General features: G+C 37.9%; 54 protein-coding genes, 1 riboswitch and 1 other annotated feature (2 of these 56 cut by a window edge). Of the genes, 24 read left to right on the top strand and 30 right to left on the bottom strand.

Annotated features, from left to right (window positions below):
• The 7 genes in view from OU989_RS16770 to OU989_RS16800 are tightly spaced (at most 38 nt apart) and all read left to right on the top strand, a layout consistent with a single transcriptional unit that may run on beyond the window.
• A protein-coding gene (locus tag OU989_RS16770; RefSeq protein WP_274794143.1) for an ABC transporter permease crosses the window boundary here: on the top strand, nt 1-678 show its 3' portion. The gene continues 222 nt to the left of window position 1, outside the view; the window shows 678 of its 900 coding nt (coding positions 223-900); its start codon lies off the left edge, out of view; the stop codon is at nt 676-678.
• Between the two features lie 14 nt (nt 679-692).
• Nucleotides 693-1,613 (top strand): nickel ABC transporter permease, encoded by a 921-nt coding sequence (gene nikB / locus OU989_RS16775; RefSeq protein WP_274794144.1) that lies wholly within the window; start codon nt 693-695, stop codon nt 1,611-1,613.
• Between the two features lie 14 nt (nt 1,614-1,627).
• The gene (locus tag OU989_RS16780) at nt 1,628-2,641 is read left to right on the top strand and encodes an ABC transporter ATP-binding protein (RefSeq protein ID WP_274794145.1); all 1,014 of its coding nucleotides are present in this window, start codon (nt 1,628-1,630) and stop codon (nt 2,639-2,641) included.
• The gene (locus OU989_RS16785) at nt 2,638-3,630 is read left to right on the top strand and encodes an ABC transporter ATP-binding protein (protein ID WP_274794146.1); all 993 of its coding nucleotides are present in this window, start codon (nt 2,638-2,640) and stop codon (nt 3,628-3,630) included. The genes OU989_RS16780 and OU989_RS16785 overlap by 4 nt, the downstream gene beginning before the upstream one ends.
• 37 nt (nt 3,631-3,667) lie before the next feature.
• Complete coding sequence (locus OU989_RS16790) at nt 3,668-4,420, top strand: sensor histidine kinase (RefSeq protein WP_274794147.1); 753 nt, start codon at nt 3,668-3,670, stop codon at nt 4,418-4,420.
• A gap of 38 nt (nt 4,421-4,458) precedes the next feature.
• Nucleotides 4,459-5,157: a response regulator transcription factor gene (locus tag OU989_RS16795; protein WP_274794148.1), complete on the top strand. Its 699-nt coding sequence runs from the start codon at nt 4,459-4,461 to the stop codon at nt 5,155-5,157.
• 4 nt (nt 5,158-5,161) lie between these two features.
• Nucleotides 5,162-6,424, top strand: coding sequence for a permease (locus OU989_RS16800; RefSeq protein ID WP_274794149.1), 1,263 nt, complete (start codon nt 5,162-5,164; stop codon nt 6,422-6,424).
• 30 nt (nt 6,425-6,454) lie between these two features.
• On the opposite strand, the gene OU989_RS16805 is transcribed toward OU989_RS16800, so the two are convergent.
• A complete protein-coding gene (locus OU989_RS16805) occupies nt 6,455-7,399 on the bottom strand; it encodes a DUF4181 domain-containing protein (protein WP_274794150.1) in 945 nt (314 codons plus the stop codon).
• Complete coding sequence (locus tag OU989_RS16810) at nt 7,386-7,907, bottom strand: sigma-70 family RNA polymerase sigma factor (RefSeq protein WP_274794151.1); 522 nt, start codon at nt 7,905-7,907, stop codon at nt 7,386-7,388. The genes OU989_RS16805 and OU989_RS16810 overlap by 14 nt, the downstream gene beginning before the upstream one ends.
• A gap of 374 nt (nt 7,908-8,281) precedes the next feature.
• Here OU989_RS16810 and OU989_RS16815 point away from each other — a divergent pair, with 374 nt between their 5' ends.
• Nucleotides 8,282-9,463 carry a NupC/NupG family nucleoside CNT transporter gene (locus tag OU989_RS16815; protein ID WP_274797369.1) on the top strand — a complete coding sequence of 394 codons (1,182 nt, stop codon included), beginning with the start codon at nt 8,282-8,284 and terminating at the stop codon, nt 9,461-9,463.
• A gap of 826 nt (nt 9,464-10,289) precedes the next feature.
• On the opposite strand, the gene leuS is transcribed toward OU989_RS16815, so the two are convergent.
• The 4 genes from leuS to OU989_RS16835 form a co-directional block, all read right to left on the bottom strand.
• Nucleotides 10,290-12,707: a leucine--tRNA ligase gene (gene leuS, locus OU989_RS16820; protein WP_274794152.1), complete on the bottom strand. Its 2,418-nt coding sequence runs from the start codon at nt 12,705-12,707 to the stop codon at nt 10,290-10,292.
• 86 nt (nt 12,708-12,793) lie between these two features.
• Nucleotides 12,794-13,004, bottom strand: a binding site (T-box leader).
• A gap of 65 nt (nt 13,005-13,069) precedes the next feature.
• Nucleotides 13,070-14,812, bottom strand: a complete 1,743-nt coding sequence (locus OU989_RS16825; RefSeq protein ID WP_274794153.1) for a SulP family inorganic anion transporter — start codon at nt 14,810-14,812, stop codon at nt 13,070-13,072.
• A 56-nt stretch (nt 14,813-14,868) separates the two neighbouring features.
• Nucleotides 14,869-15,216: an ArsR/SmtB family transcription factor gene (locus OU989_RS16830; protein WP_274794154.1), complete on the bottom strand. Its 348-nt coding sequence runs from the start codon at nt 15,214-15,216 to the stop codon at nt 14,869-14,871.
• A gap of 150 nt (nt 15,217-15,366) precedes the next feature.
• Nucleotides 15,367-16,545 (bottom strand): MDR family MFS transporter, encoded by a 1,179-nt coding sequence (locus tag OU989_RS16835; protein ID WP_274794155.1) that lies wholly within the window; start codon nt 16,543-16,545, stop codon nt 15,367-15,369.
• Between the two features lie 234 nt (nt 16,546-16,779).
• Here OU989_RS16835 and OU989_RS16840 point away from each other — a divergent pair, with 234 nt between their 5' ends.
• Nucleotides 16,780-17,736, top strand: coding sequence for a tRNA modification radical SAM protein MnmL/YtqA (locus OU989_RS16840; RefSeq protein WP_274794156.1), 957 nt, complete (start codon nt 16,780-16,782; stop codon nt 17,734-17,736).
• On the top strand, nt 17,733-18,308 hold the full coding sequence (locus OU989_RS16845) for a tRNA 5-(aminomethyl)-2-thiouridylate-methyltransferase MnmM (RefSeq protein ID WP_274794157.1): 576 nt from the start codon (nt 17,733-17,735) through the stop codon (nt 18,306-18,308). Before OU989_RS16840 ends, OU989_RS16845 begins: the two co-directional genes overlap by 4 nt.
• A 70-nt stretch (nt 18,309-18,378) precedes the next feature.
• Here OU989_RS16845 and OU989_RS16850 read toward each other — a convergent pair whose 3' ends face one another.
• A complete protein-coding gene (locus OU989_RS16850; RefSeq protein ID WP_274794158.1) occupies nt 18,379-19,887 on the bottom strand; it encodes an alanine/glycine:cation symporter family protein in 1,509 nt (502 codons plus the stop codon).
• A gap of 126 nt (nt 19,888-20,013) precedes the next feature.
• Complete coding sequence (locus tag OU989_RS16855) at nt 20,014-20,820, bottom strand: alpha/beta hydrolase (protein WP_274794159.1); 807 nt, start codon at nt 20,818-20,820, stop codon at nt 20,014-20,016.
• A gap of 134 nt (nt 20,821-20,954) precedes the next feature.
• On the opposite strand from OU989_RS16855, the gene OU989_RS16860 reads away from it, so the two are divergent.
• Nucleotides 20,955-21,467 carry a gamma carbonic anhydrase gene (locus tag OU989_RS16860; protein ID WP_274794160.1) on the top strand — a complete coding sequence of 171 codons (513 nt, stop codon included), beginning with the start codon at nt 20,955-20,957 and terminating at the stop codon, nt 21,465-21,467.
• Nucleotides 21,468-21,645: 178 nt separating this feature from the next.
• On the opposite strand, the gene metK is transcribed toward OU989_RS16860, so the two are convergent.
• Nucleotides 21,646-22,842: a methionine adenosyltransferase gene (metK, locus tag OU989_RS16865; RefSeq protein ID WP_274794161.1), complete on the bottom strand. Its 1,197-nt coding sequence runs from the start codon at nt 22,840-22,842 to the stop codon at nt 21,646-21,648.
• A 257-nt stretch (nt 22,843-23,099) separates the two neighbouring features.
• Nucleotides 23,100-23,218: riboswitch (SAM riboswitch) on the bottom strand.
• Between the two features lie 389 nt (nt 23,219-23,607).
• On the opposite strand from metK, the gene pckA reads away from it, so the two are divergent.
• On the top strand, nt 23,608-25,194 hold the full coding sequence (gene pckA / locus OU989_RS16870; RefSeq protein ID WP_274794162.1) for a phosphoenolpyruvate carboxykinase (ATP): 1,587 nt from the start codon (nt 23,608-23,610) through the stop codon (nt 25,192-25,194).
• Between the two features lie 578 nt (nt 25,195-25,772).
• Here pckA and OU989_RS16875 read toward each other — a convergent pair.
• The 10 genes from OU989_RS16875 to OU989_RS16920 form a co-directional block, all read right to left on the bottom strand.
• Nucleotides 25,773-26,549, bottom strand: a complete 777-nt coding sequence (locus tag OU989_RS16875; RefSeq protein WP_274794163.1) for an alpha/beta hydrolase family protein — start codon at nt 26,547-26,549, stop codon at nt 25,773-25,775.
• Nucleotides 26,533-27,000 (bottom strand): NUDIX domain-containing protein, encoded by a 468-nt coding sequence (locus tag OU989_RS16880; RefSeq protein WP_274797370.1) that lies wholly within the window; start codon nt 26,998-27,000, stop codon nt 26,533-26,535. The genes OU989_RS16875 and OU989_RS16880 overlap by 17 nt, the downstream gene beginning before the upstream one ends.
• A gap of 228 nt (nt 27,001-27,228) precedes the next feature.
• Entirely contained in the window at nt 27,229-28,152 is a 924-nt protein-coding gene (locus OU989_RS16885) for an aminopeptidase (protein WP_274794164.1), read from the bottom strand.
• Nucleotides 28,153-28,163: 11 nt separating this feature from the next.
• Entirely contained in the window at nt 28,164-28,925 is a 762-nt protein-coding gene (locus OU989_RS16890) for an IclR family transcriptional regulator (RefSeq protein ID WP_274794165.1), read from the bottom strand.
• 133 nt (nt 28,926-29,058) lie between these two features.
• On the bottom strand, nt 29,059-30,327 hold the full coding sequence (locus OU989_RS16895) for a M20 family metallopeptidase (RefSeq protein ID WP_274794166.1): 1,269 nt from the start codon (nt 30,325-30,327) through the stop codon (nt 29,059-29,061).
• Entirely contained in the window at nt 30,320-31,273 is a 954-nt protein-coding gene (locus OU989_RS16900; protein WP_274794167.1) for a DUF1177 domain-containing protein, read from the bottom strand. The genes OU989_RS16895 and OU989_RS16900 overlap by 8 nt, the downstream gene beginning before the upstream one ends.
• A gap of 37 nt (nt 31,274-31,310) precedes the next feature.
• Nucleotides 31,311-32,318, bottom strand: coding sequence for an ABC transporter ATP-binding protein (locus OU989_RS16905; protein WP_274794168.1), 1,008 nt, complete (start codon nt 32,316-32,318; stop codon nt 31,311-31,313).
• The gene (locus tag OU989_RS16910) at nt 32,302-33,324 is read right to left on the bottom strand and encodes an ABC transporter ATP-binding protein (RefSeq protein ID WP_274794169.1); all 1,023 of its coding nucleotides are present in this window, start codon (nt 33,322-33,324) and stop codon (nt 32,302-32,304) included. Before OU989_RS16910 ends, OU989_RS16905 begins: the two co-directional genes overlap by 17 nt.
• 17 nt (nt 33,325-33,341) lie before the next feature.
• Complete coding sequence (locus tag OU989_RS16915; protein WP_274794170.1) at nt 33,342-34,208, bottom strand: ABC transporter permease; 867 nt, start codon at nt 34,206-34,208, stop codon at nt 33,342-33,344.
• A gap of 2 nt (nt 34,209-34,210) precedes the next feature.
• Nucleotides 34,211-35,173, bottom strand: coding sequence for an ABC transporter permease (locus OU989_RS16920; RefSeq protein WP_274794171.1), 963 nt, complete (start codon nt 35,171-35,173; stop codon nt 34,211-34,213).
• A gap of 219 nt (nt 35,174-35,392) precedes the next feature.
• Between OU989_RS16920 and OU989_RS16925 the strand changes: the two genes are divergently transcribed.
• From OU989_RS16925 to OU989_RS16940, 4 genes are all read left to right on the top strand, one after another.
• Complete coding sequence (locus OU989_RS16925) at nt 35,393-36,994, top strand: ABC transporter substrate-binding protein (RefSeq protein WP_274794172.1); 1,602 nt, start codon at nt 35,393-35,395, stop codon at nt 36,992-36,994.
• Between the two features lie 62 nt (nt 36,995-37,056).
• On the top strand, nt 37,057-38,127 hold the full coding sequence (locus OU989_RS16930) for an amidohydrolase family protein (protein WP_274794173.1): 1,071 nt from the start codon (nt 37,057-37,059) through the stop codon (nt 38,125-38,127).
• On the top strand, nt 38,124-39,266 hold the full coding sequence (locus OU989_RS16935; RefSeq protein ID WP_274794174.1) for an amidohydrolase: 1,143 nt from the start codon (nt 38,124-38,126) through the stop codon (nt 39,264-39,266). The genes OU989_RS16930 and OU989_RS16935 overlap by 4 nt, the downstream gene beginning before the upstream one ends.
• Nucleotides 39,267-39,271: 5 nt before the next feature.
• Nucleotides 39,272-39,943, top strand: a complete 672-nt coding sequence (locus OU989_RS16940) for an AroM family protein (protein ID WP_274794175.1) — start codon at nt 39,272-39,274, stop codon at nt 39,941-39,943.
• Nucleotides 39,944-39,988: 45 nt separating this feature from the next.
• Here the strand turns inward: OU989_RS16940 and OU989_RS16945 are convergent, their stop codons facing one another.
• Complete coding sequence (locus OU989_RS16945; protein ID WP_016992524.1) at nt 39,989-40,306, bottom strand: hypothetical protein; 318 nt, start codon at nt 40,304-40,306, stop codon at nt 39,989-39,991.
• 136 nt (nt 40,307-40,442) lie between these two features.
• Between OU989_RS16945 and ytzI the strand changes: the two genes are divergently transcribed.
• The 4 genes from ytzI (at nt 40,443) to OU989_RS16965 (ending at nt 42,158) form a co-directional block, all read left to right on the top strand.
• Nucleotides 40,443-40,586 (top strand): YtzI protein, encoded by a 144-nt coding sequence (ytzI, locus tag OU989_RS16950; RefSeq protein ID WP_274794176.1) that lies wholly within the window; start codon nt 40,443-40,445, stop codon nt 40,584-40,586.
• 39 nt (nt 40,587-40,625) lie between these two features.
• A complete protein-coding gene (locus tag OU989_RS16955) occupies nt 40,626-40,787 on the top strand; it encodes a hypothetical protein (protein ID WP_274794177.1) in 162 nt (53 codons plus the stop codon).
• On the top strand, nt 40,784-41,017 hold the full coding sequence (gene yidD, locus OU989_RS16960; protein WP_274794178.1) for a membrane protein insertion efficiency factor YidD: 234 nt from the start codon (nt 40,784-40,786) through the stop codon (nt 41,015-41,017). Before OU989_RS16955 ends, yidD begins: the two co-directional genes overlap by 4 nt.
• Before the next feature lie 109 nt (nt 41,018-41,126).
• The gene (locus OU989_RS16965; protein ID WP_274794179.1) at nt 41,127-42,158 is read left to right on the top strand and encodes a metal ABC transporter solute-binding protein, Zn/Mn family; all 1,032 of its coding nucleotides are present in this window, start codon (nt 41,127-41,129) and stop codon (nt 42,156-42,158) included.
• On the opposite strand, the gene OU989_RS16970 is transcribed toward OU989_RS16965, so the two are convergent.
• The 6 genes from OU989_RS16970 to OU989_RS16995 form a co-directional block, all read right to left on the bottom strand.
• A complete protein-coding gene (locus OU989_RS16970) occupies nt 42,132-43,313 on the bottom strand; it encodes a transglutaminase domain-containing protein (protein WP_274794180.1) in 1,182 nt (393 codons plus the stop codon). The two genes, OU989_RS16965 and OU989_RS16970, sit on opposite strands and share 27 nt — an antisense overlap.
• Nucleotides 43,314-43,485: 172 nt before the next feature.
• A complete protein-coding gene (locus OU989_RS16975; protein WP_274794181.1) occupies nt 43,486-44,910 on the bottom strand; it encodes an o-succinylbenzoate--CoA ligase in 1,425 nt (474 codons plus the stop codon).
• Between the two features lie 262 nt (nt 44,911-45,172).
• Nucleotides 45,173-45,991 (bottom strand): 1,4-dihydroxy-2-naphthoyl-CoA synthase, encoded by an 819-nt coding sequence (gene menB / locus OU989_RS16980; RefSeq protein WP_274794182.1) that lies wholly within the window; start codon nt 45,989-45,991, stop codon nt 45,173-45,175.
• Nucleotides 45,992-46,054: 63 nt separating this feature from the next.
• Nucleotides 46,055-46,864 carry a 2-succinyl-6-hydroxy-2,4-cyclohexadiene-1-carboxylate synthase gene (gene menH / locus OU989_RS16985; protein ID WP_274794183.1) on the bottom strand — a complete coding sequence of 270 codons (810 nt, stop codon included), beginning with the start codon at nt 46,862-46,864 and terminating at the stop codon, nt 46,055-46,057.
• A complete protein-coding gene (gene menD, locus OU989_RS16990) occupies nt 46,861-48,576 on the bottom strand; it encodes a 2-succinyl-5-enolpyruvyl-6-hydroxy-3-cyclohexene-1-carboxylic-acid synthase (protein ID WP_274794184.1) in 1,716 nt (571 codons plus the stop codon). The genes menH and menD overlap by 4 nt, the downstream gene beginning before the upstream one ends.
• Nucleotides 48,569-49,954, bottom strand: coding sequence for an isochorismate synthase (locus OU989_RS16995; RefSeq protein ID WP_274794185.1), 1,386 nt, complete (start codon nt 49,952-49,954; stop codon nt 48,569-48,571). The genes menD and OU989_RS16995 overlap by 8 nt, the downstream gene beginning before the upstream one ends.
• 248 nt (nt 49,955-50,202) lie before the next feature.
• On the opposite strand from OU989_RS16995, the gene OU989_RS17000 reads away from it, so the two are divergent.
• Nucleotides 50,203-51,123, top strand: a complete 921-nt coding sequence (locus OU989_RS17000) for a 1,4-dihydroxy-2-naphthoate polyprenyltransferase (RefSeq protein ID WP_274794186.1) — start codon at nt 50,203-50,205, stop codon at nt 51,121-51,123.
• A 14-nt stretch (nt 51,124-51,137) separates the two neighbouring features.
• Here the strand turns inward: OU989_RS17000 and OU989_RS17005 are convergent, their stop codons facing one another.
• The 3 genes from OU989_RS17005 to OU989_RS17015 form a co-directional block, all read right to left on the bottom strand.
• Nucleotides 51,138-52,064: a dipeptidase gene (locus tag OU989_RS17005; protein WP_274794187.1), complete on the bottom strand. Its 927-nt coding sequence runs from the start codon at nt 52,062-52,064 to the stop codon at nt 51,138-51,140.
• A 47-nt stretch (nt 52,065-52,111) separates the two neighbouring features.
• A complete protein-coding gene (locus OU989_RS17010) occupies nt 52,112-52,561 on the bottom strand; it encodes a TraR/DksA C4-type zinc finger protein (RefSeq protein WP_274794188.1) in 450 nt (149 codons plus the stop codon).
• Nucleotides 52,562-52,634: 73 nt separating this feature from the next.
• Nucleotides 52,635-53,396 (bottom strand): MerR family transcriptional regulator, encoded by a 762-nt coding sequence (locus OU989_RS17015; protein ID WP_274794189.1) that lies wholly within the window; start codon nt 53,394-53,396, stop codon nt 52,635-52,637.
• A gap of 179 nt (nt 53,397-53,575) precedes the next feature.
• Here OU989_RS17015 and OU989_RS17020 point away from each other — a divergent pair, with 179 nt between their 5' ends.
• The gene (locus tag OU989_RS17020; RefSeq protein WP_274794190.1) at nt 53,576-54,892 is read left to right on the top strand and encodes a trypsin-like peptidase domain-containing protein; all 1,317 of its coding nucleotides are present in this window, start codon (nt 53,576-53,578) and stop codon (nt 54,890-54,892) included.
• Nucleotides 54,893-55,094: 202 nt separating this feature from the next.
• On the opposite strand, the gene OU989_RS17025 is transcribed toward OU989_RS17020, so the two are convergent.
• Nucleotides 55,095-56,090, bottom strand: a complete 996-nt coding sequence (locus OU989_RS17025; protein WP_274794191.1) for an ABC transporter substrate-binding protein — start codon at nt 56,088-56,090, stop codon at nt 55,095-55,097.
• Between the two features lie 138 nt (nt 56,091-56,228).
• Between OU989_RS17025 and OU989_RS17030 the strand changes: the two genes are divergently transcribed.
• Nucleotides 56,229-57,233, top strand: a complete 1,005-nt coding sequence (locus OU989_RS17030) for a FecCD family ABC transporter permease (protein ID WP_274794192.1) — start codon at nt 56,229-56,231, stop codon at nt 57,231-57,233.
• Nucleotides 57,230-57,671: the 5' portion of a FecCD family ABC transporter permease gene (locus OU989_RS17035; RefSeq protein WP_274794193.1), read on the top strand. Its footprint extends 614 nt past the window's final position; only the first 442 of its 1,056 coding nucleotides appear in the window; the start codon lies at nt 57,230-57,232; its stop codon lies off the right edge, out of view. Before OU989_RS17030 ends, OU989_RS17035 begins: the two co-directional genes overlap by 4 nt.

The following is a 57,671-nucleotide window of genomic DNA, read 5'->3' on the forward strand; positions in this document are numbered from 1 at the left end:
AGTTTAGACCACCTTATGGGAACTGACGATAAAGGTCGAGATATTTTAAGTCGAATTTTATATGGATCACGTTTATCCATCGGTGTTGGTATTTCAGCCGTTTTATTTGGCGGAACAATTGGAACATTTTTAGGGCTTATCGCTGGCTATTATGGTAAATGGGTTGATTCCATTATTAGTCGAATTTTAGATATTATGCTTGCCTTCCCAGGTATCCTACTTGCCTTAGCCATTGTCAGTGCATTAGGTGCAAGTCTTATTAACGTAACAATTGCTGTAGGATTTTTCTCCATTCCAATGTTTGCACGAATCGTACGTGGATCGACAATGGAAGTTAAAAAGTTGGAATATATCGATGCTGTGAAAACACTCGGAGCAAATGATATGACAATATTAATCAAGCATATTTTCCCGAATATTTTGTCACCAATTATTGTACAAGCATCTATGCGTTTAGCGACGGCGATTCTATCTGCAGCTGGTCTGTCCTTCTTAGGGCTGGGTGCACAGCCACCATCTCCTGAATGGGGTGCCATGCTTTCAAATGGTCGTGATTTCTTGTTTACCGCTCCTTATATGGCGCTATTCCCAGGTATTATGATTTCCATACTTGTATTAGGATTTAACCTATTTGGAGATGGTTTACGCGATGCGCTAGACCCAAGAATGAAAAATTAAAGGAGAGAAGATACATGACTTTATTTATCTTAAAACGTCTAGCTCAAATTATTCCCGTGACGCTTGGTGTTACACTTGTTGTTTTTCTTATTATGCAAATGATACCAGGTGACCCGGCTATTATTTTAGCAGGAGAAGGTGCTTCACAAGAAACTGTTGAAGAATTACGTGAAAATTTAGGGCTCAATAAACCATTAGCTGTTCAATACACTGATTACATTAAAAATCTTTTACAAGGAGATATGGGTCATTCATTAAAAAATAAACAACCAGTATTTGAGGAAATTACCGCCCGTTTACCGATTACAATCGAGCTAGCCTTTTACAGTATATTAATTACCATTATTTTAGGACTTATCGCTGGCATCATCTCAGCAATTCGTCCCTATTCTTTTATGGATGCTGGCCTTATGATTGTGGCCTTATTAGGGATCTCGCTACCAAGTTTCTGGCTAGGTATTTTATTAATGTATGTTTTCTCGGTACAGCTACATTGGCTTCCTGTTGCAGGCTGGGAAAGTGCTAAACATATTATTCTTCCTGCAGTCACTCTTGGTGCTGGTGGTGCAGCTATCGTTGCGCGTATGACTCGTTCTAGTATGTTAGACGTCGTGAATCAAGACTATATTCGAACGGCAAAAGCAAAAGGCTTAAAGGGTTACGTCATTATCCTAAAGCATGCCTTACGTAATGCTTTAATCCCAGTAATTACAGTAGTAGGTTTACAATTTGGTAGTTTACTTGGTGGAACTGTATTAGTAGAATCTGTTTTCGCTGTCAATGGATTAGGACGCATGATTGTTGATGCTATTCGTACACGTGACATACCTGTCGTTCAAGGTGGCGTTCTTGTTGCCTCATTAATATTTGTTTTTATTAATCTTTTCGTGGATATTTTATACAGATTCTTCAATAAACGAATGGATTTAAACTAGGGAGGGAAAAACAGATGAAACAAGAAACAGTGTTGGAAGTGAAAAATTTACAAACGTATTTTTATTCAAGTGAAGGGGTTGCCAAAGCTGTTGATGGCGTATCCTTTACACTGCAAAAAGGAGAAACACTCGGTATTGTTGGTGAATCTGGTTGTGGAAAATCCATGACTTCCCTGTCATTACTACGTTTAGTACCCTCACCACCTGGAAAAATCATCAATGGTGAGATTCTATTAAATAATACGGACATCTTAAAATTATCAGATGAAGAGTTACGCAAAATTCGAGGCAATAAAATATCAATGATTTTCCAAGAGCCTATGACGAGCTTAAACCCTGTTTTATCAGTAGGTGAGCAAATAGCTGAATCGATTCGATTGCACCAAGGTTTATCTCGAAAAGAAGCATGGCAAAAGGCTGTCGATATGATTCGTCTAGTAGGAATTCCTGCACCTGAAAAAAGAGCGAAGCAGGAGCCTTATCAATTAAGTGGTGGCATGCGACAACGTATTATGATTGCGATGGCCTTAGCCTGTACACCAGATGTGTTAATTGCAGACGAACCAACAACGGCACTAGATGTAACGATTCAAGCTCAAATTATTGATATTATTCAAAACCTACAAAAACAATTAGGAATGAGTATTATCTTCATTACGCATGACCTCGGAGTTGTAGCAGAAGTTTGTGATAAAATAGCGGTTATGTATGCGGGACAGGTTGTAGAAGAAGGCACAACTGAAAGCCTTTTTGAAAAACCATTACACCCTTATACGAATGGACTTATTCAATCCTTACCGAAGCTATATGAAGATCAAGAAGAACTTTCTACTATTCATGGAACTGTTCCAAGTCCATACAATTACCCAATTGGCTGTCGTTATGCAGAACGCTGCCCATTTGCTACAGATTTATGTCGTGACAAACAACCTGAACTTCTTACAGTCGAGCAAGGTAAAAAAGTTAGATGCTGGATGTACAGCAATGAATGGCAAGGAGAAACACTTATGAAGGAGATGACAGTATGACAACGGCACATCAAACACAACCACTATTACAAGTAAATGATTTAAAACAGCATTTTTTCTTAAAAAAAGAAAAGCTCTTCGGCCCACAACAGGTTGTTAAAGCTGTTGATGGTGTTTCCTTCGATATTATGCCTGGTGAAACACTCAGCATTGTAGGAGAATCTGGCTGTGGAAAATCAACGACTGGCCGTTCTATTTTAAGATTGGATGAGCCTACTTCAGGGGAAGTATTGTTATTCGGTAAAAACTTAGTGAATATGAGTAAAAAAGAGCTACGAGCTGCACGGAAAGACATACAAATTATTTTCCAGGATCCATATGCTTCTCTTAACCCACGAAGAACGATTCGAAAAATGTTAACGGAAGCTATGTCTATTCAAAAAATAGTACCACCTGAAAAGCAGGAAGCACGTATGTTGGAATTAATGTCCCTTGTAGGGTTACGTCCAGAATATTTAGAGCGTTATCCACATGAATTTTCAGGTGGTCAACGCCAGCGTATTGGTATCGCGAGAGCCCTTGCTGTTAATCCTAAAATTATTATTTGTGATGAATCTGTTTCTGCCTTAGATGTTTCCATTCAAGCACAAATATTAAATTTACTGAAGCAGCTACAAAGAGATTTAGATTTAACATTTCTATTTATCTCACATGATTTAAGTGTTGTTCGCCATATTTCAGACCGTATTATGGTTATGTATCTTGGGAAGGTCGTGGAAATTGCTGATAAGCAGTCACTGTTCTCACAACCACATCATCCTTATACAAAAGCACTGTTTTCATCTATTCCAGTGATTGATAAGCAACATCGCAAGGAGCGTATTATTTTAAAAGGAGACCTACCGTCACCTCTTAACCCACCTACTGGCTGTAGCTTTCACACACGTTGTCCATTCGCAACAGATAAATGCAAAGCAGAAGTTCCAGCATTACGAGAAATCACGGCAACACATAAGGTAGCTTGCCATTTTGCAGAAAATTTAGTTTAATGTACTTTACACAAATAAAATAATTGGAGAGGTCATTATGTTACAACTAGAAACCTTCAACATATATATTCTCCTATGTGTAATTGCTCCAATTATTGGAGCTTTTCTGCTTACTTTTATATTTATTTTCGAAAAACAAATCGATAGCCTTGAGGAGGAAAAAAGAAATTTAGAGCTTGAGCAGGATTTACAAAGAGCGAATATTCTCCAGTTAAATCAGCAAATACAGCCGCATTTCTTTTTTAACGCATTAAATTCATTACTAAGCCTAGCCCGCATCAATCGAAAGGAGGATTTGGTTGCGGGCATTGAGGCCTTAGCAACGTTTTTTAAATTTAAATACAATAATCATGAGGTTTTAATTGCATTAAAAAACGAGGTACAATTTGTCGATAGTTATTTAAATATCCAACAGTTACGCTTTGGACATCGTTTGACGATTCATAAGCATGTGGATGATGAGGCCCTAACTGTCCCGATACCTCCATTTATTCTGCAGACCATTATTGAAAATGCATATAAACATAGCTTTGAAAAACATATAGGACCTGCGGAATTATCTATTACGATAAAAAAAATGGATAACATATTATTAATAGAAATTAAAAATACACAACCACTTGAAAAGATAGAACATACTACTGTGCTAGTAGAGGACGAATTGCAGCAAGGTTACGGTCTTGAAAATATTAGAAAACGACTTGAGCTTATTTATGGACTCGAAAATATTTTATTCTCGATCAAAAATAATGAACAGTTTTATACTGTGACAATCCATGTTCCCGCTTAGGCTTTCTATCAATTTGAATGTGAAAGGAGAATGACACCTTGAATATATTAATCGCAGATGATGAGCCGCTAGAATTAGAGCAAATGATTTATTTATTAAAACCTCATTTTCCTAATTGGACATTCCATACTGCTCAGGATGCCTCACAAGCTCTGCAATTAGCTAAAAAGCACCGTATGACCATCGCCTTTTTAGATATTCAAATGCCTGGGAAAGATGGAATCACTTTAAGTAAGGAACTAAAGGAGCTTTATGAAGTTGATATCATTATGGTAACTGCTTATCAGACCTTTGAATATGCCCAACAAGCATTGCGTATCGGGGTAAAGGATTATCTTACAAAACCAGTTATTGCTAGCGAATTAAATGCTATCGTGGAGAAATATAAAGTGTGGAGCTCTAACCATGATGCAATCCAAAGCGCACTTTCCTATATTCATGAAAACTATTATGAAAAACTGAGTTTAAATATAATTGCAGAAAAGATTCATTTGAACCCTAGCTATTTAAGCCGTAAATTTTTGGAGGAGCAGTCCGTCGGAATTAATGAGTATATAAACAATTATCGACTAGAAATGGCTGTGAAGAAAATAAATGATAATCTGGATGCAAGTATGTCTACAATTGCAGAGAGCTGTGGTTTTAATAGCCAACACTATTTTAGTGTCGCCTTTAAGAAAAAATATAACCAATCACCACGACAATATAAATCATCTAAAATAAGTAAAGGTAATTGATTGTATGCTAAAGAAAATTCCATTGCTCGTACCATTTGCAAGTTTAAGCACTGCGGCAGGTGTTATCATTCTTTTAGCTAGATGGATTCATGGGAACTTATTATTGTCCTCACCCTCAGCCCTTATTTCTTTTGGCTTTATGGCAGGTATTTGTTATACATTAGCAACGGCTATTTCGTTTATTGTACTCGGCTCATTGTTAAATAAGAGTGATTACACGCAACATCAACATACACAAAGTTTTTTACTTTTTACGATACAGCAGAAATTAAGTGGCATGAATTTAAAAGTGATACGGCTATTTTATCTTCTGACAGGCATTGAACTATGGCTAATTCAATTAATAAGCATCAGTGTATTATCTGAAATTATGTTAAATATCCCTGTGCCTATTACACTTTTTTTATTTTTAATTATCATGTTACTTCTTGATCGGATCATGTCTGTGAAAAGTATACTATGGCTCGAAATTTTATTTATTATTGCTCTTTTTTCTTTACTTATTTTTATTCCCATTTATTACTTCGTACAAAATGGCGCAAGTACTGTATATGAAGGAATTCGCTTATACCACCCGTATTTATTTTATTTTAAAAATAGTGAGATCCTACTCTTTTTTGTTATAATTCAACTAGCTGTTTTAGGACAAGTTCTCTTTGATAAATCGACTTGGTATTTAATTGCATTTATTAAGCCAAAAAAAGTGCGTCGTAGTCTACTTTCATCAGGTGTGATCTTAGCGTTATTAACACTGTCATTCACAGCCATCTTAATGATTGCTTTATATGGTGGCTCCTTTGGCCAGTTTCAAGTTCTGATTTTCACATTTTTATATGAAGTACAACCAGGCTTTCTAACTTTTGCCTTCCTTGTTATTGTTCTATTAGCTGTTGTAACAACCTTACTAGTAGACATGCGGGCAACGAAACGATTTTTTGTGAAGAAAAGACCTTACTACTTTTATTTGATTTGTCTAATGGTTATTATATTAATTTTTTTCTTATCTATTGATTTAACTATTTTAGGTGTTATCTATTCTTTCGCCTTCTTACACATTTCAATGCTACCGTTTATGTTAATTCTGTTATTTACTAATCGTAGCATTCATCAACATAGCTGGCTGGTTCTACTGCTTTCCATGATTATCGGATTAGGTGTAGGTCTAAACTTTAACATGCTATATGGATTAGCTGCTAGCTTTATGATTTCGTGTATCTATCAATTAATGCTACAAACTGAAACTAAAGAAAAGAAGCCTGAACACTAGATTTTTTCGGGTTCAGGCTTTTGTCTTCAATTAGCTGATATAAAAAATAAATAGGCTAAGTAATAGGAGACTGACAATAGCTAAACTGATAGAAAGATAATGTCTTTTTTCCTCTCGACCGTAGCAGTAGTCTATAAAAATGGAACTAAAAAGAATAACAGTTAAGTATCCTCCAATGATGACGGTATATAAAATCCACCCTTTTACCATAAATAAAATGAGCATGACGATATTCAAAGCTTTAAGAGTCCATACAGCACGTCGATGGCCCTTAGAAACATACCCCTTTGGAATGTTGAACCTTTTCCTCATTATTTTTTCGACAAGCATATGAATAGCTAGTAGAAGGACTAGAAAAACAACATAACCTTTCATTCCAAATTTAGCTTGATCTTTGAGAGTGAGGTTTTCATAAGCCTTTGTCAGTTCTCTATTATTAACTTTATAAAATGATTTATGGTCATGATCTTCTATTAGAATACTTTCCTCACCTATGAACATCTTCAACTTAATGATCTGGTCATTTTCAAACTGTGCCCAAACATCCTGTATGGTACGAAATAAAAATTGGTTCTCTTCATATTTCTGTGTTACTGTGGCCTGCTGTAATAGCTGCTGTAATAATTCCTTTTCGGGAATTTGTTTATATACTTTTTGGCCAATCGTCCACCCAGGTCTTCCCGCTAGAAAGGTCTCCTCATCTGAATTTGAAATCATCGTATATTTTTTTACTGTTTCTTGCTGTGCCAGGGTAACAATTGAAGCTTGACGAGTTTGCTCCATCTGTCCTAATGGCCCCATCTCTACTAACAAAAGTAGTATGAGTATCGCACCTATAAAAATCAGTGGATATGACCAGCGTTTTGTTACCTTTTTTTCTTGCTGTACTCGCTGTAGAATATCCTGCTGTAATGATTGCGTAAATCGTGGTGCTTCGCCAAGTTCTTGATCCAACTTCTCTTTAAAAGTTGTCATCTACTAACACCTCCCACTCACTTTTCTCTAATCTTTCCTGTAACATTTTTCTTGCTCGGTGCAATCTAGTTTTAATGGTATTTTCTGTACATGCAAGAATATCTGCCATTTCCCTGATCTTTAATTCCTGATAATAATAAAGGATAGCTACCTCTCGATAAGTAATTGGTAACTCAAATAAAGCACACTTTAATGTTGATCGCTCATCCTTAACTACTAATTCCTTTTCCGGAGTACGTTTACTTGCACCCATATGTATTTTTTCCATCAATAGATGTCGTTTATTTTTCCAACTTCGTAGATAATCATGACTTTTATGTACGGTAATTTTGACTAAACACGTCTTTAGGGAGGATCTTTGTTCAAAACGATTCTGCTGACGATAATACGCGAAAAATACATCCTGAACAATTTCTTCAGCAATCGACCAGTCCTTTACATATAGATAAGCCACTCGTAAGCAATATTCACCGTGCTCTTCCATAATGGCTGCTAAATGCTCACTCACCCAAACACCTCCTATACACATTCACCCTATAGTCGTAATCCATTGCTTATTGGTTTCACAAAAAAGAAAATAACCGCTACGTTTATACGATGGACATAATTTTTCAAAAACTCCACACAATAAAAAAGCATTGTAACAAGCATTTTTCATCGTTGATTTTAATGATTTTATTTGGAATATGTCGGTTATACACTGTATTTATCGTATTCGTATGCCAAGAAGCATACTTTTTTTCTTTTTTCTATTGAATAACTAGCAAAAAAACTGTTATAGTGAGATTGTTTGTCTGACGTCTGACTAATTAGATCTTAAGCTGTTCTTTTGAAATTGGAACATCATGGCAAAAAATATTATATATAAATATGGAGGAAATGATGAGGTACTTAATATCCTTGTGTGGATTGTTACTTGTTTTTGCATTAGCTTTTTTAATGAGTAAAAACAAAAAAGAAATAAAATATAAATATATAGTTATTATGTTAATCATCCAATTTTTATTGGCAGCTTTACTACTCAATACAACAGTTGGTTATGTTCTAATCAAAGGAATCACAAAAGTATTTGATCATTTATTATCATATGCCAATGCAGGTATATCATTTGTTTTTGGTGGTTTAGCAAATGAAGGAGAATCACCATTCTTTTTAACAGTATTATTACCGATTATCTTTATTTCAGTCTTGATCGGGATTTTACAACACTTTAGAATACTTCCCTTATTTATGAAATGGATAGGATTATTTTTAAGCAAAGTCAGTGGTATGGGAAAATTAGAGTCCTATAATGCCGTTGCTTCTGCTATGGTAGGACAATCCGAAGTATTCATAACGGTCAAAAAACAATTAGATAAGATTGCCCCTCATCGTATGTATACTTTATGTGCATCAGCTATGTCTACCGTTTCGATGTCAGTTGTTGGAGCCTACATGACAATGATTGAGCCTAAATATGTTGTAACGGCCATAGTCCTGAATCTATTTGGGGGCTTTATCATTGTTTCCATCATTAATCCTTATACTGTAGATGAAAAGGAAGATATCTTAACGATTGAAGATGAGCATAAGCAAGCCTTCTTCCAAATGATTGGAGAATATATTATGGATGGCTTTAAAGTAGCCATCATTGTTGGTGCCATGCTTATTGGTTTCGTAGCTTTAATGGATTTAATCAATTCACTATTTGATATGATTATCGGCATCTCTTTCCAAGAAATATTAGGCTATATCTTTGCACCAATCGCCTTCTTAATGGGGATCCCATGGAAAGATGCTGTTTCTGCTGGCGGCATTATGGCAACTAAATTAGTAACGAATGAATTCGTTGCCATGATCAATCTTGGTGACGTCTCAGCGTCCATGAGTGAACGTACACTGGGCATTATTTCTGTATTCCTTGTATCCTTTGCCAACTTTTCATCCATTGGTATTATTTCCGGGGCAGTGAAAGGGTTGAACGAAAGACAAGGTAATGTTGTTGCACGATTTGGCTTAAAGTTGTTGTACGGCGCTACACTTGTAAGTATCCTAACAGCTATTATTGTTGGATTGATTATTTAAACTGAATATGGGACTATTTTTGAACTGCACTCGACTCGGTTAGTTGGGTGCAGTTTTTCTGTATTGTATCTTCGTAATCGCTATGGGTTGCACATCAAAACAACGACATTTGCAAGATGTAGACAAGAAAGGATGAAAAGAAAGTTAGGTGCTAAGAATGACTGAATATGACCGCTTTTTCCAATTAAAAGGCGTTCATGCCCAACACTTATCAAATTAAAAAAGAACACTCATTTGTTTTAACTCTTAAACAGATGAGTGTTCTTTCAGTTTTTCATCGTTCTGAATAATAGACTGATTCAAATGATTCTACTCTTGAATGGGATCTATCCATTCCTTCACTTCAAAAAATTTAACGATGTTATTTAATGAAAAAGCCCAAAATACAATAGCACTAAAAAACTAAGTAGAGTGAAACTAAATAGAATTATTAGAGGTAATTTCTCTTTACGTTCTTTGATTCGATTCATTCTAAGAAATAGTACAATACAAAGGGCAAGTGAAATACCAAAAAGAATAATAGGAACTATAGATAACAAAACTATTCTCCTTTTCTAATAATTAACATTGAGAACCTATCCAGAAAGGATCTGGATTTACTGTACCTGTCCATTTAAAAAATACAAAAGTGTTAAAAGAATTCCGTTTAATCGTTATAAATGAGAAGGATGGACCGAACCTGAAGGTTTTTTTAGTATTTCGTTATACTATTTTAAAAAGGACAAAACATATTAGTCATATAAAATATGTTTTGTCCTTTGATTTTTTTTTTTATTTAGGTATTGATAACTATGTTTTAGTAATGCACATTTTAATTTATGTCTCTTTATTTAACGACAATATTGACAAGTTTGCCTGGAATAACGATGACTTTTACTAAGCTCTTTCCTGCCATATATTCTTGTACTTTTTCATCAGCCAATGCCACTTTTTCGATGTCCTCTTTTGAAGCATCTTTTGCTACGACGATTTTAGCACGTACTTTACCTGCAACTTGTACAGCAATTTCTACTTCATCATCCACAAGCTTAGCTTCATCATACGTTGGCCATTGCGCAAAAGAAATTGTTCCTTCATGACCTAATAGCTGCCATAATTCTTCAGCAATATGTGGAGCGATTGGTGCTAGCATTTTAACAAAACCTTCCGCATAGGCTGTTGGGATCACATCAACTTTATAGCAATCGTTGATAAATACCATCATTTGTGAAATAGCTGTATTAAAGCGGATGCCTTCATAATCCTCTGTCACTTTTTTCACTGTTTGGTGATAAGCTTTTTCAAGTGTTTGATCGTTAGATACTTGAATTTTAGCAGAGATTGTTCCATCCTCTTCATTGACAAATAGACGCCAGATACGGTCTAAGAAGCGTCGTGCGCCGTCTAAGCCATTTGTAGACCATGCAACAGAAGCCTCAAGTGGTCCCATAAACATTTCATATAAACGTAATGTATCTGCCCCATGCGAATCGATGATTTCATCTGGGTTTACAACATTCCCTTTAGATTTAGACATTTTTTCATTACCTTCACCAAGAATCATACCTTGGTTAAATAATTTTTGGAACGGCTCTTTCGTATGAACAACACCTAAATCATATAACACTTTATGCCAGAAGCGAGCGTATAGTAAATGTAGTACAGCATGCTCAGCCCCACCAATATAAATATCAACTGGTAACCAGCGTTTTAGTAATTCTGGATCAGCAATCGCTTCTGTATTTGTAGGATCGATATAGCGTAAGAAGTACCAGCTAGAGCCTGCCCACTGTGGCATTGTATTTGTTTCACGACGGCCTTTTTTGCCTGTCTCTGGATCTACAACATTCACCCATTCTGCAATATTTGCCAATGGTGATTCACCAGTACCCGATGGACGGATATTATCTGTTTTCGGAAGCATTAATGGTAGTTCCTCTTCTGGAACAGGTGTGATCGTGCCATCTTCCCAATGAATCATTGGAATCGGTTCACCCCAGTAACGTTGACGAGAGAATAACCAGTCACGTAGACGATAAGAGATTTTCTTCTCCCCTACGCCTTTTTGCTCTAACCATTCGATTGCTTTCGCGATGCCATCTACTTTGTTTAAACCATTTAGGAAGTCCGAGTTAATATGTGGACCATCACCAGTAAATGCTTCTTTGCTGATGTCTCCGCCTTCAAGGACAGGAACAATGTCTAAGCCGAACGCTGTTGCAAATTCATAGTCTCGTTCATCATGGGCTGGAACCGCCATAATAGCACCTGTACCGTAAGACACTAGTACATAATCAGCAATCCAAATCGGAACTTTTTTACCGTTAATCGGATTCACTGCATAGGCTCCTGTAAATACACCTGTTTTCTCTTTCGCTAAATCTGTACGCTCAAGGTCAGATTTCATTTTGACCTTTTCTAAATAATCCTCGACAGCTTGGCGTTGTTCAGCAGTAGTAATCTGTTCTACTAATTTATGTTCAGGTGCAAGCACACAGTATGTAGCACCAAATAATGTATCAGGACGTGTTGTAAATACCGTGAAGTTTTGATCTGTACCATCAATATCAAATGTTACTTCTGCCCCTTCTGAACGACCAATCCAGTTACGTTGCATATCTTTAATAGACTCTGGCCAATCTACTTCCTCTAAGTCATCAATTAAACGGTCTGCATATGCCGTAATTTTTAGCATCCATTGTTTCATTGGTCGACGTTCTACTGGATGCCCTCCACGTTCTGATTTCCCATCAATTACCTCTTCATTCGCCAATACAGTACCAAGTGCTGGACACCAGTTCACAGCCACTTCATCGACATAAGCTAAACCTTTTTTATAAAGTTGGATAAAAATCCATTGTGTCCATTTATAATAGTTAGGGTCCGTTGTGTTAATTTCGCGATCCCAATCATAGCTAAAGCCTAGCTCTTGGATTTGACGCTTGAATGTCGCAATATTTTTTGCGGTAAACTCAGCTGGATCATTACCAGTATCAAGTGCATATTGCTCAGCTGGTAAACCAAATGCATCCCAGCCCATTGGGTGTAATACATTGTAGCCTTGCATACGTTTAAAGCGTGATAGGATATCTGTAGCTGTATATCCTTCTGGATGGCCTACATGAAGTCCAGCACCAGATGGATATGGGAACATATCTAGGGCATAAAATTTAGGCTTCGCTGTTTCATTTTCAGTTTTAAATGTTTTATTATCAGCCCAATATTGCTGCCACTTTTTTTCAATTTGTTGATGATTAAAACTCATTCTTTTTCCTCCTTCGATGGATCATGTTGCTCTTCATCAGAATTGACAAAATATTTAAAAAATAAAAAAACTCGCCCCATTCTTAAAGAAGGGACGAGAGAATTTGTACTCCCGCGGTACCACCCAGATTAGTGATTACACTCGGCTCAAGCTTCCTTAACGCGGAAGAAACGACACACGATATTTCACGCGGGCAGACTCAGAAGGCGAGTTCAACTTGCTTTCTTACTAGCTTTCACCAACCGCTAGCTCTCTAAAAAGAACCACAAATCTACTATTCCTCATCACAGTCTTTACATGATATTGCATTTATTCTAATGGAAAGTATTGAAAAGCACAAGCCTTTGTTTACAGGTTACCCATTACTGAACAATTAATTCCTTTTTTTCCTTAGTTTTAGATAAATCCTTACATTCATGAAAAGCAAAATGCTGACATCCAATGCATTGATTTACATCCAAATAGCTAATAGCTTTTGTAATTGCTTCTCCTGTGTGCTGATAAAAATGTTGCGCGCCTATTTTATCGTAGATTCCATTGTGTTGCAGGGCTACCTTTAAATCACCTTGCACACCAGTTAACAAAATAGTACCACCTTGCGCTATAAAGTTATCCATGATATTGCTAAAATATGCTTCACCAGTTGAATCCATAAAGGGCACTTTCCCCATTCGTAAAATCAAAACTTTTGATTTCTGATGTAACGCGCTTTCAATCGTTTGTTCAAACATTTGTGCTGCACCAAAAAACAGTGGACCTTCAATTGTATACATGCTAATTTGCGGACAATCATGCTGCTTGTGAACGACATGTGCCTGCACCTTCTCACCTTTGAGGGAATGATCGGGTAATACTTTTGTGACAACAAGCTTTTCACTCATCTGTTTCGCAAATAAAAGCACAGCCAAGACTAGCCCTACTTCGACTGCTAATGTAAGACTAGTAAAGACAGTTAATAAAAAGGTAATCAATAATACAAGTGAATCTCCAGATTTTAACTTCACAATATGCGAAAAATGGTGTCGTTCACTCATATTCCAAGCTACTACCATTAACACAGGAGCCATACTTGCTAACGGTATGTGTGACGCATATGGAGCTAATAACAATAATGTGACTAAGACAAACACACCATGGATGATACCTGACATAGGAGAAACTGCGCCTGTTTTAATATTGGTCGCTGTACGTGCAATCGCACCCGTGGCAGGTATACCTCCAAACAATGGCGTCACGATATTGGCAATCCCTTGCCCAATAAGTTCCCGGTTGCTGTTATGCTTACTATTTGTCATCCCGTCTGCAACGACAGCAGATAGCAGAGATTCTATGCCTCCTAGCATTGCAATGACAAACGCTGGACCAATAAGCTGTTGTAAGCGTTCCAACGTAATAGGAGGAAAAGCAAAATGAGGTAATGAATTAGGAATTTGACCATAGGCTGTTGCAATAGTGGCAACTTGTCCTGAAAAGAAGAACGTTGCCACAAGAGTTGAAACAACAATTCCAACTAATGCACCAGGAACTTTTGGAAAAAGTTTTGGTGTGATGATAATCGTTAGTAAACAAAGGATTGCCGTAAAGATACTATAAACATTCGTCGTACCTAGCTGCTTAACGATTTCTTGTATATTGTCCATAAAATATTCATGTCTTTCCATATTGGTTAGCCCTAAAAAATTGGCAATTTGACCTGTAAAAATAAGAACAGCTATACCTGCAGTAAAACCAACTGTTACAGGGCGAGGAATAAACTTAATTAAAGACCCCAGCTTAAAAATACCCATTAAGCAAAGCAGAACCCCTGCCATTAAACCGGCAAGTAATAAATCTTCATAGCCATAAGTAAGGACAATTCCTAATAATACCGGCACAAACGCTCCGGTGGGCCCACCAATTTGATATTTAGATCCACCAAAAAGCGAAATAAGGATACCAGCAATACAAGCGGTATAAATACCATACTCAGGTTTCACACCAGATGCAATGGCAAAGGACATGGCGAGTGGAATGGCGACAATCCCAACAATAATTCCAGACATTACATCCTTCTTTACATGATGAACTGAATACCCTTCAAAGCGTCCTGTAAACAGTGACTTCATAGATAAATCTTCCCTTCAAAATAATAAGCAAAGCATAATTTTTAAACATCATTGATTTACTTATTGTCTTCGTCACCTTCATTGCTCGTCATTTCTTCTAATCTTGAAATGGTATTAACTAAATGGTTATTAAAAATATCCTTTGCCACTCCGAGTAATTCACCAATCATTGGATCACTTAAAGAATAGTAAACTTTTTTACCTTCTTTCACCCCATAAACAATATTTTTAGCACGTAAAACACTTAATTGCTGTGAAACTGCCGAGCCCTCTTTTTCTAAACAATCTTGAATCTCGTTGACACTTTTCTGACCATCTACAAGGAGTTCAAGTATTCTAATACGTAACGGATGTGCTAATGCTTTAAAAAAATCCGCCTTAAACTGTTGTAAGCCCTCTTCCATAAAAAAACCTCCATATCACTACATATTCAAATATTTGAATATATATAATTGTAAGCCTGTTGACAATATTTTTCAATATCTCCTATAAAAAAGAGCAAAACCTAGTGTTATACACACTCGATTTTGCTCTCTTTTTATTTTGTTAGATTATTAATCTACAACTATATTGTTCTTTTTTAAAGGATAATCGTAAGTTAAACATGGGATAATAGCCAACAGCACAATGACCACTAAGGTTAACACTAGAGGGATCATCCCAAACTGATCCACCATTATCCCGCCGAATAATGGCCCAATCATCCGTCCCCCAGTCGCAGCACTATTAATTATGCCCTGATAAAACCCTTGTCGTCCTTTTGGTGCAAGTTGATTCGCAATGGTTGGCAATGCGGGGGTATAAAACATTTCGCCAAATGTTAAAACAAGCATCGCTGCACCGAACATTTTAAAATCACTTGCAAAGGCAATAATTCCAAAAGAAATGGCAATAAGCGTTACACCAAACACTAACTGACGTTTTAAATGATGCTCCCACCGTTTTACAAGAGGCGCAATAAGAGGTTGCCCCAAAACAATAAGTAGACCATTTATTGTCCAAAGTAAGCTGTATTGTTTTAACCCCAAGCCTAAATCTTGGGTATAAGACGAAATCGTTGCACTCCATTGAGAATATGCTAGCCAACATAAAACGGAGGACGCACTAATAATTAACAAAGCATAGAATGGTGCCTTGTTAACAATTCGTTTACTTTCACTAACGACACTCTTCGGTGCAATACTCCCTACCTCTAAACGCTTAAATGTAAATAGCGCAATGAAAAAGAATAAAATATACATCCCTAAATTTACTTTAAAAACATAGTCAAATTGATAATCTGCCACTATACCTGCAAGTGCAGGTCCTACAGCAACTCCAACATTCTGTGCCAAATAGATGGCATTAAAGGCTTTTCGTCCGCCCTCTGGCCATGCAGCACCAGCTAATGCAAACATACTTGGAAAAACGATGCCCCCACTAAAGCCGAGTATTGTTAAAAACCACACATAATGTGGCCAACCGTGCCAAATCGTTAAACCAATTAGTGAAGCAATCGTTAACAGAATGCCAAACATTATAGCCTTATAGCCACCAATTCTATCAAATAAGTAACCTCCTAGTAGGTTACCAAGTACCCCAGCAGCAGAATTGAGCATTAAGACAAAGCCAGCCATCGCAAGCGTTTTTCCTAAATAATCATGCATATAAATGGCATTTAAAGGCCATAAAAAAGAGTTGCCTGTTGTGTTAACAAGCATTCCAATTATTAAAAACCAAACACGTTTTGGCATATGATGACCTCCATTATTTCGCTTCTCTAAATAGCTAGTTTATGCTGAAACACTTAAAAGTACAAGGAAAATAATTTTACCCTTTTTACAAGTCTTCCACAATATTTTACTTAGGAATGATATTCCATCTTCTCTTTTTCGTTACAATTTAAAACTTCTATGTATGATTAAGCCCTTCTCCCATGACGGAACGAAAAGCACATGATAAAATAAAGAGTTAGAGGAGTGAAATAAATGACAGAAATGAATTTTCCTTTTCCTTCTGAGGGGAAAAGATACTATACATGGAATCGCTATTTACGTGATCAATTTGGTCATAAAGTGTTTAAAGTAGCGTTAGACGCAGGCTTTGATTGCCCCAATCGTGACGGCACAGTAGCCTTTGGTGGCTGTACATTTTGCAGTGCTGCTGGCTCTGGCGATTTTGCAGGCAATAAGGTCGATCCAATCGATGTCCAATTTGCCGAAATTCGAGATAAAATGCATCAAAAATGGAAAGACGGCAAATACATGGCCTACTTCCAAGCCTATACTAATACACATGCCCCATTGCCAGTTTTAAAGGAAAAGTTTGAAGCTGCTTTAGCGCAAGAAGGTGTAGTTGGTTTGTCCATTGCTACACGTCCGGACTGTTTACCAGATGATGTCGTAGAATACTTAGCTGAATTAAATGAGCGTACGTATTTATGGATTGAGCTTGGCCTTCAAACTGTTCATGAAAAAACTGCCAATCTTATTAACCGCGCCCATGATTATGCAACCTATGTAGAAGGTGTTGAAAAATTGCGCAAACATGGGATACGTGTTTGCTCACATATTATTAACGGCCTGCCTTTAGAGGACTATGACATGATGATGGAAACCGCACGAGAAGTGGCAAAGCTAGATGTCCAAGGTATTAAAATCCACTTACTTCACCTATTAAAAGGAACACCTATGGTAAAGCAATACGAAAAAGGGATGCTAGAATTTTTAGATCAGGATGTTTACACAAAGCTAGTAGCTGATCAATTAGAAATTTTACCACCTGACATGGTTATTCATCGCATTACAGGCGATGGACCGATTGATTTAATGATTGGGCCAATGTGGAGTGTCAATAAATGGGAAGTGTTGAATGGTATTGATGCCGAGCTTGAACGTCGTGGCAGTTGGCAAGGGAAGTTTTATAAGGCTGAGGTTACAAAATGAAATTACAACGTGTTTTACAGTATGCCCAGTGGCTATTAAAGGATAGTATAGCAGTGGGAGATACGGTGGTTGATGCGACGGCAGGAAATGGCCATGATACCCTCTTTTTAGCACAGCTAGTCGGAGATAAAGGACAAGTATATGCCTTTGATGTTCAAAAGGAGGCAGTGGATGCTACACTCCATCGTCTATTAGATCACGGTTTAGAGCACCGCGCTCTTGTATTAAACAAAGGACATGAGGAAGTATCAAACTTTGTACACAAGCCAGTAGCGGCAGCCATCTTTAATCTTGGCTATTTACCTGGTAGCAACCATGATATTATTACCCAACCAACTACTACAATACAGGCTATCGAGGATTTGCTAAAGCTTTTGAAAATTGGAGGGTTAATTGTCCTAGTCATTTATCATGGTCATCCTGGTGGAAAGGAAGAGCGAGATAGTGTTATTGACTATGTCAGTAAGCTTCCACAAAAATATGTACATGTCTTAAAATATGAATTCCTCAATCAGCAGAATGATCCACCATTTGTTATTGCGTTAGAGAAAATAAAAGAATATCCTATTTAATACGATCAGGTACAAGAAAAAAGGCGATTAATTAGTTTAATAGAAACTAGTTAATCGCCTTCCTCTTTAACTATTTATTTTTTCGTTTTTCATTATAGTCAATCCAGAAATCTGCACCTTTAATTCCTAGTTTACGAGGATCAAAGACAGGGTCTTTTCCTTCTTTTTTCTGTTTCTCATAATCTTTTAATGCAACAATTGCTGGCTTCATAATAATTAAAATGGCAAGTACGTTAATCCAAACCATGAGACCAAGGCCCACATCTCCCATTGCCCATGCTAGACCAGAAGTACGAACTGTACCATAGAATGCTGCAATTAAAATAGCAATTTTTGCTATCCAAATAAATACCTTTTCTGTGTTACCTCTAAATAAATAAGCGACATTTGTTTCAGCAATGTAGTAGTAAGCCATAATTGTTGTAAAGGCAAAGAAGAATAACGCAATAGCTACAAATGGAGCACCAAAGCCTGGTAATGATGAATCAACCGCATATTGTGTATACGCAGCACCCGCTTCAATACTTTTTGCAAATGTCATTTGTTCATCGCCAGCTAATCCACCATTATTAAATTCCCCAATATGGATAAATGGATCTGTTCCTTCCGCTGCCTTTTCATCTTGTACATTGTACATCCCTGTAAATAAAATCATAAATGCCGTAGCAGAACAAATTAATAAAGTATCAATGTACACAGAAGCTGCTTGAACAATCCCTTGCTTAGCTGGATGCGATACTTCGGCTGCTGCTGCAGGGTGAGCCCCTGTTCCTTGGCCAGCTTCATTGGAGTAAATTCCACGTTTAACACCCCAAGCAATGGCAGAACCAATAATACCTCCAAAAATCTCTTGAGCACCAAAGGCACTTGAGAAAATTAATGCAAATACTGAAGGTACTTCAGAGATATTCATAACAATAATGATAATAGCCATAATGATGTATGCTAATGCCATAAACGGTACAATGATTTGAGCTGCATTTGCAATGGATTTAACGCCCCCGATAATAATTGCGCCTAATAAAACGACAATAATAAGACCTGTGATCCAAGTATCCAAACCGAAAGCGTTTTCAACAGCACCTGCAATAGCATTTGACTGTACACCAGGCATTAAGATTAACATCGCAATCAAAGCAGCCACTGCAAAAATAACTGCAAACCATTTTTGGCCCATTCCTTTTTCTATGTAAAAGGCCGGTCCACCACGATATTCAGTATCTTTCTCTTCTTTATAGATTTGAGCTAATGTTGACTCTACATACGCGGTTGCCGCACCAATGAAAGCAATTGCCCACATCCAAAAGACAGCACCGGGTCCTCCCATTCCAATCGCTGTCGCAGTACCGGCAATATTACCTGTACCTACACGTCCTGATAGTGCTATCGACATGGCTTGGAAAGACGAAATTCCTTTATCCGATTTTTCCCCTTTAAACATTAAAACAAACATATCTTTAATATGCCTTACTTGTAGGAACCTTGTAATGATTGAGAAAAACAACCCAATCAATAAGATACCATAAATAAACCATGGTCCCCATAATATCCCATTTAACTTCTCCACAATTACATCCATTTTACCCCTCCAATTTAAAATACCTTACTTTAAGTCATTATAGTATTACACTTTTCTGAAAATTACAATATTATTTTTAAGTAACAATATTTAAGTAAGTAACCTAGTAAATGGAAGGGTATAAACCTATTTAATTATATAACCAATTCTTCTTAGCGCATTATTAATAAAATCTCGAATATACATAAAAATCTCTTCACGCTCTACTTCATGAAATAAATTATGATAACAATTTTCCCATTCTTTGAACTGAAACTCTGTGAATTCTTGTTGATGAAGCCAATTACGAGTTTGTCGAGTTTCAGTAATCTTATCTTTCTCAGCAGTCATGATGAGCATCGGCATATTCGGGAATTCACCTTTAGGTAGCAGCACTAAATTTTTCATCATTTGCTGCAGCTCCCGATACCATTTCACTGACACGACAGACATGAATGGTATATCATCTTTCATCTCTTCTCTACCTTCAACACTTCGCGTTAATTTTTCTAAATTAATATCGTGTGTCATTTTAACATTAGCTGTTAAAGCACTTAAACTCGTTAAAGCATTCGATAATTTACCTGGTAATAGCTTTAATTGCAACCAAGGTGATGTCAAAATAATGCCAGCACATTCATATTGCTTCTTTTGCATTGTATGGAGAATTAATGTTGCTCCAAGACCATGACCTATTAAAAAGGTTGGTAAATTATATGAAAAAGCATTTTCAATTAGATTTCTTGTATACTTATTGTACAATTTGAAGTCCTCATCATGGACACGAGCAAACCTTGCATTAATACCATGATTAGGTAAATCCCCCATGACTATGTGGAAGCCTTCCATTCTTAATTTCTCTATAAGCCATGCATACCAACGGTGATTTTCATAAGCACCATGAAGAATAGCAATCACAGCCTTTGCTTGTCCATCAGCTTCCCATTTCCACATTCACATAGTCCTCCTAAAAAATAATTACACTTTGATTATATCGAAATAAATGCCACATTTTAATTTTATATTTCCATAAAGTTGCGTATTTGATACGATAATACTACATTATAGAAAGAAAAGAGGCGATTTTCATGATTTATCCATTCAAAGATAAAACGCCAAAGATCGATCCGTCTGTTTTCATTGCTGATTATGCAACCGTTACGGGCGATGTAACAATTGGTGCTGAAACAACAATTTGGTTTAATACAGTCATTCGTGGGGATGTCTCACCAACAATTATTGGTAAACGTGTTAGCATCCAAGATCTTTGTTGCTTACATCAAAGCCCAAAATATCCACTTATTATTGAAGATGAGGTTACAGTCGGACACCAAGTCACTTTACATAGTTGTACAATTCGCAAAAATGCTTTAATTGGTATGGGCTCCATTATATTAGACGGTGCAGAAATTGGAGAGGGTGCATTTATTGGAGCAGGAAGCCTCGTACCTCCAGGTAAGGTCATTCCTCCGAATAGTTTAGCATTAGGTCGCCCAGCCAAAGTTGTCCGTGAATTAAATGCTGAAGACAAAGAGGATATGGAACGTATCGTACGTGAATACGTAGAAAAAGGTCAATATTATAAATCCCTTCAGAAGTAACCAATCATACACAAAAATTCAATACTAACGAAAAAAATCCCTCGCGTGGCCGTGACCATTTCTTGTTCACGAGCCAGTGCGAGGTTTTTTTGAAAAAATAAAAGGGGCAACATTGCCCCCTTGCATATTAGTACACTAGAATAACGTTCTAACGACTTCATTACTTTAGTTCAATAGTTTACAGATGTGCTTTTTCTCGAAGTGCATCAGCTTTATCGATTTGTTCCCATGGCACATTTAAGTCAGTGCGGCCAAAATGACCATATGCTGCAGTTTGTTTATAGATCGGACGGCGTAGATCCAGCATTTTAATTATACCTGCTGGGCGTAGATCAAATAGTTCACGAACCCATTCTACGATTTCACTTTCTTTCACTCTGCCTGTACCAAATGTATCGACAGCAATGGAAACAGGTTGTGCAACACCAATCGCATAGGCAAGTTGTACCTCAGCGCGGTCTGCTAATCCAGCTGCTACAATATTTTTCGCTACATAACGTGCTGCATAAGCTGCTGAACGGTCTACCTTTGTCGCATCCTTACCTGAGAATGCTCCACCACCATGACGCGCGTAACCACCGTATGTATCAACAATGATTTTACGTCCTGTTAACCCAGCATCTCCTTTTGGTCCACCGATTACAAAACGGCCAGTTGGGTTGATGAAATATTTCGTGTTAGCATCTAATAATTCACTTGGCACAACAGGTCCAATAACAAATTCTTTTAAATCTGCTTGAATTTGATCCAGTGTTGCCTCTTCATCATGCTGTGTTGAAATAACAATAGTATCCACACGTACTGGTACATTATTGTCATCATATTCAATCGTTACTTGAGTTTTACCATCAGGACGTAAATACGCTAATTCTCCTGATTTACGTACTTCTGTTAAACGACGTGCTAATTTGTGTGCTAAACTAATTGGTAGTGGCATTAACTCTGGTGTTTCATTACATGCGTAACCAAACATTAGACCTTGGTCACCAGCACCAATAGCTTCAATATCAGCATCTGTCATTGAGCCTTCACGCGCTTCTAATGCTTGGTCAACACCTTGTGCAATATCCGGTGATTGTTCACCAATAGCCACAAGCACGGCTAAGTTTTCAGCATCAAAGCCATATTTACCGCGTGTATAGCCTATTTCGGCTACAGTATCACGAACGATACCTTTAATATCTACATAAGTAGAAGTTGTAATTTCTCCTGCTACTAATACTAATCCTGTTGTTACAGTAGTTTCACACGCTACACGTGCATTTGGATCTTCTGCTAAAATAGCATCTAAAATGGCATCCGAGATTTGGTCACAAATTTTATCTGGATGTCCTTCTGTTACACTCTCTGATGTAAACAGTCGACGGTTTGTCATTTGGTTTTCCTCCTATTACTTTTATGAAAAGTAGTTGTGTATGAATACGGTACTCATTACCCATGTCAAGTCCGCTCCTAAGGATTGAACTCTCAAGCCGTTACTGCTGCTTTTAACACGAGGATTTCGAAAGATCCGTCATTATAATAAGGAAAGAACTACATATACTTACCTTTACATTCATTTTAAACAATAAAAAAATCCTTTACTCACGTTACTTTACATGAGGAAAGGAATAATGACTTCGTAACCTTTCACTCTTATCGTTCAAGGGATGTTCCCTTGCATCAGGTTGGCACCAACGCATGTCGTGAAATGATTCATGCAGGTTGCCGGGTTTCACAGGGCCTGACCCTCCACCAGCTCGGGATAAGAGTATCCGTTCAATTGTATGTTACTGAAAAGGTCGAACGTTGTCAAATATTTTCTAATGTATTACTGTATAGAAAGGAAGGAACTGATTAAACAAAAACTTTTCATACTTGGATGATGATGTAAATAGAAGCAAATTAATCCCTACAACATACCTAGCATCTTGTGGTAACATATGTGTGGCTCAATTTTTATGCCTAATTACAGTAGGATTGATTGGATTCTACTCGAAAAACATTATTTTTTGTCAGTTTATTGAAAAGTGATAAAAACTCTAAAATAATTTCTTAATTAGTATAGATTATTTAAGCAATTGTGTTATACTATTTTTGAAATTAAGAAAAAATCCCTCTAAATCAAGGGAATACTATAAAAAAGGATGGTATTTAATCGATGAATTCAGTAGAAATTGCAAACGAACTGAAGGAATTATTAAACGGCGGTAACATTAATGTTCAACTTTCAGTACCACAATTAGCAGAAAAAGCTACATCTCGTGGTGAAGCAATGTTAACAGTAGATGGCGCAGTTCGTGCAGAAACTGGCAAATACACTGGTCGTTCACCTAAAGATAAATATACGGTAGAAGAAGAAAGCACAAAAGATCAAATTGACTGGGGTAAAGTCAACCAACCTATTTCTTCTGAAGTGTTCGATAACCTATATGTAAAAGTAATAAAATATTTAAAAGAACGTGACGAGTTATTCGTATTCAAAGGCTTTGCAGGTGCTGACAAAGATTCTCAATTAAGCATTCAAGTGATTAATGAATACGCTTGGCACAATCTTTTTGCTCATCAATTATTTATCCGTCCAACTAAAGAAGAATTAGCTTCTCATGTTGCAGACTTCACAGTTATCTCTGCTCCTAACTTTAAAGCAGATCCTGCAGTTGATGGTACATCTTCTGAAACATTCATCATTGTATCACTTGAAAAGAAAATTATTTTAATTGGTGGTACTGAGTATGCTGGTGAAATGAAAAAATCTATTTTCGGTATCATGAACTACTTATTACCACAACAAGGAATCCTTTCAATGCACTGTTCAGCAAACGTTGGTGAAGCTGGCGATGTGGCATTATTCTTCGGTCTATCTGGTACTGGTAAAACGACTTTATCTGCTGACCCAGATCGTAAGCTTATCGGTGACGATGAACATGGCTGGTCTGATAATGGAGTGTTCAACATTGAGGGTGGTTGCTATGCAAAAACAATCAACCTTTCTGCTGAAAAAGAACCAGAAATCTACAATGCAATCCGCTTCGGTTCTGTTTTAGAAAACGTAGCTGTTGACCCAGAAACTCGTATTTGTGATTATGATGATGGTTCATTAACAGAAAACACACGTGTTGCTTATCCAATCCAATACATCGAAAATATTGTTGATCCATCTGTTGCAGGTCATCCAAAAACTATCATCTTCTTAACAGCTGATGCGTTTGGCGTATTACCTCCAATCAGTAAATTAACAAAAGAGCAAGCAATGTACCACTTCCTAAGCGGTTTCACTTCTAAACTTGCTGGAACTGAACGTGGTGTAACAGAACCAGAACCAGTATTCTCTACTTGCTTCGGTTCTCCATTCCTTCCACTTCCTGCAACAGTGTATGCAGAAATGTTAGGTCAAAAGATTGACGAGCACGGCGCACAAGTATTCCTAGTAAACACTGGTTGGACTGGTGGCGAATATGGTACAGGTAGCCGTATGAAGCTTTCTTACACACGCACAATGGTACGTGCAGCAATCGATGGCAAATTAACAAATGTAGAAACAACACAAGATGCTGTCTTTGGTTTACACATTCCAACAGCAGTTGAAGGTGTACCTTCTGAAGTGTTAAACCCTCGTGAAGCTTGGGCAGATAAAGCTGCTTATGATGAAAAAGCGGCTGAACTTGCAGGTCTATTCAATGAAAACTTTAAGAAATTCACAAACGTTTCTGAAGCTATCATTACACTTGGTGGCCCATTAAAATAAACTATATACAGAACAAAGGGAACGATTTCACTCGTTCTCTTTTTCTTTTTTCTTAATGATAATATAGGGAGTTACGTATGATTATTTTTAAGTTAACTACAATTGCATGATTACTAGTGTTAACTTGGAAAAAGGCATAACCTGATAAAAGTAATTTTGGTCAATTTCAGTTTTATTGACTCCTTTTTTCATTTCATACCTGTTATAGAATATCTGTACCCGAATAAAGGTAGAAAAAATCGATATTTAAAGTTTTTTAGCAAAATAAAACAATAAATAGAGTTTGAGCCCATCCTCTCTATAAATTAGATAGGATGGGCTTATTGTTTGTTCCTGTTAGAAAGAAGGACAAAGAAAAATACCTTTGCAGTATGATTGATTGGTGTGGAGCCTGCGTCACTCCTAGGGGATTAGCGTCACAGATAAGACCCTGGAGCGAACGAAGTGAGTGAAGCGGCTTATCGGACGCCCCCTGGAAAGGACGCCGGCGGAACGGAAATCAACCCCTCGCCTTGCCACTTTGAACAAGAAGCCTTCTTGTTCTCTCAAATTACATACTTCAATTTTCTTTGTTTCAATTATTGTTGTTTCATCCATTGGCAAAGAGCGCGGACGGTTTCTCGATTTTTAGCAGGTGGGTATTGATGGGCATAGTTAGGGTCATACCATGTTTCGTATGTTTTATTAGCCTCGTCTAAGAAAAAGGCCAATTGTCTAGCATGTTCGATATCAACATTTTCATCCCGATAGCCATGGATAATTAATACTGGAGCTGTTATTTGCTCAACTTCGAAAAGCGGTGTTCGTGCATCATAAGCTTCAGGTACACGATTCGGTGTTCCTCCAATCACCCGTTTCATCATTCTTCGCATATCTGTTCGCTCCCAATAAGTAGCTGTTGCATCAGAAACACCTGCCCATGTGACGACAGAGGTGATATCCTTTCTTAAAATAGCTGTCCAAAGAGCCATAATTCCCCCACGGGAAAAACCAAAAACATGTATATTATCATTGCAAAATTGTTTGAGAACATCTACAGCATAGACTGCATCGTAACGGTCTGCACCTGCAAATTCGTCACGACCTTCTCCACCACGATTTCCACGATAGTATGGAGCAAACACAATAAAGCCCTGAGCTGCAAATTGAGCAATACGTGATGGTCTTACCATTCCAATGCTTTGCATGCCCCCTCTTAAATATAAAAAGCCATCATATGTACCTTCTGCCTTTGGCTCTGCTAATAATCCTTTTATACGTAAACCCTGTGATAAATAAGTTATTTCAGTTAACCGTATGGCTGGATTTGGTGAAGGATAGGCTCGCTTTTCTACAATTTCACCATTGTTTGTCACGATGTTTCAACTCCTCCAGCATTTTTCTCATGCCCTCATCCTTCATATGAAAGCTTAAGTTAGGATGATGGATGAATTCTTCATCTGTTAACCAAAGCATGCCCGATGTTTCTAGATCAAATTCAATATGCTCTTGACCTGCAAATTGTGCAGTAAAAACTGTTTTACAAAATTTCACTTCATCGTGAACCGCATATTCTGCGAACCATTGCAGATTTTTCACATGGACACCCGTCTCCTCAAAAACTTCCCGAATAGCTGCCTCCTCTAAGGTTTCGCCCTCCTCTAATTTGCCCCCTGGCACCTCTACACCACGTCGTTTATGGATGGTACATAGCCATTTATTTTCATGCTTTAAAAAAACAAGGACATGCTTGGGCTCTACTTCAAATTCCCCTCTTGAAAAACTTAAATCGACTTGTAGGCCATGTAAATCTGTAAATGTTAGCATAGTTTCACCCTCACGTTCTTTCTTGATGAAAACAGAAGCAACAATCACTCATTGCTCCTATTTTATGGACAGAATCTCTCGTTGATTCCTTTTTATAATGGACACTAGATGTTAATTATTATCATCCTCTAGCTTATCTATGTTAACTATAGTGTAATCCAACAAAGACAAGCAACTCTAAATTACAGCAAGCAAAAAAGCGTGCTTCATACGAAGACACGCTTTCGCTTAGATTACTTGCTTCCCATCAAAATAAACAACAGGACTTTTTACAACACAATCAATATGAACATCTGCCGCATTTGCCCCACCAAATGGCACATTACTGCCAAATGCAATATGGATTGTTCCATACACCTTTTCATCCTCTAATACATTACCACATAGGATTGCACTTTTATTGGCTCCGATGCCAAACTCTGCGATTACTCTACCATTACCTTCGCCCAGTAGTTGCAGTAATTGTGGACCATCTGGGCCAATTGCCTCTTCTAAACGTCCATTCTTGATTTTTAATAATAATGGCTCCTTTAGAACACCAATATTAGCAATTGAACCATCCACTAAAATTTCGCCATTTGCAGATGTTTCGATTGGGGCAATATAGGATTCTCCTGAAGGGATATTCCCGTGCTCCCCTGCTTGACGAATGATACCTGTAGAGGGAATTCCTACACGTTTTTCTACACTGAAGGTCAACTCATGTCCACCTTTAACAATTCGAATATCGTTTGCCGCATCGAGTAGTTGGACATATTTTCCCACCAACTCTTCTATTTCCTGTGCATTTGCATGAAGTGCACCTTGCTCAAGCATCTCCAATGTAACACCTGGCATTGTCGCTACGCGTCCACCATGCTCACAGGCATTTTTACGTGCCGCTGTATGAGTTAAGGAATGTGAGGTAATACAAAGCGTAACATCAGCATTAGCCATAAGTGTCGATACTGCAATGATTGGCTCCTGACCAGATTTTTCTAGTAACGGCATGACCATAAACATTGTCTTAGCTGTAATCGTCAGCCCAGCTTCATAAAAAATTTTCGCAATGTCTTGCTTGTGAATATCCGTCAAAATCAATAATGTTTCTGATGATTGAACATTTAAATTACCTTTTAAGATAGTAAGTGCAATGTCATGTAAATGTTGCATAATAGGACTCCTTAATTAAAATTCAAATGATATCTCCGAATAATTCCTTCTATTTCATTTCTGGCCTCTGTTAAAGGGCCTAACACCTCTGGAACACGTTCCTCGGTAAAACGATAGATGGGTCCCGAAACAGTAATCGAGGCGACAACCTGTTCTTCACTATTGAATATTGGCATAGCGAGCGCCAAGACGTCGACAGAGTATTCACTATTACTTAGTGCATAACCACATGCACGTATTTTTTCAAGCTCTGCCCGTATTTCATTGGCATCTGTCATTGTATTATTTGTATAGGCTTTTAAGGGTTCGTCAATAACCTTTGCAATTTGCTCTTCATTTAGGAATGCAAGCATAGAGCGATAGGAGGCCCCTACGTAAAGCGGCGACCTACTCCCTCTTGAAACAGTAAATTTCACCTTATTTACAGGTTCTGCTTTTAGTAATGTTAACGCTTCCAGTCCATTCAAAACTGTAAAAATAGCAGTTTCACCAGTGACATCCTTTAATTGATCAAGAACTGGCATACATAGCTGATCTATGTTTAATGAATCATACATATTCATACCAATTTCCCATAATGCAATACCAAGTGAGTATTTTTTAGTTACGGGATCTTTCGTAATAAAGCCATTATTTTCAAAGGTTTCAAGAATGCGATATAAATTTGTATGATTCATATTCATCGCCATTGCTAACTCTCTTCCGCCCCATGTGGGCTTTTCCTTTGTAAACATTTTTAAAACTGCAATTGATAAATTTAACGTCTTTAGCATATCTCTCATCCTTCTGATCTATTTATCTGTACAAACGGCTGCAAATCTTTCGCTTAAGGGGGAATAATTGAAAGATTTAGCAGCCGTCAGCACCTGATATCACTTTATCAAAAGTAAGAGAGTAGCTAATCTCTTACTTTTGATATAGGAAATCAACAGCAGCAGTAATATATACTTTTGCACAGCGTACGATATCCTCAACACGCACTTTTTCATTATAACCATGAATACTTGGCAAATACGCTGGACCATATTGTAATACAGGAATGTCATATTGTCTGAAATGTCGAGCATCACTGCTTGCCCATTGCATCACACCATATGCCTCTTGACCTGTAACAAATGAAATATTGTCCACAATCGATTGACACACAGGATTTTCAGCTGGCGTATAATTCGCTACGCTTTTGAAGCCAAAACGTTGAATCGAATAATCGATAGCTAAACTATCTAGTTTATTCTTCAAAATTTCTGTTACTTGTTCTTGTGTAATACCAAAAGGTAAGCGACAATCAACCTGTACCTTACAATAATCTGGGATAACGTTGGACTTCGTACCTCCCTCAATTGTACCAATATTTACAGTAATTTTCTCTAAAACATCTTGATATTTCAATCGATCTTTCTCCACCTCACGCATGTATTTCTTTGATACTTCGATAAGTGGCTGTACTTCTTCAGGAATGGAAATGTCCATATCCCATAATGTACGAATCTCTTGAATAGCTCGAATGGCATCGACAATAGCATTTCGTCCAGCTAAAGGAGATAGACTTCCATGTCCTGGTTCCCCACGTACTTCTAATTCAAACCAGTAAGAGCCCTTTTGTCCGATTGTAGGATTCAACGGTGAAGACGGCTCTGCAATTAAACAGCCATCTCCTTTTACTAAACTTCGTTCTAACAACCAAGGAACACCATATTCTCCACCCGTTTCTTCATCTGGTACGATCGCCAACGTTAATTTGCCTGGTAATTCAATATCCATTTTCTTCAGTAGCTTTGTCGCAAAAATAATACCCGCTAAACCAGCTTTCATATCACTTGCACCACGACCAAGCATCCAGCCATCCTTTACCTCTCCTGAGAATGGATCGAAATCCCACTTCGATAAATCGCCCACAGGTACAACATCTGTATGACCACAATAAACAAGTTCTTTTCCTTCACCATTACCAATAGAGGCAACCAAGTTAAACATTTTATCTGCAGCTTCATATTTTTGGTACGTAATGCCCACTTCATGTAAATAATTTTCGATAAAGGCTGTTATTTCAGTCGTATCTCCTGGAGGGTTGACACTGGGAATTTGAATAAGTTTTGAACAAAATTCAATTAATTCATCTTGATGATTTTCGACTGCATCGAGTAATTGCATTTTCAGTGCTTGTAAATCATTCATGTGTGTGCACCTCATTTCCTTTCGTTTGTAAGTGACTCATACTACCATATAAATTTTTCATATGGGTAAATTGTTCTTCATCATAGAAGGAGCACTTCTTAGCACCGTATGTTTTTGCTACTTCCAAGACAAATCGCACAACACTTTCAACATCTGTAACATGTGTTGCACCTGTCGCACAGCCTGCCACGACAGATTCTGTAGTAATCGCCACACCAACAACAGGGCTGGATGTTGCAACAGCTGGTTGTAAAATACTATTAATATGATATAGACCATTTCCATAAGGTGTAATATCTTGCATCGTAATCGGCAGTACAACTGGTGAAATTCCTGCTGATTGCGTATAAGCATGTAAAAGATCATCACTAATTTTCAATATGTAACCTTCTTTGACTGTTGGTGTAATAGCAAACCCTTTATGGTTACACACTTGATTGCCTTTTGTTGTATCAATCGAGAGAATCGCATCCATCGTATCTTCTACTTCATTTTCGTTCATGACACTAATATCCACCGGTGAGTTCATAAATGGCACCGGCTCATGTGGTAAGGTTGGTGCTGTTGGACAAATATGCGTCGAGAAAATAACATCTCCTTCTAACTGATCACCCTTAAGGGCCATATCAATGGCTTTAGCTGCTCCTGCCATACATGCTAGAGCGCCATCTCCATCCGATACAAAGCCTGTCATTTCAGGGCGTGCTCCAATACCCCCTAAACGACCAATAATTCCTAATGTAGGTGCATTCCCACCTGAGGATTTACCATTCTTTCCTTTCACTAGAACGCGAACAAAATCTGTTGAGCCACTTTCACCTTGAATCGTTTTTACTTTGACATCTGCTTTTGAATCAATATCGTGTAAATACTCTTTAATTGTTTCTCCATTTACATTGATACTATCCATTACCTCGTATAATTCAATAACATGCTTCAATGACATAATTAGTCCGCTCCTTTTTCTATTAACTAAATTTTATTTATATCGATGATACTTCTTGCTGTATTGACTTGAATAAATGACATGATACTTGATGTGTCGCTGTCACTGTATCAAGTGTAGGTTGGACCTTTGCACATTTTTCTGTAGCAAAGCGACAACGCTTATGGAATGCACAGCCACTCGGAGGATTTACCGGACTCGGAACATCACCCGATAAAATAATCCGTTCCTTTGAATCGAAAGGATTTTCCTTAGGAATGGCTGATAACAGGGCTTGTGTATATGGATGTTGAGGGCTTTCATAAATTTCCTTGTATGTGCCAATTTCCACAATTTTACCTAAATACATAACTGCAATGCGATCACACATATAATTCACGACATTTAGATCATGTGAGATAAATATATAGGTTAAGCCGAAATCTCTCTGTAAATCTTTTAATAGATTGATAACCTGTGCTTGGACGGAAACATCTAACGCTGAAACAGGTTCATCACATACAACAATATCTGGATTGAGTGCAAGGGCACGAGCAATATTAATGCGTTGTCTTTGACCACCCGAAAATTCATGTGGATGACGTTTTGCATGGTATGCACTTAATCCCACTGTTTCAAGTAATTCAATGACACGCTTTTTGCGTGATGCTTCATCACCCATACCATGGATGACTAAAGGCTCTGCAATGAGATATTCAATTGTTTTACGAGGATCCAGTGATGCATAAGGATTTTGGAAAACCATTTGTATCGATTTTCGGGCAGAACGGATATCCTTTGTATTTAAACTAGCTAAATCTGTTCCCTTAAACTCCACGACTCCCTCCGTTGGTGAAATCAGCTGGTTGATTAAACGGGCAACCGTTGATTTACCACAACCCGACTCGCCAACAATCCCAAGTGTCTCTCCTTTATATAACTCAAAACTTACGCCATCTACTGCTTTCACAAATTGAGTCGATTTTTTAAAAGGAATTGAACTTTTAATTGGAAAGTGCTTTTTTAAATTACTTACCTTTAAAACAAGTTCATTGTGCTGTTGCATTAAAAATTCCCTCCTTCCTTGCGACAATTTGTTCTTTTGATTGTAAATGACAAGCCACAAAATGATTATCCTGCACTTCCACTAAGTCAGGAACAGTACTACGGCAAAGATCTGTTGCTAAAGGACACCGTGCTGAGAAATGGCAGCCGCTATGTGGCATAGTTAAATCTGGCGGACTACCAGGAATGGCTGGTAATCTTTGTTGACCTTGTGTGCCCATTGTAATTTGAGATTCTAATAATCCCCAAGTATAAGGATGTAACGGTTTTTCATAGAGTTGTCTTGTCGTTGTAGATTCCACAGTACGTCCTGCATACATGACATTTACTTTGTCACAAAGCTCCCAAACGACACCTAAATCATGCGTAATCATAATGATGGCTGTATCATGTTCTTGCTGTAATTTCTTCATCAAATCAAGAATTTGAGCCTGCACGGTTACATCTAGTGCAGTTGTTGGTTCATCGGCAATGAGTAGCTTTGGATTACAAGCAAGTGCAATAGCAATCATGACACGTTGACGCATTCCACCTGAAAATTCATGTGGATACATTTTCAAACGCTTTTCAGGTTCAGGAATGCCTACCATTTTCAACATATCTACAGCTTTGAAAGCAGCATCCTTTTTCGATATATTTTCATGTGCTTGGATGACCTCTATAATTTGATTGCCCACGGTTAGTACAGGATTCAAGCTTGTAATTGGATCTTGGAAAATCATCGACATTTCATTGCCCCGTACATTACGCATTTCTTTCTCAGAAATAGCCATTAAATCACGGCCATTGAATTGAATTTTTCCATTCGTTATCTTTCCTGGCGGAGATGGAATTAAACGCATAAGAGCAGTAGCAGTCACACTCTTTCCTGACCCTGACTCTCCCACAATACCTAATGTTTCCTTCTTATTTAATTGTAAATTAACTCCATTGACAGCTTTCATCGTAGAGCCGCTACTTTTAAATTCTACTGTTAAATTTTCTACATCTAGTAAACGTTCAGTCATGACTCCACCCCCTTCCATTAGACTTTCATTTTCGGATCTAATGCATCGCGCAATCCATCACCTAAAAGGTTAATACCAAGAACAGTTAGTAAAATACAAATACCTGAAAATGTTGCCATTTGGGGGTTTAATACTAAAAAGTCTTTACCATCCTTTAAAATACTGCCCCAGGAAGCGGTTGGTGGTTGAACCCCTAAACCTAAAAAGCTAAGGGCTGCCTCTGAAATAATAGCGCCTGCTGTACTCATCGTTCCGTAAACAATTAATGGTGCTAAACAATTCGGTAGTATATGACTAAAAATTACCCGTCTATGTGTAGCGCCTAAAGAATGAGTGACTTCGATAAATTCTTCCTCTTTAACGCTTAATACTTGGCCACGAACAAGCCTTGCGAACCCTGGGATATTAGCAATACCAATGGCAACAATAACATTGACAAGCCCTTGTCCTAATACCGTCATTAACGTAATCGCTAGTAAAATGAATGGAAATGCGAAAAGACCATCCATTGTGCGCATGATAATAGAATCAATACGACCACCAAAATATCCTGCAACTAAGCCTAATAACGTGCCAAACACAGCGCCAAATAACACTGCTGCAATGCCAACAATCATTGAAATTCGAGTACCATAAACTAACCGACTAAACAAATCACGACCATAGTTATCTGTTCCTAGTAAATGTCCTTCGGTATTCATAGGTAAAAATGATTTACCAACAAGCATTTCATTCGGTGGATGGGTAGCAATCAGAGGTGCAAAAATAGCAATAATGCCCATCAACGTTACAATAATTAAGCCAATTGATGCTAATTTATTTTTTAGCAACTTCCGCAACAATGTATTTCTTTTTCTCGTTTCATTGACGATTGCTTGAGTCATTATTATTTTTTCCCCCCATCCGATTCTAAGTTGACCTTAGGATTTACAACTTTATAAAGCACATCGACGATTAAGTTTATAAGCACAAAGATAAACGCAATGAAAATGACAGTTCCTTGTACGACTACAAAATCACGTTTATCAATAGCGTCTACAATCAACCGCCCCATACCAGGCCAACTAAAAATAGTTTCTGTTAAAACCGCCCCACCAAGTAAATTTGAAATTTGCATACCTAGTACCGTTAAAATAGGTGTTAGCGCATTTTTCAATGCATGTTTCCCAATCACTAAATATTCTTTGATCCCTTTAGATCGAGCTGTTTTAATATAATCTTGTGAAATAACCTCTAGCATACTAGAACGTGTAATCCGTGCGAAGGTCGCCATTGGAATTGTTGCTAAAGCAAATGCTGGCAAGATTAAATGCTTCACATATGTCCAAAGACCATCACTGATATTCCCCATCCCAGTCGCAGGGAACCAACCAAGATTGACACTGAAAAATAAGACAAGCATAATCCCCAACCAAAAAATTGGCATAGATACACCGACTAATGACACAAGCATGACAATATAATCAATGATTGTATTTTGCTTTCTAGCTGCTAGGATGCCTGCTGGTATTCCGATGATGACGGCTATTAACAAAGCTGCTAATGCAAGTATGACTGTGTTAGGAAATCTTTCGATAATAAGCCCGATGACAGACTCACTATAAGAATAGGAATATCCTAAATTTAACTGCGCCAAGTCTCCTACATATGAAATAAATTGTGAAGGCATTGATTTATTTAAACCTAGCTCTTCTCTTAAATTTTCTACATCTTCCACACTGGCTTGTGGCCCAAGCATAACTGCAGCTGGATCGCCTGGAATCATTCGCGTAATAATAAAGACGATAATCCCTACTACTAGCAGTGTTGGAATAAGGTTCACTAACCTTTTTAAAATAAATGAGCCCATCTTATGCAAGACCTCCTTTTCATTATTAGAATCAGTGGTTCATATTGTGAATAACCAAATACTACACTACATAATAATTGTTTGTAAATATATTTTTTCTGAATCTTTTTAATTTTGTATTTACTTTCTATTTACAAGTGTGCTAATTTTATTGTCGAACCTACCATTTTTGAATCAACGGTTCATATTGTGAAACATAAATTAAGGAGGCTAGCGTATATGAAGAAAATCAACGTAAAAAAATCTTTACTACTACTCTTTTTAACTTTAGTAATTGGTGTTTTAGCAGCTTGTGGTGGGAATACAGAGAAAAGTAATTCAGCAGATGAAAAGGATGGAGAAGTCACTGCAGGTGGCACATTAAATATTGGCCTTTCAGCCAATGCCAAAACATTTGACCCTATCAAATATACGGGGGTTTATGAATCGCAAGTTATGCGTCAAATGGGTGATACTTTAGTTGTTTATAACAAAGATTTATCTGATATCATTCCATCTTTAGCAACAGAATGGAAAGTTTCTGATGATATGTTAGTTTATACGTTCAAATTACGCGAAGGTGTGAAATTCCAAAAAGGTCAATACCAAGATGGACGTGACATGACAGCGGAAGACGTTAAATATTCATTAGAGCGCTCTGCCAAAGAATCCGCTATGAATCGTTTAAGTGGTGTGACGGAAGTTAAAGTGTTATCAGATTATGAAGTAGAAATTCACTTAGCGACACCGAATGCTGCACTCCTTGCTATGCTAACGGATGCAGGAAATATCATTATTCCAAAAGAAGAGGTCGAAGGATGGGGCGATAACTTCTCTGAACACTTCATTGGTACTGGTCCATTCCAATTAAAGGAATGGAAAAAAGATCAAGAGGTAAAACTAGTTCGTCACGAAAATTATTGGGGTGATAAGCCGAATATCGATAACTTAACAATGAAGTTTATCTCAGATCAAAACATGATGACGAATGCATTACGTTCTGGTGATATTGATATTGCCATGGATGTTAAAGGCCAAAATCGTGAAATCATCAAGCAAGATAGCAATCTTGAACTTTTAACGAATCCTGGTCTATCTATTGTTTATCTTGATCTTAACAATAAGGTAGGTCCTACTGCTGACAAACGTGTTCGTGAAGCTATTTATATGGCAACGAATGTTGAGGAAATTATTTCTGGGGTTAACCAATGGGGTGGTGGAGATGTTTCTTACTTACCATTACCACCTGGTTCATGGGGGTATGATCAATCGTTAATTGATTTAGTACCAAAATATAATCCTGAAGAAGCTAAAAAATTATTAGCAGAGGCTGGCTATCCTGATGGCTTCAAAACAGAGATTTTTGTGTCAGAAGCACGTGTTCCTTACGCTACAATTTTCCAAAGTCAATTAAAGAAAAACCTAAACATTGATGTAGAAATTAAAGTACTTGAATGGGGTACTTACAGTGATACTGTAGCAAAAGGAAATGCCCCAATGAACATTGGGGGCTGGACTTGGTATCCAGATCCTTATTTCTTCCTTTATCAGTTATATCACACAAATCAAATTGGAGCTTTAGGTAATGGTAAAGGCTATAGTAATCCAGAAGTAGATAAATTATTAGAACGCGCGGTATCAGAAACAGTTGTTCAAGAAGAAAGAGCAAAATTATACCAAGAAGCGTTAAAACTAATATTAGCAGATGTACCACGTATCGAATTAGAAGCCACTCAAACTGTTGCAGGTGTGAGTAAAAAAGTACAGGGCTTTGAGGTCTCTGCCGATAATTCCGTACAAATTGTGCATCCAAACGGTACGAACGTATCAATCGCAAAATAATTAAACTAGAAAAGTGGAGATCTTGTCTCCGCTTTTCTCTTCATAAGGAGAGATCTGATCGAATGACTCGATATATAAATGGACTTGTTTTTAACTCTGAGACTCGTAGCTTTGATAAACAGTCGTTTCAAGTACAGGGGCAATACTTCGAACAATCTTCTCGTACAACTGAAACAGAAATAGATTTAGATGGTTATTATATTACACCTGGCTTTATCGACAGTTGTTCACAAATTGGTTTAGCTGAAATAGGGATTCGCTGGGAGGGCGATGATAGTTATGAATTTGATTCCCATCTTCAATATTCTGTAGTTGATGGCATTTATCCATTTGATGCAGCATTCCAAAAGGCAGTCTCTCATGGAGTAACAGCATCGCACATTGTTCCCTCCCCTAAAAGCTTAATTGGTGCGAAAACAGCCATCATCCATCATACACATACAACGGTCGATGAAATGGTCCTGATAAAGGATGTTGCTTATTCCTTCTCCATCGGCCATCAGGCAAAAAGTACATTTTTTGCTGAAAAGAAAAAGCCATTAACTCGTATGGGAATTGCCAAAATAGTTAGGGAAACATTGCAACAAATTCAGCAGCAAGAGCCACGGATTAAAAAAATTGTTATTCGGGCCCATAAAGCAGTAGATATTGAATTTGTTGGACGACTTCAACATGAATTTGGCACTATTTTCGATTTTCATATTATTCATGGTACTGAAGTTCCTTTACTTAAGGGGGAATCCTTTAATACGGTCATTGCGGGACCAACATTTCGCTATATTGAGCATAATGAGATGATGGCACTATCGCCAAAACTTTACCGTCATCTGTCCAATCAACATATTCCATTTGTTTTTTGTACGGATCACCCTGTTAGTAGTACATCCCACCTAACTTTAGAAGGTTGCCTAGCCGTAAGAGAAGGAATGACACGCCAGGATGTTCTGTATGCATTAACAACAGGGGCTGCTAATTTTCTAGGTATAGCCCATAAAACAGGCGCTATTTGCGATGGACTTCTAGCTGATTTTGTCATATGGGATAAGCATCCATTAAATTTAGACGCCCAAGTTGTCGCTACTTATATTAAAGGGACAAAAGTTTATGCACGGGAAGAAGGGTTGACAGAATGATTATTTATCACCATGCAAAAATTTTCACAGTCGATGAACAAAATAATATTTTTGAACAGTTATGGATTGAGGATGGGCGAATTGTTTATGTTGGTCCAGCGAAGGATACTCCTCCCGATGCTGAATTAATTGATCTACAAGGAGCATATGTTACTCCTGGATTAATTGACATTCATGCTCATGTCGGAACATGGGCAGAAGTAACCGAAGATATTAATGATGCCAATGAATATAGTGAGCCCTTTACACCACTTATGCATGCTTTAGATAGTGTAGATATTCGGCACTTTTCTTTTCAGCATGCGCTGGAAGGTGGCGTGACAACTGTGCAAACTGGGCCAGGCAGTGCTAATGTTATCGGAGGCATTTGGAGCATCCTTAAAACAGCAGGACCTACCCTCGCCTCCCGTGTTCTTATAGAGCGAAGTGGATTAAAAGGAGCATTAGGTGAAAATCCTAAAAATGTCTTTGGCAATCAATATAAAAGAAAGCCAATGACGCGAATGGCTATTGCCCAGCTTTTACGAGATGGTTTCCAACGTGCGAGTCGCTTGAATGAACAAGAACAAACGGATCAAATCAACCACAACACAGAGTTACGCCCATTTATTGAGGTGCTACAGGGTGACATGCCCCTTCGCATTCACTGCCACCGTGCAGATGACATTATGACAGCTATACGAATCGCCAAAGAATTTAATGTAGAGCTTCACTTAGAACATTGTACAGAAGGTCATCTTATTGTTGATGCAGTTAAGAAGAGTGGCTTTCATGCAACACTTGGTCCCTATATGCTAACGCCATCTAAATATGAAACACGCCATTCTACACCAGCAATTGCAGCTATTTTTAAAGAGCATAATATACCTTTTGCCATTATGACGGATCATCCGTTTGTACCGATTCAGTATTTAAAATATTGTGCAACAGAAGCCATTCGCTATGGTTTAGATGAAGAAACAGCCATTAAAAGTATTACGATAAATGCTGCTAAGCTTGTACAGCTTGATCACCGAATCGGTAGTCTGGAGGCAGGCAAGGATGCTGATTTTGTTGTTTGGTCACACCCTATTTTTGAAACAGAAGCAAAGGTTTTACAAACTTATGTAAATGGAAAAAAATATTACGAAGCGGAGTGAGCACGTTGAAACATTCAAACATTGCCGTTGTCACAATTGGTCAAGCCCCTCGCAAAGATATGGCTAAAGATATTCAGCAATTAAGAGAATCCGGTCTCCATGTTCAAGAATACGGTGTACTTGATTTACTCTCTTCCGATGAAATTGCTAGGCTATCACCAGCTATTAAAGACACAGATGTTTTAGTGACACTTCTAGCAAATGGTGAGCAAGTAAAGTTAAGTAAACAAAAGCTTATGCCCTATATTCAGCAATGCATTAGTAAGCTACACGAATTCACTTGGGTATTACTTATGTGTACTGGAGACTTTACGAATAAGCTTTCTTCTAACAATCTATTACTTCCTGATCGTATGATGACAAATTTAGTAAAAGGGTTACATACAGAATTAACACTTGGCTTAATAGGTCCTGAGCCTGAACAACAACATACTGTTGCTGACAAATGGCAAAAAGCACAGTTCAATGTAATGTTTTCAGCAAGCTCCCCCTACCACTTCAATGCTCGACATCTATTAGCAAAAGCACGACTATTAGAAGATAAGGGAGCCGATTTGCTTATTCTTGATTGTATGGGTTATTCTTCAACAATGAAAAATACTATTAAAGATCAACTTTCTATACCTATCATTGTGCCGAGAGAAGCGGTTTTTACCATATTAAAAGCCATTAGTTAAGATTGAAAGAGGTCACTGTCCATTCAGTGACCTTTTCCTTTTTATTTAAACACGCTTATTGAAATAAGGAAGCTGTTCCACGAAAGCCTTTGTATCATCATCCCCATATTCATGAACGAGTGCATAAATTTTCATTAATCGCTTATCTATTTCATCATTTTCTCTATCTAAGTGATACTGTATATACGGTAGCTGGGCACGCCATGCATTTGAAATTTCTAACAGCTGCATTTGCTGAAAGATTCTTTCAAAAACATCTAATGCTTGACGATCTACGTTCAGTTCAAAGTTCCACGGCCCTGCATATGGATTTGTATAATACGTTCGATTGGCAAGTGAAAAATATACGCGCTGACGATCCATCTTACGATTCACTCCTTTTTCCATAGTATGGAGAGAAAGGAGTCGTTTTATTCGCTTGAATGTCAAACTTCCTTCACAATTAAAAAGGCCCTATAATTTATAATAGGTATGATGAACAAAGAACGGAGTGAATACTATGAGTTTAACTACGCTCTTAATAATTGCAGTTATTATTGTTATTGTTATTACAATTGCGACGATTATTAGTGTCAACCGTGCTTATGCCTTTAAACATACAATCGATGAAAGGCCGAAGCAAAATCATCAAGAAGAGCCATAAACATAGCCTTTTTAATAATATAAACTTGGAGTGAAAGCAATGGGTGTACCTTTACCAATTATCATTATGATTGCCATGATGATGCTAATGTTTGGTCTTTCTGTCATTATTATTATGAAGAAAAAAAATAATATTTTTACGCAAACAATTGATCCAAAGCCTGAACAAATGACGTCTCAGCAAAAGGATGAACAACGATGAAATACCCCTTTATTTGGCTCATTCAGTTTTATCGAAAATTCATTTCACCGATGACGCCCCCTACTTGTCGTTTCCATCCTACATGCTCTTCTTATGGACTAGAAGCTTTTCAAAAGCATGGGGCAATAAAGGGCTTTATCTTAACTATTACCCGCGTATCCAAATGCCATCCGTTCCACCCTGGTGGCTTTGATCCTGTACCTGAAAAATGGCCTTCGAAAAAGAAATAACTTTCGAGGGGCATTTTTTTCTTGTACTTTTTTAAGGAGTAGGTTATTATAAGAACTGTTCTAAAAAACAAATCGTAATCATTACTATTTAAGAAAGGGATTTTCTTATATGAAAAAACTATATTTAGTGTTGCTCGTTGCCGTTCTTGCTGTATTTACTGCAGCATGCGGAGACAAATCGACGACTTCCCAAAAGACTGAGGAAAAGGATACGTTAACAGTCTATACAACTGTCTATCCTTTAAGCTATTTTGCTCAACGTATTGGAGGCGATTATGTTGACGTCTCTTCTATTTATCCAGCCGGTGCAAACGAACATACATTTGAGCCTACACAAAAAGATATGATGAACTTAGCAGATGCCGATATCTTTTTCTATATTGGCTTAGGACTAGAGGGTTTTGTGGAAAATGCTAAAAAAACATTAGCAAATGAAGATGTCACAATGGTGGCAACTGCTGATAATGTTTCAGATGAAAAGTTAGCTGTAAGCACAGGCCATGTTCATGCCGAAGAAGAACATGAAGCAGACGGACACGACGACCATGATCACGCAGCTACAGAGGAGGAGCACGATCATGATGGACACGGACATGACGAGCATGAGCATGGTGACATCGATCCACATGTTTGGCTATCTCCTACAATTAGTCAAGATTTAGCACTTGCTATTAAAAATACACTAGTTGAAAAAATGCCTGCTCAGGAATCGACTTTTAATAAAAATTACGAAGCATTAGTAAAAGAGCTACAAGATTTAGATAATAATTTTAAAGCGATGACAAACAAAGCACAAAACAAAACATTCTTTGTATCACATGCTGCATTTGGCTATATTGCAGGTCAATATGGCTTAACACAGGTGCCGATTGCCGGCTTAAATTCACAAAATGAGCCATCGCAAAAAGAATTAACAAAGATTGTAGATAAAGCAAATGAATTGCATATACACTATATTTTATTTGAACAAAACGTATCTTCTAAATTAGCAGAGGTTATTCAAAAAGAAGTTGGCGCAGAATCTCTTGTACTGCATAATTTAAGCGTGCTAACAGCTGATGATGAAAAAAATAATGAAACGTATTTCACATTGATGCAAAAAAATATTCAAACATTAGAAAAAGCTTTGAACGATCAATAAATGAGTAAGGAGGTGCCCCGAAAATAGATGGGACACCTCCTTTATTATGACGTATTTTTCTTGTGGCATACGTTTTTCCGTACGATAGATAGACGTTAGCTTACTTGTTGATTTTAGCATCGTTTTACGTTTTGCTTTTGAATGATTTACTAAACTCTCTACTACTACCTTTGGCCATTCATTAAAATCGTGCAGAACAACAGGGTTTTCCTCTGTTTGTTTTTGTGTCACAAGCATTGTAGGCTGTAATTGTGTTACTGCTTGCCTATTCTCTGCAATTATTGAAATCCCTGCATTTTGATTAAAGCTTTGTTGTAAAGGCATTGTCAAACTCTGTCTTTTCGTTTCTTTTTGTATATCTGTATATTTTTCACTAGTTGCTGCCGGGAAACGGGCGTAGTCCCAAGTATGGTCTTGTGATAATTGGCGATCCGACACTAAAAAATATTGATAGCGTACTTCACCCTTACGATCTGGCAATGGATCATCCCACGTCACATCAATATGATACCACTCATGATCAAGCTTCACTAGCACCCAAGCATGAAGCTGTTCACCCACTTTGCCTGGTACATATTGCACTTCAAACCCTAACATCTCCAGCATTCGATATAACACTAACGCATACGCCTGACAAACTCCCTTATTTTCTGTAAGCAAAGTGTAGGGCGAATATTGACTTCCTTCTGTTTCCTTAGAATATTCTGCTGTTAAAACAATAAAATCATGTGCAGCCTGTAATTTTTCTATGTCACTTAATCCATGCATAGGTGCAGTAATGGTTGATAAAGTTTGCTCAACAAAAGCTGCCTCTGTTTGTGAAATATGGTAGGTAAATGCAAATTCGATGACAATATTATTGTTATAACCATCGTATTTCCATTTAAAACTAGAAATATTAGTATAAATATAAGAGTTTTGAATCGCAGTTTTCGTAATTTCTGTTAGTTCATCTTTTATCTCGGATATGTCACCAGTATAGCGTATTGAGAATTCTGTAGAGAGCTGCATAACTTCTTTATTAATGAGAGATTGTAGAGTTTCAATTGAATGAGCAGTTGCTACATTATCTTCTTGATAGTTTGCAAATACTTGCACATGACTCATTTGTAGAACAAATAATATAATGACAACATTATATATATATTTCCTCATATGAGTCATTCTCCTTTACTAAATAGTTTATGCCTCTCTTTTTTTATTATGTTAATGAATGTTTAATTTCATGCTAAAAGTTTAAATGTTTTGCATGATGGATTAGCCGTTTCCAATTTTAAAAACAAAATAAAAAAGAAGCCTCCATACGAAGACTTCTTTTCATCTATTTTTATTGTAATAACTTCCTTCTCAGCAATTTATCCGCTCCATTTCGCGGTAGACTGTCTGTAAATATAATTTCTTTAGGCATCTTATATTTAGCAAGTTTTTGTAAGCAAAAGGCCTGTAGTTGCTCAACAGACACTGGCTCATTTAACACAAGGAACGCAATGGGAACCTGCCCCCATTGCTCATCATCTACCCCACATACACCCGCTTCTTTGACCGCAGGATGTGTTAGTAGTACATTTTCTATTTCTGCTGGATAAATATTCTCACCCCCAGAAATAATTAAATCTGCCCTACGATCAATCACATACAAGTATCCATCTTCATCTAAACAACCGATATCTCCCGTATGAAGCCAGCCATCAATCGTGGCATTTTTATGTGCAAAACGGCCAATATAGCCAGGTGTGACATGAGGACCTCGAATACAAATTTCCCCCTCACCTTTATCATTAGGATCTGCAATTTTTATTTGATTAAAAAATAAAGGCTTGCCAGCAGAACCGATTTTTTGCATGGCGTCTTCACTCGCCAAAGTAGCCGTTTGTGAAGATGTCTCTGTCATCCCATAAGTTTGCGCAACGGCTAAATTTAGAGAATGTGCTCTCGCTAAATAATCGACAGGCACCGGCCCTCCTCCAGCTAACATTAGCTTAAAATGAGGTGAAGCTTTCATATTGCGCTGCTCTAACGTATGTAGGATTCGTTCCAACGTCACCGCGACAACCGACATATGGGTTACTTCTCCGTCTATAATGTTTTGTGATATCGCTTCTGCATCAAATTGATCATATAAATAGACCTGATTACCATATAAAAGTGAACGTACTAATATGGAAAACCCACTAATATGAAATAAAGGAACTGCACAAAGCCAAACATCTTGAGGCTGCAGTCCAATATTTAAAACAGAGGCTGTTGCGCTTGCCTGATGGTTCCCAACTGTTTGGCGAACTCCCTTTGGAAAGCCCGTTGTACCTGATGTATACATAATAGTAGTTGTTTGATCTAATGGCCATTCCTTTTCAATAGTTAACTCGCCTTCCCCCCCATTTTCAATCGATGAAAATAAGTAATGGGCTGTTTCAGGAGGCAACTTCTCTATATCTTCATCTGCGATTAACACTGTCACTGCCTCTGAATCTTCTAGTTGATAGGCCAGCTCTTCCGGCGATAGTCTACGATTAAGCATCACCATTTCACATTGTAAATGCATGCAGGCATACATCATCATGACCAGTTCAGGCTTACTTGGTCCCATAATTGCAATTCGATCACCCTGCTGAATACCGATCCCTACTAGTTGACGAGCACGTTTTATAGATAATTCATTTAATTCCTGAAAAGTCCAGCTTTGATTTTTATAAGCTAATGCCTTTCGTAACGGTGTTAAATATGCTCGCTGTAAAATCCAATTTGGATACATCTTCGTCACTCCAATCCCCTACATCTTAACGCTTAATCATCTATTTTGTCTATTTGCATGTCTGTTATTTTAGGGATGCTACTCGCTACTTTTATTGTAATGTCCTGCTCCTCTATCCTTCACTTTACTAGTTCTATCCATCACTTTACGGGCTGTATCCACTACTTTATTAATTCTATCCGCTTCTTCTATCGTAACCCCTTGCTTCCAGGCATAGAAAAAGCTCGTATCTCTAAAGATACGAGCCTTAAACCCTTTAGAATCAAGGGAATCTTGGGAATTGACCGAAATCTGGTTGACGTTTTTCTTTGAAAGCGTCGCGACCTTCTTTTGCTTCATCTGTTGTGTAGTAAAGAAGTGTAGCATCTCCAGCCATTTGTTGAAGACCTGCTAAGCCGTCTGTATCTGCATTCATCGCTGCTTTTAAGAAGCGTAGTGCAGTTGGTGACATTTGTAGCATTTCTTCACACCATTGAACTGTTTCATCTTCTAATTGCTCATAAGGAACAACTGTATTGACTAAGCCCATATCAAGTGCTTGTTGTGCATCGTATTGACGGCAAAGGTACCAAATTTCACGTGCCTTTTTATGTCCAATAATACGAGCAAGATAGCCTGAGCCATAACCAGCATCGAATGAACCTACTTTTGGTCCAGTTTGTCCAAAGCGAGCATTGTCAGCAGCAATTGTTAAGTCACAGACAACATGTAAAACGTGACCTCCACCAATTGCATAGCCAGCTACCATCGCTACTACAGGTTTTGGAATTACACGGATTAAACGTTGTAAATCAAGAACGTTTAGACGTGGAATTTCATCTTCTCCTACATAGCCACCATGACCGCGAACTTTTTGGTCTCCGCCTGAGCAGAAAGCATGTTCGCCTTCACCTGTTAAAATAATTACACCGATATTTTTGTCATCGCGTGCTCGTGAAAATGCGTCAATCATTTCCATAACCGTTTTAGGACGGAATGCGTTACGCACTTCTGGACGGTTAATCGTAATTTTTGCGATTCCGTTATAGAACTCATACTTTATGTCTTCATAAGTATGTAATGTAGTCCATTGACGTGTCATTGAATAGCCTCCTATATCATTAAATTCGTCTCGTTACTAGCGAGGCGCTAACGTAATATTAGATTACGTTAAATACTCCTCTACTATTGTAGCAAACTCAGCGGGATTTTCCACATGAATTGCATGTCCAGCGTCATTTACCGTCATATGGCTAACAGTATTTAATAGCGCTTTCATTTCTAGTGCAATTTCACAGAATTTCCCATCCATTGAACCGGTAATTAGCAATACAGGGACTGCTAACTGCGCCAATCTATCCCAATTTGAAGGTTGAGCTCCTGTACCAATACCTCTCAAGCTGCCCGCTAGTCCCTCTTTCTTCTGTGAAAGTCTTTCTGCTCGAATGACCTGTCTTACACTTTGCGGTAGACGATGCTGTGTACTAAAAAGCGGTATGTTCTCCCATGCATTCACAAACGATTCCAAACCATTTGTTAGAATTTTTTGTGCCAGTGCTTCATCTAGCTCACAACGCTCCTTACGCTCTTCTTCTGTACGTAAGCCTGGAGAGGCGCTTTCTAAAATAAGCTGATGAATACGATCTGGATAAGCCAGGGCATATGATAGAGCAATTCTACCACCCATTGAGTATCCTAACAGTGTAAAGTTCTCTAGATGAAGCTGGCAAAATATTTCTTCTAAATCTTGTAATTGTTCCTCCATGGAGAAACGTTGACAGTGCTGTGGAATAGCCGTTTGTCCATGTCCAATTAAATCAATGGCAATGACGCGTACATTGGGTAGGGCCTGTGCTAGATTGTGCCATGTAGCCGTGCTTCCCGTAAATCCATGTAATGCAACGAGTGTATGGATCCCATTTTGATTCCATATCTCAATATGCGTTTCAAGACCACGAATCATTAAATTTGTCATGCTTTTAACTCCGTATTAATACGTTTCCATAGCTCACGATGGGCAGTGACATTCTCTGTTCGATCAGTAAATATTTCAATCAAACGTAAAGGACGTTTTTTGCTTGTAGAAAATTTCTCGGAAAGCTCGGCAATCGTTTCTACACGGATATAATCCATATCATACATATTGGCAATATCACGGAATTCAAGGGCAGTTGGTGTGCCAAATAAGTCCTCATAATGAGCTTCCACTGTTGACTGTGGTAAATAAGAAAAAATACCGCCACCATCATTATTCATGACAAGGATCGTTAAGTTACATTGCTGATATCTTGAAGCAATGAGACCATTGATATCATGTAAAAAGGCTAAATCACCAATTAGTAAGAAGGTTTCTCGGCCATTTCCTTGACTGAAGCCCATTGCCGTTGACACTACGCCATCAATCCCATTTGTACCACGATTTGCAAAAATACGCAGATCCTTCGGTGTAGCTAGTAAAAATGTATCGATATCACGCACTGGCATACTGCTGCTAACGAAAATATCACTACCATCAGGAATCATTTTCAGTAAACGACTGACCATGGCTCCCTCATCTTTTTCTACTTCTGAATATTGCTCGATATGCATAGAAGCAAGCTGATTCGCTTTTTGCCATTCAGCTAGGTAAGTCTCCTCAATAGCAGTTTTCGTAATAGCTAGTTGAGTCAGCCACTGATCGATATTGGCATGAATAAAATGCGTGGAAACGCCCGTAGCATCTCTAAACATTGGGTCTTCATCAATAATCACATAGGCATTTGGCTGTGATTTTGTGATGAATTGCATGATAAACTTCGAGACAGGCTGTGCCCCTAAGCGTATAACTGTATCTGGTTGCACCAGTGCTTTGAAGTCATCACTTTTCATAATGGCATCGTAGGTAGTCACAATATATGGTAAGCAATCCTCTGGTACGGATGCCCGCATATTCGATAAACTCTCAACAATTACTGGCCATTTTAGCTGACGCACAAACTCCCAAACGATGGCTAAATCCGTGCCAAGAGCTAGCTCACCTATAATAACAAAGCCTCTCTTCGTCGATTGTAAAATAGAGGAGAGCTCCTGTTGATCGGCAGTTGTTGGGATTAGCTGTCCCATACTGCTGTGCTTGAACGTCGCTGTTGGTAGTTCACTTCGAAAATCAATTAATAAAGGCTCTCGGAAAGGTACATTGATATGTACTGGACCAAAAGGCGCACTCGTTGCAATAGCTACAGCACGGGCAAGATGACGCTCAATAAAAGGTAATGTTGGATCAGCACCATCTGCTAACGGAAAATCAACACTCCATTTTACATGGGAACCATATAAATTAGGCTGATTGATGGCCTGTGGTGCGCCGACCTCTCGTAATTCATGAGGACGGTCAGCTGTTATGACAATCAGTGGAACACGTGCATAGCTTGCCTCCACAATTGCAGGAAAATAGTTTGCTGCAGCTGTACCTGATGTACATAATAGAACAACAGGCTTAGCTGTGGCCTTCGCTAGACCTAACGCAAAGAATGCAGCCGAGCGCTCATCTACTTGACGATACATTTTTACTTGATTTGTAGATGCAACAGCATAGGCAAGTGGTGTTGAACGTGATCCTGGACTGACTACCACATTTTCAACACCCGCTTGTACTAGCGATGCGACCATTTGATAAACATAATCTGTTAATATTTTCCGTTCACTCATGTAATTGTCCCCCTAGCGCGCGAAGCATTGGACGGAATTTTACTAATGTTTCTTCATATTCAGATTGTGGTTCTGAATCTGCTACAATCCCTCCGCCTGCATATAAATAAGCTTTATCGCCTAGTAATGCAGCCGAGCGGATCGCGACTGCAAATTCGCCATTACCCTCTGCGTCTAACCAACCAATTGGTGCTGCATACAAACCACGATTCATAGGCTCATATTTACGGATGGCTGCCAACGCTTCTTTACGTGGTACTCCCCCTAAAGCGGGTGTGGGATGTAAAGATTTTGTAAGCTGTAAGATTGTAGCATCCTCATTTAACTGACCTTCTACAGGTGTATATAGATGTTGGATGTCTCGTATTTTTAATAGGCGAGGTTTGTCAGGTACCGTCATGTTCACACAATTTTTGCGGAATGTGTCCGCAATCATATCCACAACATATTGATGTTCTCCACCGTTTTTTGGGTCATTTAGTAAACTTTGTCCATACGCTTCATCTTCTTCTGCTGTTTTTCCTCGTTTAATTGAGCCAGCAACACAAGACGAAAACGCACGGCCTTCTTCTACCTTAACAAGGCGTTCAGGCGAGGCTCCAAAAAATAATAGATCCTTATGCTCTAAACCAAATAGATAGCTTTCTGGCTGCTCATGAATTATTTGAGAAAGCACTTGAGGTGCAGATACAGATTCTTTAAATTGCAAGGCAAGTGAGCGAGCAATAACCACCTTATCTGCCTTCTTCTGCTTAATTAATGCTGTCACTTGGTCGATTGAGGCTAAATAGGGCTCCTTATATGGCTCAAAATAACTTGTAATTTCAGGTTTTGTATACGTTTTCACTTCTTTAACCTGCGCTGCGTGAATTAAATGATCTCGCTCTTTCCTTAGAGCTTCTAGCTTACTCTCCGCCTGCTGATCTTGTGTTAAAAGATGAATACTTACGTAAGCTTTATCATCACGGATTACAAGTTGAAACGTTGCTAGTGCAAAATAAGCCTCTGGGAAATCCGTCCATTCCCCATCGACATTATTTTGTGGATCAAATGTAAAACCACCAAATAAAATGGGCTGTAGCTCGCTTTGTCCCTTTTGACAGTTTTTCGTTAAGTTCTTCCACTCCGCTTCTACAGCATCAAAACGCTCATTTTTTGCATTGTTTTGAATGGTATGGGCATGTCCCAGCCCTACTAATGTCATTGTTTTTTCTCTATTTTGCCAATAAAATCGTTCACCTTTATAACGCTCCTCACCTGCCGCATAAAATGCAAGTGGAGATAAGCGACTTACTTCAATTGTTTCCATATAAAAATGAAGGCTTTGGCCCAAATAGTCCACTTCTACTTCTGTGGCTTGGTACCACTTCTGTTGCATGAAAATTACCTCCGTTGTTGCAATGTACATAATTAAAATGATGAATCAAACACATCATTTTTTGGTTGGCAACAGTGTCATTCTTACTGTTGCTAATACCCTATTTTTATTTTCAGTTCATAAATGCATGTTCTATTGTATCACTTTTTTTCATTTAACAGTATGTAATAAGCTGTGAACCTACCCATTTTCTCAATCTTCGTTTAAAATAGAAAGAGTCGACAACATTTGAAGGAGAGAAAGACCTTATGACCAAAGTCATTGAAGCTGATAGGGGTTTTAAAGTTTGGTGGCATTTAACGCGTCCACATACTTTAACCGCTTCATTCGTTCCAGTATTCCTAGGAACAGCAATTGCTCTAGCAATTGAACAAGAAACAATTGATTTTGGACTATTTTTTGCTATGCTCATTGCAAGTATGCTTATCCAAGCAGCAACGAATATGTTCAATGAATATTACGATTACAAATTAGGATTAGATAACGAGCATTCTGTTGGGATTGGCGGAACCATCGTCCGTCATGGAGTACAGCCAAAAACAATTATGATGATTGCACTAAGCTTTTATGCTATTGCCATGCTTCTTGGCATTTACATATGTGCCTCAACATCTTGGTGGTTAGCAGCTGTAGGCCTTGTTTGTATGCTTATTGGTTTCTTATATACAGGAGGACCATACCCAATAGCCTATTCCCCATTTGGAGAGATTGTCTCTGGAGCAGTAATGGGCATGGGAATTGTGTTAATTGCCTTCTATATTCAAACGCTTACAGTGACACTCGATGCTGCGTTGCTGTCTGTACCAAGTATGATTTTAGTCGGAGCCATTATGTTATCCAATAATATCCGTGATATTGTGGGTGATACAGAAGGTGGAAGAAAAACTTTAGCTATTTTAGTAGGACGTGATAATGCCATTTCTGTGTTATCTGGCTTTTTTATCGTCTCGTATTTATGGGTCATTGCCCTTGTAGCAGTTGATGGCATTACTTTTTGGGCATTAATTATCTTCCTGAGCATTCCGAAACCATTACGTGCCATTCAAATTTTCCGAGACAAAAAAGAAGCCAAAGAAGTGATGCCTGCGATGAAATATACAGCGCAAACCAATACTTTCTTCGGCTTCCTATTAGGAATCGGTTTATTAATTCATTATTTCTTTTATTAAAAGATGCGGCAGCCTTAACGGGTTGCTGCTTTTTTTACATAACGTCTGAAATTTTGACTTGCAATACCATGCACTTCCTCGTCTGAAAAACGTGCTCGTAATGCCTCTAATAAATTTTGCGCTTCTCCTGCATGTGCTAAGCCATTGACAGTCCGATCAATACCATCAAAATCTGAGCCTAGCCCTATATGCTCTACACCAACTAGCTTTGCTAAATGCTCCACATGATCGACTAGATGATCTAGTGTTGCATCTCGATTAATGAAGAGTGGAAAATAAACAACATGGATATGTCCCCCATGTTCTACAAGTGCCTTTGCCTGTGCATCTGTTAAATTACGTGGGTGGTCACAGAGTGCACGAGCATTACTATGACTTGCAATAATATGCTTCGCTAATGGCAACACATCCCAAAAGCTTTGTTCATTTAAATGGGAGACATCAATAATAATATCCCGTTTATTTAGTAATTGTATGACCTCTTTACCAAATGGCTTCAAACCAAGACTTGCATCCTGCTCAGCTCCATGTGCAACAGCATTCTCTTCATTCCATGTTAAGCCGACTAATTTTACGCCCGCATCGAGTACTGCTGTCAGCTTTGCTAGATCTTCTCCAATTGCACTACAGCCCTCTAAACTTAATATAGCTCCTATTTCATGTGGAGCTAAATGGTCTAACTGTGCCCAATCTGCAATATGCACCATGCCCTCTGTTTGTAATACATGGGTATGAAATACTTCGATTTGACGCATGACCTCAAGAAATTGAAGATTTTGTGGAATTTGCGGGTCTATAAAAACGGCGAACACTTGAGCCTCTACTTGCCCTAATTGCAATCTTTTTTGATTGGCATGTAAACGCACATCCTCAGCAAAATTTGCCGATTCAAGAGTAGTTAACTTTAAAAGCGCATCACAATGTAAATCAATAATCTTCATATCCTCACCTCTACAGTTATTATACTGCTTCCATGAGGAAAAACAGACTAAATTTTATCCTGTGGCGTATCGGAAGAGCCAAATTCCTCAAGCTCAATAAAATCATCTGACTTTGGCGTTGAAGAAAGAATATCTTCTTCCACTGGTCGTAAATTGTCTTCTTTCTTTTCCGCATGCTCCACACAGGTCAGAGCTTGCGGCATTGCCTCTAAACGACCAATTGGAAGCTCTTTACCACATACCGCACATTTGCCGTATGTGCCGTCAGCCATTGCTTGAAGGGCTTCTTTTATTTCCTCTGCATTATCACCGCGATGTTCATCAATAGCCATTTCTGTAAGTTGATCCGTTAAATCACTAGCATTATCAGCTGGATGATTATCATAATTCGATAGCTCTGTCGCTTGTGGTCGCTCCGATTCCTTTATTCGTTGTTCTATTGTTTGTAATTCTTGCTCTAGTTGTCTTTTAAATTTTTGCATAACTTGTTGATCCATAAAAATCCCCTCCTCATGCCTTCATATTTTCCTCATTTACGATTTCTAAAACATGTCAGCAATAAGGATGCTTTTATTTCCTCGTATAAGCTATAATCGCATCATGTAAAAATTGTGCTGCTCCCGTCGCACTTCGCTCGTCATAGTAAGCAGTAAAACGTTCATCCGAGATATACATTTGAGCTAGCCCAGCATGTGCCTCTGTTGAATATTCCTTCCACGTAAAGCTCAGCCAGCGTTTATGCAACTCAGCTACTTCCATCGCCAAGTCACTTGTAGCATCACCAAGCTCCATTGCTTCTGCTAAACGCTCAAACATTTGCTGCTCTAACTGCTGCATTGCTTGATATTGTTGTTCTGTCATATTCATCAGCTTAGCATTCGAAGCATCCACTGTTTCATCTCCATATTTGGCGCGAATTTCTTGGCCATATTGCTTTTCATTATCCTCGATTAACTTTTCTTTAAAACCTTTAAATTTTTCTTCATTTGACATTGGTCGTTCCTCCTCAATGGATTGTATTGTTTTTTCTACTGTCTGCAAGATGGTTTCAAGCTGCTCCTTGCGTTGAAGCAAAGCAGCTCTATGTGTTTTTAGCGCCTCGGCATGTTGAAAGTTAGGCGCCTGAATAATGGCCTGAATCGTTGCTAGCTTCATATCCAATGCACGATAAAATAAAATCTGCTGTAGCATATCAATTTCATATTGGCCATAAAATCGATAGCCTGCCTCATTGGTTCTAGCTGGCTTCAGCAGCCCAATTTCATCATAATAGCGTAATGTTCTCGTACTAACTCCCGACATTTGGGCTAGCTCTTGAATTGTATATTCCATGTTGTCACCTCCCACTAATGCTACTGTAAACTTTGACGCAACGTTAAGGTCAATAGCAAAATGAAAATAAATTTTCTAAACCATATTCATCCTTTCAGTTCATATAATTCCATAAATACCTATAAAGCAATTTTTACTTGCCGATATGAATAGTAAATATTTCACAGGAGCGTGATAGGATGAAGTGTCCAAATTGTCAGCATGAGAATCTTTCAGACAGCAAATTTTGCTCTGATTGTGGCAGTAAACTTATGAATTCATCATTATTAAAACAAGGTATCCCAACATGGGCAATTATCGTATTATCGGTCTGCTTTCTTGCCATCGGTGGACTAGGCTATGCATATTGGGACTTTTTCACTGATAAAAAGAATCAAACTACTACTTACTCAGAAGTAAATGATAAGCAACAGGTAAATACACAGCAAGTTTCCTCTGAAGAACTCACAAAAAAACAAGAAGCTCATGCACAGCAGGTTGATCGTGTCACCCTAATAAAGGAAATTCAACAAAAGGTATTCACGGTCCTCAGTAACAATAGTCAAGGTTCTGGCTTCCTGTATAAAAAGGGTGGTTATGTTATTACAAATGCACATGTTGTTCAAGGAGAAGTGGATGTCACGCTTCGTAATGCCAATGGTCAAGAATCACCAGGAACGGTTATCGGTATATCAGACCGCTACGACATTGCTTTAATTCATGCACCTAGCTATCAAGACACACAACCGTTGGGAATTGAAACAACCGAATCACCTATTGGCTTAGAGGTTATTGCATTTGGTAGTCCACAAGGCTTTGAAAATTCAGCATCTATTGGCTATATAACAGGCAATAAACGGGACATGAAGCTTGAAAACTTTATTTATAAGCAAATTTATCAGGTAGATGCACAAATTGATAAGGGGAGTAGCGGTGGCCCATTGGTTGATGTCAATACAGGCAATGTCATAGGGATTAATTCTCTACTTTACACAACTGAAACAAGTACTAACTTTGCTTTCTCCATCCCTCTTTACAGTATGCTTGACCAATTTGAAGGATGGGTTGCTAAACCACTTTCTGCAAATGAGGTTCGTGCTGTTGCGAATGTTTATGAAAATAGTCAACAATCCACTATTGAAACAAAATCCACTAACGAAACAGATGCTTTGCTAGCAGGGCAATTCGTGCAAGCATTCCGTCTCTATTACGAGATGGCACTGAATGAAGGTGATTTTTATTGGATTATTGATATGCTTGCACCTGACAGTTCAGCTTATCAAGAACTAGAGAAATATATTAATGAAATTGCCTATCAAGGACATTACTTCTATTTTACTAATAATGAAGTGCTAGATGTACAATATTCAAATGGTCAATATTTCGTGGATATGAATGAAACATTTGATTTTTATGATGCACAAGGGAATTACCAATTCTATGATCGCTATAAAACCTATACAGTTATAACAGATGATTACGGTGCTTTTAAAATTTCTCACATTACCATTCACTAATAATTTCTTTGTCATTCGAAAACAAGGAAAAAAACAATCAATCGGAATGCTTTTAAAGTGTCTCAAAGGTTAGACACTTTTTCTTGCACTTACTACCTCAAATTTTCCCTTCATGATCAACTTCTTCGTCTATCATTTTTTATAAGAAATAAAAAAACTATACATTCATCTAATGCCGATGAATGTATAGTTTAATGATTAATTATTTAACAAAAATTTCTTCCACTTGATCTAGCATAATGTTGGCTGCTAAAATGCCTCCAGCAGTATTCCAAATAACATCATCTACTTTATGTGCATTGCCTTTTTGAACAGCCGTTAGGTTTTTCCAAAGTGGATCTTGTGTCCACTCCTGTTCAGTTGATAATGCTGAATCATCACCTGTTGGCATGTACGTGAAGTAGAAAATAACATCCCCATCCATTTGAGGAATTGCTTCTTTTCCTACTTCAATCGCTAAGTTACCTAATTTTGCATTATCTTTAAATAAATCTGCTTGTGCTGGCACACGTTTAAATCCTAAAGCATCAAAAATAACGCCTGAGAATGAATCTGTGTAATAGATACGAGATTTATCTGCCATAAAGCGTACAAATGAAACTTCTTGGTTTGTTTGTTCTCCAAGCTTTTCTTTCAGCGCTAGTAACTTATCTTCGTAGGCTTTTAGCACCTCTTGTCCCTTTGTTTCTTGATTTACTGCTTTTGCGTATAATTTAAAGTTCTCTTTCCAATCACCACGTAATGTGTCTGAAAACACAGTTGGCGCAATTTTGCTAAGCTTCGCATAATCTTTTTCTTGTCGTAATTTATTACCGATGATTAAGTCTGGCTTTAAAGAAGCGATTTTTTCGATATTAATTTCATGTTCGATACCGACAACTTCCACACCGTCCATTTGATCCTTAATGTGATCATACCATGGATCGCCTGTCCAAGATTGTACTGCACCTACTGGTTTAATTCCTAGTGCTAATAATGCTTCTGTTCCTTCATTTGTTAAAACAACGATACGCTTTGGTGTATCTTTTACTTCAGTTGTACCCATTGCATGTTCGACACTGTATGCATTGCTTTCTTTTGATTTCTCATCTTTGGTAGTATCTTTAGAATCGCCACATGCTGCTAGCACAAAAATAGCCATAACAGCTAGCAAAACTAATAGTTTTTGAAATGCTTTTTGCACCTTTTCTTCCTCCATTGTATATGATAAAATGTTTAGGCATATTAGACGAGAATGAAAATCACTTTCATCTAAGATCGATATTAATCGTATTGTATGTATCTATTAATGTCAATCATTAATTTAGTAATTTTTTAGAAAAGAGTATAGTTCAATATGATATTAAAAAATAATTATTCCAAGATAATGGCTTTACTAGTAGGGGTTGTTCTCTTACTTCTTTGTATGGGGATTAGTATTGTTTACGGTTATGCGAATACTTCTATTCAAACGACCTATGAATCTTTTATACAATTTAACAATTCAAATGAGCATATTATTATTCAAAATGTTCGTATTCCAAGAGCACTTATAGCCAGCTGTGTTGGTGCTTCGTTAGCTATTACAGGCGTGCTTATGCAAACCTTAACAAAAAATCCATTAGCCTCTCCAGGAATCTTGGGTATCAATGCAGGTGCAGGCTTTGCTGTTGTCTTTGCCATGATTTTTTTCCATATTTCCAGCTTGCAATCTTTTGCATGGATCGCATTTCTAGGTGCAGCAATCGCTGCTTTATCCGTTTATGCGATTAGTTTTTCAGGTAGGGATGCTGTTACTCCCGTGAAAATCACTTTAGCAGGGGCTGCCATTAGTGCACTTTTTGCTTCATTTACACAAGGTTTACTCGCTACTAATGAAGCTGAACTCGATCAAGTATTGTTTTGGTTAGCTGGCTCTGTACAAGGTAGAAAACTTGAAATTCTACTTTCTGTTCTTCCTTATTTAGTAATCGGATGGATAGCAGCACTCATTATTTCTTCCAAAATGAATATTCTTGCTCTTGGAGATGATGTAGCAAGAGGATTAGGATTACGATTAGGGCTGATGAAAATCTTAGTAGGACTTATCGTTATTTTTTTAGCAGGTGGCGCTGTTGCGATTGCTGGTCCCATTGGTTTTATTGGCATTGTCGTTCCCCATTTTGCGCGAAAGTTTGTCGGCACTGATCATCGATGGCTTATTCCTATGGCTGCGTTACTTGGAGGGATACTTTTATTGCTGGCTGATGTTGCGGCTCGTTATATTATTATGCCCCAAGAAGTTCCAGTAGGAGTTATGACGGCTATGATTGGCACACCATTCTTTATTTACCTTGCGCGAAAAGGTGGAAAAAATAAATGAAACATGTAAAAACAATTCGTTTACTTCAACAAAAATTTTCTTTTTTATTAGATGTACAAGCTGCAAAAAAATTAATGGTGATTAGTCTACTAGCAGTTGCTGTTTTCTTTTTTAGTGCATCATTTGGTGATTCTTTCATCAATCCATTAAAGGTTTTACAAGCTTTTCTTGGTTACGGGTCAGATTTTGATCAGCTAATCATTATTGATTTCCGAATGCCTCGGATTTTCATTGCTGCCTTTGCTGGAATGGCGTTAGCCGTAGCAGGTGCCATTTTACAAGGAATCGTAAAAAATCCACTTGCCTCACCTGATATTATCGGGATATCAGCTGGTGGTGGTGCAGCAGTTGTTGGATTCTTAGCTATTTTCAGTGATTCTAATCACTCTTTAACAGTTAGTATAGAATGGTTACCATTAGCAGGCTTTATAGGAGCTA

It is taken from the genome of Lysinibacillus irui, assembly GCF_028877475.1.
Taxonomy (GTDB): domain Bacteria; phylum Bacillota; class Bacilli; order Bacillales_A; family Planococcaceae; genus Lysinibacillus; species Lysinibacillus irui.

Excerpts from the sequence above, each read along its gene's own strand:
- ytzI (WP_274794176.1), top strand. The coding sequence starts at position 40,443 with ATGAGTTTAACTACGCTCTTAATAATTGCAGTTATTATTGTTATTGTT.
- OU989_RS16785 (WP_274794146.1), top strand. The coding sequence starts at position 2,638 with ATGACAACGGCACATCAAACACAACCACTATTACAAGTAAATGATTTA.
- OU989_RS17015 (WP_274794189.1), bottom strand. The coding sequence starts at position 53,396 with ATGGAATATACAATTCAAGAGCTAGCCCAAATGTCGGGAGTTAGTACG.
- OU989_RS17000 (WP_274794186.1), top strand. The coding sequence starts at position 50,203 with ATGACCAAAGTCATTGAAGCTGATAGGGGTTTTAAAGTTTGGTGGCAT.
- menB (WP_274794182.1), bottom strand. The coding sequence starts at position 45,991 with ATGACACGTCAATGGACTACATTACATACTTATGAAGACATAAAGTAT.
- OU989_RS16930 (WP_274794173.1), top strand. The coding sequence starts at position 37,057 with ATGACTCGATATATAAATGGACTTGTTTTTAACTCTGAGACTCGTAGC.
- OU989_RS16995 (WP_274794185.1), bottom strand. The coding sequence starts at position 49,954 with ATGCAACAGAAGTGGTACCAAGCCACAGAAGTAGAAGTGGACTATTTG.
- OU989_RS16845 (WP_274794157.1), top strand. The coding sequence starts at position 17,733 with ATGAAATTACAACGTGTTTTACAGTATGCCCAGTGGCTATTAAAGGAT.
- nikB (WP_274794144.1), top strand. The coding sequence starts at position 693 with ATGACTTTATTTATCTTAAAACGTCTAGCTCAAATTATTCCCGTGACG.
- OU989_RS16850 (WP_274794158.1), bottom strand. The coding sequence starts at position 19,887 with ATGGATGTAATTGTGGAGAAGTTAAATGGGATATTATGGGGACCATGG.
- OU989_RS16910 (WP_274794169.1), bottom strand. The coding sequence starts at position 33,324 with ATGACTGAACGTTTACTAGATGTAGAAAATTTAACAGTAGAATTTAAA.
- yidD (WP_274794178.1), top strand. The coding sequence starts at position 40,784 with ATGAAATACCCCTTTATTTGGCTCATTCAGTTTTATCGAAAATTCATT.
- OU989_RS16905 (WP_274794168.1), bottom strand. The coding sequence starts at position 32,318 with ATGCAACAGCACAATGAACTTGTTTTAAAGGTAAGTAATTTAAAAAAG.
- OU989_RS16920 (WP_274794171.1), bottom strand. The coding sequence starts at position 35,173 with ATGGGCTCATTTATTTTAAAAAGGTTAGTGAACCTTATTCCAACACTG.
- OU989_RS16935 (WP_274794174.1), top strand. The coding sequence starts at position 38,124 with ATGATTATTTATCACCATGCAAAAATTTTCACAGTCGATGAACAAAAT.
- OU989_RS16955 (WP_274794177.1), top strand. The coding sequence starts at position 40,626 with ATGGGTGTACCTTTACCAATTATCATTATGATTGCCATGATGATGCTA.
- OU989_RS16885 (WP_274794164.1), bottom strand. The coding sequence starts at position 28,152 with ATGCAACATTTACATGACATTGCACTTACTATCTTAAAAGGTAATTTA.
- OU989_RS17025 (WP_274794191.1), bottom strand. The coding sequence starts at position 56,090 with ATGGAGGAAGAAAAGGTGCAAAAAGCATTTCAAAAACTATTAGTTTTG.
- OU989_RS16780 (WP_274794145.1), top strand. The coding sequence starts at position 1,628 with ATGAAACAAGAAACAGTGTTGGAAGTGAAAAATTTACAAACGTATTTT.
- OU989_RS16890 (WP_274794165.1), bottom strand. The coding sequence starts at position 28,925 with ATGCTAAAGACGTTAAATTTATCAATTGCAGTTTTAAAAATGTTTACA.
- metK (WP_274794161.1), bottom strand. The coding sequence starts at position 22,842 with ATGACAAACCGTCGACTGTTTACATCAGAGAGTGTAACAGAAGGACAT.
- OU989_RS16860 (WP_274794160.1), top strand. The coding sequence starts at position 20,955 with ATGATTTATCCATTCAAAGATAAAACGCCAAAGATCGATCCGTCTGTT.
- OU989_RS17030 (WP_274794192.1), top strand. The coding sequence starts at position 56,229 with ATGATATTAAAAAATAATTATTCCAAGATAATGGCTTTACTAGTAGGG.
- menH (WP_274794183.1), bottom strand. The coding sequence starts at position 46,864 with ATGACAAATTTAATGATTCGTGGTCTTGAAACGCATATTGAGATATGG.
- OU989_RS16925 (WP_274794172.1), top strand. The coding sequence starts at position 35,393 with ATGAAGAAAATCAACGTAAAAAAATCTTTACTACTACTCTTTTTAACT.
- OU989_RS16800 (WP_274794149.1), top strand. The coding sequence starts at position 5,162 with ATGCTAAAGAAAATTCCATTGCTCGTACCATTTGCAAGTTTAAGCACT.
- OU989_RS16830 (WP_274794154.1), bottom strand. The coding sequence starts at position 15,216 with ATGGAAGAGGGCTTACAACAGTTTAAGGCGGATTTTTTTAAAGCATTA.
- OU989_RS16895 (WP_274794166.1), bottom strand. The coding sequence starts at position 30,327 with ATGAATGATTTACAAGCACTGAAAATGCAATTACTCGATGCAGTCGAA.
- OU989_RS17020 (WP_274794190.1), top strand. The coding sequence starts at position 53,576 with ATGAAGTGTCCAAATTGTCAGCATGAGAATCTTTCAGACAGCAAATTT.
- OU989_RS16815 (WP_274797369.1), top strand. The coding sequence starts at position 8,282 with ATGAGGTACTTAATATCCTTGTGTGGATTGTTACTTGTTTTTGCATTA.
- OU989_RS17005 (WP_274794187.1), bottom strand. The coding sequence starts at position 52,064 with ATGAAGATTATTGATTTACATTGTGATGCGCTTTTAAAGTTAACTACT.
- OU989_RS16915 (WP_274794170.1), bottom strand. The coding sequence starts at position 34,208 with ATGACTCAAGCAATCGTCAATGAAACGAGAAAAAGAAATACATTGTTG.
- OU989_RS16900 (WP_274794167.1), bottom strand. The coding sequence starts at position 31,273 with ATGTCATTGAAGCATGTTATTGAATTATACGAGGTAATGGATAGTATC.
- OU989_RS16880 (WP_274797370.1), bottom strand. The coding sequence starts at position 27,000 with ATGCTAACATTTACAGATTTACATGGCCTACAAGTCGATTTAAGTTTT.
- leuS (WP_274794152.1), bottom strand. The coding sequence starts at position 12,707 with ATGAGTTTTAATCATCAACAAATTGAAAAAAAGTGGCAGCAATATTGG.
- OU989_RS16805 (WP_274794150.1), bottom strand. The coding sequence starts at position 7,399 with ATGACAACTTTTAAAGAGAAGTTGGATCAAGAACTTGGCGAAGCACCA.
- OU989_RS16835 (WP_274794155.1), bottom strand. The coding sequence starts at position 16,545 with ATGCCAAAACGTGTTTGGTTTTTAATAATTGGAATGCTTGTTAACACA.
- OU989_RS16970 (WP_274794180.1), bottom strand. The coding sequence starts at position 43,313 with ATGAGGAAATATATATATAATGTTGTCATTATATTATTTGTTCTACAA.
- OU989_RS16855 (WP_274794159.1), bottom strand. The coding sequence starts at position 20,820 with ATGTGGAAATGGGAAGCTGATGGACAAGCAAAGGCTGTGATTGCTATT.
- OU989_RS16840 (WP_274794156.1), top strand. The coding sequence starts at position 16,780 with ATGACAGAAATGAATTTTCCTTTTCCTTCTGAGGGGAAAAGATACTAT.
- OU989_RS17010 (WP_274794188.1), bottom strand. The coding sequence starts at position 52,561 with ATGGATCAACAAGTTATGCAAAAATTTAAAAGACAACTAGAGCAAGAA.
- OU989_RS16825 (WP_274794153.1), bottom strand. The coding sequence starts at position 14,812 with ATGAAGTCACTGTTTACAGGACGCTTTGAAGGGTATTCAGTTCATCAT.
- OU989_RS16975 (WP_274794181.1), bottom strand. The coding sequence starts at position 44,910 with ATGTATCCAAATTGGATTTTACAGCGAGCATATTTAACACCGTTACGA.
- OU989_RS16945 (WP_016992524.1), bottom strand. The coding sequence starts at position 40,306 with ATGGATCGTCAGCGCGTATATTTTTCACTTGCCAATCGAACGTATTAT.
- OU989_RS16965 (WP_274794179.1), top strand. The coding sequence starts at position 41,127 with ATGAAAAAACTATATTTAGTGTTGCTCGTTGCCGTTCTTGCTGTATTT.
- menD (WP_274794184.1), bottom strand. The coding sequence starts at position 48,576 with ATGAGTGAACGGAAAATATTAACAGATTATGTTTATCAAATGGTCGCA.
- OU989_RS16790 (WP_274794147.1), top strand. The coding sequence starts at position 3,668 with ATGTTACAACTAGAAACCTTCAACATATATATTCTCCTATGTGTAATT.
- pckA (WP_274794162.1), top strand. The coding sequence starts at position 23,608 with ATGAATTCAGTAGAAATTGCAAACGAACTGAAGGAATTATTAAACGGC.